Raw genomic sequence first — 55,794 nt, forward strand, 5'->3', positions numbered from 1 at the left:
TCACTGCGGGGAGTTCGCGTCCCCAGACCGACACGACATCCCGTCTTCGAGCTCGTTACCGATCCGTTATGTACCCAGACGCGCGGTCGCGTAAACCCGCCGTAACAATTCGCCCGGTCAGCGGGCGATCCGGACGGCCGTCGGGAGCGCTGGTCCGGTGGCATAGTCGAGGCGTGACACCGACCTATGACGACATCGAGGCCGCCGCCGCCAGGATCGACGGGCTGGTCCGCCCGATCACCGTGGCACCGGCCGCTCCCGGCCCGGCACCGCTGACCTTCGCGCTGGAGTTTCTGCAGTTCACGGGCACTTTCAAGGCGCGTGGGGCGCAGAACTTCGTGCGCGCGCACGCGGCGGCGGGGACGCTGCCCGCGGCCGGTGTGACGATCGCCTCGGGCGGCAACGCGGGACTCGCGTGCGCGTGGGCCGCGCGCGAGGCCGGGGTGCCGGCGACGGTGTTCCTGCCCGACACCGCTCCCCCGGTGAAGATCCGTCGATTGCGTGACTACGGTGCCGAGGTGCGCCTGATCGGTCCGGAGTACAAGCAGGCTCTCGCCGCGTGCCAGGAATTCGCCGCGACCAGCGGCGCGCTGTCCTCGCACGCCTACGACCATCCGCTCATCGCGGCGGGCGCGGGCACGCTGATGCGCGAGATCCATGCGCGTGTCCCCGATCTGGACACCGTGCTCGTCGCCGTCGGTGGGGGCGGGCTGTTCACCGGAACCGCCGTCGCCGCACAGCATGTCGGGGTCCGCACGGTCGCGGTCGAGCCGGTGGGCAGCCGTTCGCTCAACGCGGCGCTCGCGGCGGGCAGGCCGGTGGACGTCACCGTCGATTCGGTGGCCGCCGATTCCCTGGGCGCGCCGAATGTCTCGGCCATGGCGCTGGCCGCGGCGCAGCAGGACAGCGTGCGGTCGGTCCTGGTCGACGACGACCTGATCCGGCGGGCCCGCAGGCAGCTCTGGGACGAGCACCGGATCGCGGTCGAATGGGGTGCCGCGACCGCACTCGCCGCGCTGCTCGACGGCGGTGCGGGCGCGGCGTATCGGCCCGAGCCCGGCGAGCGGGTCTGCGTCATCCTGTGCGGGGCCAATACCGATCCCAGCGATCTGGTGCGCTGAGCGAGGTCAGCGGCGCAGGGCGGTCGGCTGTCCGATCCGGGCGAGCTTGTCGGGGTTGCGCATCGCGTAGAGGCCGGTGATCAGCCCGTCGTCGACCCGGACGGCGATGACCGTGTCGATCGTGCCGTCGAGCCGCAGGATCAGCGCGGGGTGGCCGTTGACCGGCACCGGGGTGACGGTCATCGTGGCGCCGATCCGGGGCATGCTGCCGGACAACAGCGCCGCGACGCGGTCGGCGCCGACGACGGGCGCGAGCGCGGCCTGCACGACGCCGCCGCCGTCACCGAGGAACACGACATCGGGGGCGAGGATGTCGAGCAGGGACTGCAGGTCGCCGGTTTCCACCGCCCGCTGGAACGCGTCGATCGCGTCCCGTGACTGCGCTGGCGTGACGATCCCGCGCGGGCGGCGCGCGGCGACGTGAGCGCGGGCCCGGTGCGCGATCTGGCGGACCGCGGCGGGCGTCTTGTCGACGGCCTCTGCGATCTCGTCGTAAGGCAGGTCGAAGACCTCGCGCAGCACGAACACCGCGCGCTCGGTCGGGGCCAGGGTCTCCAGGACGAGCAGCATCGCCATCGAGACGCTCTCGGCCAGTTCGACATCGGCGGCGACATCGGGCGTGGTGAGCAGCGGCTCGGGCAGCCACGGGCCGACGTAGGACTCCTTGCGGCGGCCGAGGGTCCGCAACCGCATCAGGGCCTCGCGGGTGGTGATCCGTACCAGGTAGGCGCGGTGGTCGAGCACAACGCCGAGATCGACACCGACCCAGCGCAGCCAGGTCTCCTGCAGGACGTCCTCGGCGTCGGCTGCCGAGCCGAGCATCTCGTAGGCGACGGTGAAGAGCAGATTGCGGTGGGCGACGAAGGCCGCGGTGGCGGGGCCCGGCGTGCTCGGCGAGGTGGCATACACGCCCATCAGATGCCGACGCCGGGCATTCTGTGACAGCAGCCGGGTGTGGTCCACGTCACGACGCGGGGGTTGTCACACCGGGCGGGCCCGCGGCATCTCCATGGTCGTTCGCAAGACCTACGACGTGAGGACGAACTCATGGAACCCCGTTTCACCCTGGTGGACAACGAGATCGGCGCGAGATTCGCCAAGCGATTCGGCAATGCCAGCCTGGCCATCCTGCAATCGACACTGCCCAAGACCACCCAGGATCTGGTGATGCTGCGCGTCAGCCAGATCAACGGCTGCGGATGGTGCACCGACGTGCACAGCAAAGACCTGGCACACGCGGGAGAACCCGCGACGCGGATCAACCTGGTCGCGGCCTGGCACGAGGCGGCGGTGTTCACCGAGGCCGAGCGGGCCGCGCTGGCGCTGGCCGAGGAGGGTACCCGGATCGCCGACGCCGGGCGCGGGGTCACCGACGACACCTGGGCGCGGGTGCGTGAGCACTACGACGACGATCAGATCGCGGCGCTGGTCGCGCTGGTCGCCCAGATCAACGCGGCCAACCGGCTCGGCGTGATCGTGCGTCAGCAGGGCGGCTCGTACGTGCCCGGCGCGTACGACATCGTCGCGTCCTGACCCCGGCTGGGGCCCCGGATCCGGCGGTTCGGGGCCCGTCCGGTCAGCGGACCAGGGCGTTCTTGGCGGCGTAGCCGGACATGGCCGAGTTGAGACCGCGCATGGCCAGGGTGTAGCCGTAGGGCACGTAGCGCTGGCCCCAGTGCGCGAGCTGGATGTCGCGCGAGGTGTAGACCCAGTAGCGGTTGCGCTCCACGCCCTTCACCACGGCGGTCGCGGCCTGGTCGGGAGTCACCGCGTGGCGCAGGAACAAGCGCATCGCCTTCTGCAGTGCCGCGTTGTCGCGATCGACACCGGCGATGTCGACGCTGTCCACCATCGGGGTGGCCATCGCGCCCGGCAGCACCAGGCTGACGCCGATCTTGTGCCTGCGCAGGTCGAACCGCAGCACCTCCGACACCCCGCGCAGGCCGAACTTGGTGGCGCTGTAGGGCGCGTGCCAGGGCAGACCGAACAGCCCGGCCGCCGAGGAGACGTTGACGATGTGGCCGCCGCGGCCCGCCGCGATCATCGGCGGCACGAACTCCTCGATGATATGGATCGGCCCCATCAGGTTGATGTCGACGGTGCGCCGCCACTGCTGGTGGGTGAGCTTGTCGACGGTGCCCCAGGTGGCGATGCCCGCGACGTTCATGACGATGTCGACCCGGCTGACCGCCTCGAAGGTGTGCGCGGCCAGGCCGACGACGGCGGCATGGTCGCTGACGTCGGCGGCGTGCGCGAGATGCACGGTGGCACCGGTGGCACGCAGCTCGGCCGCGGTGTCGGCGAGCGCGTCGGCGCTGATGTCGGTGAGCACGAGGGCAGCGCCTTTGGCGGCGGCCGCGAACGCGGTGGCGCGGCCGAGCCCGCTGGCGGCACCGGTGATCAGGCAGGTCTTCCCGTCGAACTTCGTCATGGCCCCGACCCTACGGTTCGGTGAACGGATTCGTCTATGGTCGCGTGGCGATCTCTATGGTGGTCCACCCGCCGACGTGGATCCGGCTGCCCGCGCGCAGTTCGACGGCGACCTGGGGCCGGATCGGCTGCGCGGCGCCGTCCAGGCTGGTCCCGTTGGTGGAGCCGAGGTCGGTCACGGTGAGACCGCCCGCCGGGTCCACCCGGATCAGCGCGTGCGCGCGGGACACCCCGATGTCGGCCGGGGCGATGCCGAGGTCGATCTCGGGCACGATGCCCTGCGAGTCCGAGCGTTTGCCGATCAGGAACTGGCTCCCGTGCAACGGGATCCGCCGTTCCGGATAGAAGTCGGGGAAGGCGACGCGCTCGGCGTCGGGCCCCTTGTCGGCCTGGACCCTGGTGTAGAACTCGCGGTCGGCGAAGACGCGGGCCTCCCAGGCCGGAGCGACCCGGTCCCCGCGCGGCCCGTCCGCGCGGACGAGAGTCGGTTCGGCGCGGCGCGGATCGGGCTCCGGACGCGGCGCCGGCGGCAGGGCCGAGTCGTAGCCGCAGACCTCGCAGAACCGGCCGCTGGTCGGCGTCGCGCAGGACGGGCACAGGCGCAGGTCGGCCGGATCCGGCGCGCCGGCACCCGCCAGCGCCGAACCGCACACATCGCAGTAGTCCAGCGAGCGCGACTGGTGCCCGTCCGCGCAGATCGGCATGTCAGGCACCCTCCGGACGGACCCGCGCGGTCTTGGTCGAGCGGATGTCGAGCGCGAGTTCGTCGGCGGCGGCGACCTGGCCGCGCAGCTTGACGGTGCCGTCGCGGTCGTCGACCTCCACCACGCCGCGCAGCAGCTTGGCGGTGGACTCGTGCCCGGAGGCGGCGGCCAGTTCCACCGCGCGCCGCAGTTTCGCGGTCGCGGTGGTGAGGTCGCCGTTGCGGCGGGCGGCCAGGCCCTCCTGGACGGCCTGGGCCAGTTCGACCTGCCCGGTGTAGTGGGCGACGCGCGTGCTGATCCGGGTGGACAGGGTGGTGTCGGTGGTCCACACCGCGCGCACCAGCCCCTGGCCGAGCACCTCGTCACCGGCCAGCACACTCAGCCGCGCGGCCAGCTTCTCGCGGCCGGGCGCGGCCGGTTCCAGCTCGATCTGCACGTGATACTCGCGCTCTTCGGCGGCCCAGGACGAGAGCGGGTACTCCCCCACCTGCGGGCCGGTATCAATGCGGCGGGGAGTGAGGTCCTCGAGCACCGGCGCAACCTGTTTGACCATCCGCACCCGCGCGCCCGCCGGGGTCCACACCCGCAGGGTGAGCTCCGGGATGACCCGCGCCACCGAGGACCGCATCATCTTCGCGAAGTCGGCGGACAGGTCCTTCGGATCGGCCACCATGTCGGCGTCGCCGGACAGTTTCGAGGAGATCTTGTGCAGATCGGCGGCCATCCAGTCGTCGCCGACACCGCGGCAGTCGCAGACGAAAAGGCCTTCGGCGCGGTCGAGTTCGGTGGCCAGCTGCTCCGGTGTCTCGTGCTCGTTCTTGCCGTCGGTGAGCAGGATGGCGTGCGCCTGCGCGCCGGGATGCGCGGCGGCGACCTGGCGGGCCAGCGCGAGCCAGGACCCCATGGCGGTGCCGCCGTCGGGCCGCAGCTTGTCCAGTGCGCGCCGGGCGGCGCTGCGATGGGTGCGATCCGCCGGCGCCGACATGGTGCCGGTCGGGTAGATCATCCGGGCGGCCTCGGTGCCCTCGATGATGGCGAACGCGGTGCCGTCGGGGATCTCGTCGAGCGCGGTCCTGGTGGCGGTGCGCGCGTTCTCGAACTTGCGCTTGTTGCCCATCGACCCCGAACAGTCGATGATCAGGATCTCCAGCCGGGGCGGCGGGGTGGCGACGACGGCCAGTTCGGGGCCGGTGGCCACCGTGAGCACCGCGTCGACCACCCGCGTGCCCTCGGCGAGGAACTCGTTCTGGTCGACGGCGATCGAGATACCTGTGGTCTCGGCTGAGCTCATGACACTCCTGGATCGTGCGGTACGGCAGCGGGCGCGGGCACCGGGGCCAGCGCGACCGTGATGTTGTCGCTGCCGCCACTGTTCAGCGCGAAGTCGGCCAGCGCGCGGGCTGCGGCCTGCGGTGAGGTCTCGACGGTGAATCCGGCCAGGGCGACGGCATCCGGTAGGTAGTTCCACAGGCCGTCGCTGCACAGCAGCAGGGTGCCCGGTTCGGTGACCACCATGCTCTGCAGGCAGTGCGCCGACCAGGGCGCCTCGCCGCCGTCGGCACCGAGCCAGCGCAGCAGCGTGTGCGCGCGGGGGTCGTGCATGGCGGCCTCCTCGTCGAGGGCGCCCGCGTCGACGAGGGCCTGGGCCCAGGAGTCGTCGACGCTGAGCCTGCGCGAGGCGGTCGGGTCGCCCGCGGCCAGCCAGAAGGCCCGGCTGTCACCGACATTGGCGACGGTGATCTCGGTGCCCTCGGCGGTCGTGCGCACGATCGCCGAGACGTAGGTGCACGAGGGCGCGTACTCGCTGCTGCGCGACATCCCGCGCACCGCCGCGGTCGCGGTCGCCAGGCCCGCCATCACGCTGTCGCGCGCGGACCGGCCGTCGGCGAGGGCGGCCAGCGCGGCGTCGACGCCGGAGCGGGCCGCGGTGCCGGAGGCGGCCTGCGGGTCCTGCGAGGTGGAGACGCCGTCGCTGACCACGATCACCCGGGTGCCGTCGCCGTCGCGGACGGCAGCGGCGACGGCGTCCTCGTTGCGCGCGTGGCTGATTCCGCGGTCGGTGAGCAGATACACCGCGCCCAGATCGTCCTCGAAGCGGTCGGGCACCGGCTTCGGGCTGCCGCACTGCACGCAGAAGCCGCCCTCGTAGCGGCGTTCACCGCAGGTCGAGCACTGTGGCACCGCGGCCGGATCGTGCACCGGCAGTGCGACCTTGCGCACGCCGAGTTCCCGCCCGCACCCCTCGCAGAAGCGGTGCCCCGCCCTGGCCGACCCCGCGCAGTCCGGACACCCGGGCGCGCTCACAGCGTGGTCCTCGGCCGCACCGCGTTGGCCTGATCCACCAGCACGAACCGGGTCCACATGTCGTCGGCTTCCCGAGCCAATGTCCGCAAGCATCGTTCCAACCCCGTCCGCACTCCCTGCTCGGTGAATTCCACGTCCAACAGCTTGCCTGGCGCACTCGGCCGCTGTCCCGACCGGATCCAGTTCAGGGCCGCCTCCAGGACCCACATGCGCACACGCGCGGTCCGCGTCCGCGAGTCCAGGCTGAGTCGTTCGACCCGCTCGCCCGCCTCCCGCAGCAGCGCCTCGTCCAGTTCGGCGGGCGCGCGGTCGGCCAGCAGGGTCTCGACGGCGGAGACCCTGGCCTCGGTGAACATCGACGAGCTGCGGTCGACCTGGTCGAGCACCGCGACGGCGCCCGTCCGGTCCGCGCTCGCGCGCCGGAGCCGGGCCGCGCCGAAGGCGCCGGACAGATACGTGTGGTCGGTGCGCCACACCAGCTCGTAGAGCGCCAGCGCGCGATCATGCTGTGCCGCAACACCTTCGGTCCGTGCAGCGCCGAGTTCCAGCGCCGCCGCCAGTGCCAGTTTCGGTGCGGGCTCGCCGGGCAGCGCGGCGTAGACGGCCTCGAAGTCGGCGGCGGCCGTGGCGTACTCACCGGTCAGCAGCGCCGCCTGGGCGCGGTACCAGACCCGGCGCCAGTCGTATTCCAGGTCGATGTCCAGCGCGGCCAGGCGGGTCAGCGCGGCCTCGGCGTCACCTGCCTCGAGTTCGGCGCGGACCAGGCGCAGCGGAATCTCCACCGACTCACCGGATCCGGTGACCACGGCGCGCAGCCCGGCCGTCAACGCGGCCTCGAGTTCGGCGGGGGTGGCCGCGTCGGTGGTGGCCAGCAGGGCGGCGCCGCTGTCGGCGGGATCGACCAGCGGCGCGGGCAGGCCGGCGATCAGCGCGGCAGGCTCCGGGGTGGCGCTGTCGATGCCGAAGACCGCGCGGGCGGGACCGAACGAACTCGACATGCCGGGCCGCGGGACCCCGTCGCCGGTGGCCAGTACCTCACGCAGGACGCCGGTGAGCTGATCGGCCATCTCCGCCATCGATCCGAAGCGGGCCAGCGGGTCGTCGTCGGTGGCGCGCAGCAGGAATCGGTGCAGGGAATCGTGGCGGGCGAGCAGGGGTTCGGCCTCGGGTGACGGCAGCGGGCCGAGTTTGCCGTCGACGGAGGCGATCCGCATCATCAGCACGGCCAGCGTGCGGCCCGCGGTGTAGACCTCGGTGGCCACGGTGGGACCGGTCTCGGCGATCTCGGGCGCCTGGTAGCCGATGGTGCCGTAGATCGGGCTGGTGCGGTCGTCCATCGAGATGACGGCGCCGAGGTCGATCAGCTCGAGCCGTTCCTCGGTCTGCATCACGTTGTCGGGCTTGAAATCGCAGTAGGCCCAGCCACGCGCGTGCAGGTAGCCCAGCGCGGGCAGCATCTCCAGCACGTAGGCGATGGCCTGCGCGGGCGGCAGGTAGCGGTCGTGCTCGGTGCGGTAGGCGCGCAGGATCTGCTTGAGTGAGGTGCCACCGACATAGGCCATCACGATGTAGCCGACCGGATCGCCGTCGGCGTCGGCGTGTTCGGTGAAGTTGTGGATCTTGACGATGTTCGGGTGATCGACCTCGGCCAGGAAGCGCCGCTCGGCCACGGCCGCCGCGAGCGCGTCCGGGTCGCCGGTGTCGATCAGGCCCTTGAGCACCACCCAGCGCCGGTTGACGCGATGGTCGACGGCCAGATAGATCCAGCCCAGGCCGCCGTGCGCGAGCGCGCCCGCCACCTCGTACTGACCGCCGACGAGGTCGCCGGCGCGCAGGCGGGGCACGAAGGAATAGCGGGTGCCACAGTGCGGGCAGAACCCGGCGGTCCGGCCTGCCGCACCGTCGTGGCTGCGGCCGACGGGCTTGTCGCAGGTGCCGCAGTACCGGTCGGATTCGGGGACCTGCGGGTCGGCGAGCACCGCGGTGGCCGGGTCGACGCGTGGAATCGGCGGCACCTCGACCAGACCGGCGCCGAGCCTGCCGCGTGCGGCCGAGCGGGCCGACCCGGACCGGTGGGTCCGCACCGAGCGGCTCGAGGTGCGGCCACTGGCGCTCACCGTCGGCGCGGTCGGGCTGTACACCGGGGTCGCGGTGGGCGCGGTGCCGCAGGTGTCGCAGTACCCGTCGACGATCGTTCCACCGCACTCGGGTTCGGCGCACGCGCCCGGGGTGGCGGGTGGGGGCGTCGCGCCGTTGCGCGGCTGGGCCGTGGTGCGCGAGGACCGGCCCGCACCGGGCGACGGCACCGCGCTCGGCGGTGGCGCGCTCGCCACCGGGGCGGTGCCGCAGAGGGCGCAATAGCCGTCCTCGACGGCGCCGCCGCACCCCGGTTCACTACATGTCATGCTGTCCGCCCCGCTTTCTCCCCGATGATCGAACGATAGTCGGCGACCGCCCGGGTGACCGCGGCCAGATCGCAGGGCGTGCGGCCGAGCAGGCCCGCGGCGATGCGATCGGCGGCGAGGACGTCGCGGTCCTCGCTCACCCCGAGCCGGGACGCCTTGGCCCGGTAGGCCGTCAACCGGCCGCGTAGTTCGGCGCGCCGGTCCAACAGCCCGCGCGCCAATTCCTGTCGCCGCGTCGCGGTGTCGACGGCCTCGGTGGTGCGCGCCCGCAGCGCGAGCAGATGCTCGACCGTCGGTCTGGTCGGCGCGCCGAGGCTGTCGAGCGCGGCGAGCAGTCGCGCGGCCGGTTCCCCGCCGCCGGGGAGTTCGCCCGTCGCGACCTTGCGCGCGGCGTCGGCGGCGGTCTCGTCGGCCGCGCGTTGCAGCGCGTCGAGATCGGCGAGCCCGGCCCGCAGTCGCGCGACCGCGCCGGGCAGGTCGGCGGCGACCGCGAGATACTCGGCGTGCCGGGCGGATTCGGTCTCGATCAGCGCGGTCAGCGAGGCGAGCGCGGCGGTGATCTCGCCCTGCCGGAACCCCAGTGGGTCGGTGCCCGCGCGGCTCAGCATCCGCGCCAGGGGTTCGGCGGCCGCGTCGAGCGCGCCGTGCGCCTGCTCGACCCGCTGCTGAAGCGGAGCGACCGCGCCGAGCACCTGCCGGTCGACGGCCGCCACCTCCTCGGCGAAGGGCGCGACGAACGCGAAGGCGGCGCGCATCCGGTCCAGCGAATCGGCGATGCCGACCGTCACAAGGGTCTCGGCGGGACCGGTGAGTCCACGCTGCGCCAACGGGATCGGGATCCGGGCGACCTCGTGCGGACGGCCGCGCAGCAGTTCGGTGAGGCGACCGCGAGCGCGGTCGTCGATCCGGCCGCGACCGCCACGGACCGTCTCGGCCTCGGACAAAATCGCGCGCACCCGGCCGAGGTCCTCCCAGAGCCGGCCGAGCGCCTCCTCCACCGGCGCCCAGCGGCGCGCGGTCTCCCCCGTCGGCGGATACCGGCGCACCAGGGTCAGTCCGGGATGCCGGTCCAGTTCCAGCAGGGTCGTGCTCACCTGGGCCAATTCCGCGGTGCGCGCGGCCAGTTCCCGATCGATCTCGGCGAGACCGAGCAGCGGCCAGGTCATCCGACGTACCGGGGCACCGGCGGGCCCGGCGACGGCCCGAGCACCCCCAGATGCTGCTGGTAGATCCGCTGCCAGGTGCCGTCGGCGCGGGCCCGGTCGAGCACGCCGTTGACGAACCGGACCAGATCGCCGCTGCCCAAGGGCACGCCGACCGCGTAGGCGCCGGTGCCGATCTCGTCGCCGACCATTTCCAGGTTGCGGTCCTGGGCGACCAGTCCGGCCAGGATCGGCTCGTCACCGCTGATCGCGTCGACGGTGCCCTGCTGCAGGGCGACCAGGCAGTCGGTCCAGTTGGTCACGCCGAGCACGGCGGGCGGCGTGGGCAGCGCGAACAGCGGCGCGGCCGCGGTGGTGCCCTTGGTGACGCACACCCGCTTGCCCGCGAGCCCGGACGCGGTGGTGATGCCCGAGCCCTTCGGGGCCGCGATGCGTTGCGCCGCACGGTAGTACACGCTGGAGAAGTCGACGTCGCGGCGCCGTTCGCAGGTGGCGGAGAAGGTGCGCACGATCATGTCGACCTTCTTCTCCTGCAGCAGCGGGATCCGGTCGGCCGCGGCGACGGAGCGCAGTTCGATCTTGTCCGGGTCACCGAACAGATCGCGGGCGATCTCCCTGGCCAGATCGATGTCGAAGCCTTCCAGCCGTCCGGTGGACGGGTTGCGGAAGCCGAACATGTAGGTGTTCTGGTCGACGCCGACGCGCAGCCTGCCGTTGGCGACGATCGCGGCCATCGACGAACCGGCGGGCATCGCGCCGGGACGCGGTTGCGCCGTCGGCGCCAAAGTCGCCTCGGTGTCACAGGATCCGGTGCCCTCCGCGGCGGGGGCCGCGGTGATGGCCTCCGCGCCGGGGATCGGCGGGGCGACGGCGGTGGCCGGAATGGTCGACGGTGCCGGGGCGTCGCCGCAGCCGGCGACCAGGACGGCCACCGCGGCCAGGACCACGGCCAGGAGAGGACGCCGGGTGCTCACAGGAACTCCTTCAGTCGGGGCCACAGGCCGGTGACCACCGCGCCCGCCGCGGCCAGCAGCAGGAGCAGCGTGCCGAACGGGCTGAGCGTGAAGGTGGTTCCCGCGGCGTCGACGCCGTCGCGCAGGTCGGTGCGGGCCTGGGCCAGCGCGTCGCGCAGTTCGCGGTCGAGCCGGGCGAAGCTGGTGGCCGAGCTGTCGGGACCGGTACCGATGGCCTGGGTGACGGCGCCCGCGTAGTCGGCCTTCTCGTAGGCGGTGCGCTGGGCGTTGTGGCCGGCGTTCCAATTGGTCAGTGCCCGAGCGGCTTCCGAGTCGCCCGCACCGGCCGCGGTGAGCCGCTGTTCGAGGTCGCGGGTGTGGGTGTGGAAGGCGTTCTCCGGCGCGGTGATGTCGCCCCGGGTGATCAGGGCGAGCGTCTCGTCGGTCCGGGCCTGCTGGGCCAGGATGCGCGCACTCGCCAGGTTCTCCACCCGCGCGCCCGCCCCGGAGTCGCCGGTCTCGAGCAGGTGCGCGGCGGTCAGGGTGGCCCCGGCCGACCACACCAGCGCCAACAGCGCGGCCGCGGCGGCCAGGGCCACCCCGGGGTTCACCAGCCGGTTGGTGCGGCGCAGCAACAGCACCGAACCGGCGCCGCAGGCGGCGAGCACCAGCAGCAGGAGCACGATCGAGGTCAGCGGCAGCGCGCCGATGCGGTGCTGGTCCTCGCGGACGGCGGCGAAGCGGGCCTGGTTGAGCTGTTCGGCGTTGGGCAGCAACGAGGTCTGCATGAGGTCGGAGGCCTGCCGCAGATACGCCGAGCCGACCGGGAAGCCCTGGCGGTTGTTGGCCCGCGCGGTCTCCACCAGGCCGGTGTAGGTCGGCAGGTCGGCGGCGATGCGGGCCACGATCGCCCTGGTCTGGGCGTCGGTGGCGCCCGAGGTCGCTTCCGCCAGTGCGGCAGCGGCTTCGGCGAGCGCCTGCTCGTAGGTGTCGCGCACCTGGGGCGATTCGACACCGCCGGACAGGAACGCCGTCGCCGCACCGGCATCGGCGGCCGAGAGCGAGACGTAGAGGCTCTGCGCCGCGAAGGCCAGCGGCTCGGTGCGGTCGAGCACCTGCTCGGTGCGGCCGATCTTGGCGTCGAGCTGCTGTCCCACTGTCGATCCGGCGATCAGGCAGGCCACCGTGGTGACCACGAGGACCGCGCCGATCACACCCGGTGTCGTCGCGGCGAAACGCCGCACCCACATCCCCGCGTCTCGGATGGTCGCCGGTAGGCGAGATCCCACACCGTCCTCCTTCGTCTCCCCGGGCGGTGTCTTCGATCGCGATAGTACGGGAGGCGCTGGACATTCGCCCGGGCGACCGAAACCCGCTGCGCGCGAGCGGATCGGGCATCGATCACCGTGACGAAAGAACGGGGTCCGTCACCGTGAAGTGACGGACCCCGTTCGGGTTCGGGTGGTGCCGGAACTCAGGCGCCGACGGCCTGCTCGCCCGGCGCGACGGTCGTGCCGATCTTGCTGAACCGCAGGACACCGTCCTCGATCGGCGCCTTGTGCATCAGCGTGCGGTCGCGGTAGTAGTTGTTGACCAGCTTCCAGGCGCCGCGGGCACCCTGCCGCGGCATCGCGTCGTTGCCGCGCTGGATGTAGCCCGAGGTCAGGGCGCCACCCATCAGCGACTCGTCGGCGATGTCCTCGGGGTTGGCGTGCACCTCGTAGGTGGTGTAGCCGCGGTCGCGCATGATGTTCAGCACGCGGCACAGGTACGCGGCGGCGAGGTCGGCCTTGAGCGTCCACGACGCGTTGGTGTAGCCGATGATCATCAGGAAGTTCGGGATGTCGGAGTACAGCACGCTCTTGTAGGCGACCGTCTCGTTGAACTTCACCGGCACGCTGTCGATGGACATCGTGATGCCGCCGAGCATCTGCACGTTCAGGCCGGTGGCGGTGACGATGATGTCGGCCTCGAGCTCCTGGCCCGACTCGGTCCGGATGCCCTTCTCGGTGAAGGTGGCGATGCGGTCGGTGACGATGTCGGCCTTGCCGCTCTTGAGCACCTTGAACAAGTCACCGTTGGGCACCACGCACAGGCGCTGGTCCCACGGGTTGTAGCTCGGGGTGAAGTGGCGCAGGTCCACGTTCTTGCCGACCTGCAGGCGCACCTGGGCCAGCATCAGCTTCTTGGCCAGCTCGGGGTTGGTGCGGGAGAGCTGGAAGCTGGCCCGCTGCAGGGCGATATTGCGGGCGCGGCCGATCTTGTAGGCGATCTGGTCGGGCACCCGGGACTTCTTGAGGCCGATGGCGACCGGGTCGTCCGAGGGCAGCGCCTGGATCCAGGTGGGCGAGCGCTGCAGCATGGTGACGTGCGCGGCCTTGTCGGCCATCGACGGGATCAGCGTGATCGCGGTGGCACCGGAACCGATGACGACGACCTTCTTGCCGGTGTAGTCCAGGTCCTCGGGCCAGTGCTGCGGGTGCACGATCCGGCCCTGGAAGTCGTCCTGGCCGGGGAAGGTGGGCTGGTAGCCCTCGTCGTAGTTGTAGTAGCCGCTGGCGCCGACGAGGAAGTTGGCGGTCCAGGTCTCGGTCTCGCCGGTGGCCTCGATCAGGGCGGTGACGGTCCACAGCGCGGCGGCGCGGTCGAAGTCGGCGGTGACGACCTTGCGACCGAAGGTGATGTGGTCGGTGACGCCGTATTCCTTCGCGGTGTCCTCGACGTACTGGCGGATGCTGGCGCCGTCGGCGAGCACCTTGGTGCCCATCCACGGGCGGAAACCGAAACCGAAGGTCAGCATGTCCGAGTCGGAGCGGATGCCGGGGTACTTGAACAGGTCCCAGGTGCCGCCGATGTTCTCGCGGCGCTCCAGGATCGCGTAGCTGCGTCCGGTCTGCTCGCGGGTGAGGTGACAAGCCGTGCCGATTCCGGACAGGCCCGCGCCGATGATCAGTACGTCGACATGCCGCGTCATTGAGGAAACTCGTTTCGTAGGGTCGTCGCCGCCCGGGCACCGTCGCCCGAGCCTCCGCCGAGGTTACGTGTTTCGCATGGTTACGTCTAGTTCGGTCGGGCCACGTCATGGCGTGTCGGGGGTTGCGCGCACGGTGATCCGAATCCGTGACGCCGTCGCCTTCGCCGGTCAGAGTCGAGGACGGATTCCCCTCCCTACGACGAAAAGGCGGACATGACCGAGCGCGGACTGTCGTTCCACTGGTTCCTGCCCACATACGGCGATTCGCGCGGGCTGGTCGCCGGCGGACACGGCAGCTTCATGTCCGGTGATCGCCCGGCCACCCTGCGCTACCTCAACCAGCTCACCGCGGCGGCCGAGGACAACGGTTTCGAGGGCGTGCTGACCCCCACCGGCGCCTGGTGCGAGGACGCCTGGCTGACCACCGCCATGCTGGTGCAGACCAGCGAGACGCTCAAGTTCCTGGTGGCGTTGCGCCCCGGCCTGATCAGCCCCACGCTGGCGGCACAGATGTCGGCGACCTTCCAGCGCCACTCCGGCGGCAGGCTGCTGCTCAATGTCGTCACCGGTGGCGAGCCGCGCGAACAGCAGGCCTACGGCGACTTCCTGGACAAGGCCCAGCGCTACGCCCGCACCGGCGAGTTCCTGCACATCGTGCGCGAGCTGTGGGAGTCGACCGAGCCGATCAGCTTCACCGGTGAGCATCTGCGGGTGCGCGACGCGCTGCTCAGTGCCAGGCCCGACCCGATTCCGCCGGTCTTCTTCGGCGGCTCCTCCGGCCCGGCGGGCCCGATCGCGGCGCGCTATGCCGACACCTACCTGACCTGGGGTGAGCCGCTGGACGCGGTGGCGAAGAAGCTGGACTGGATCCGTGGGCTGGCCGCGATCGAGGGCCGCACCGTCGACTTCGGTCTGCGCATCCACGTGATCAGCCGCGACACCGCCGCCGAGGCGTGGGCCGAGGCCGACCGGCTGCTGGCGGGCATCGCGCCGGGTGAGATCGAGCGGGTGCAGGCGAGCCTGGCCAACAGCGAGTCCGAGGGCCAGCGCCTGATGGCGCAGCTGCACAACGGGCGCACCGACGGCCTGGAGATCGCGCCCAACCTGTGGGCCGGGGTCGGGCTGGTCCGCGGCGGCGCGGGCACGGCCCTGGTCGGGTCGCACGCGGAGGTGGCCGAGCGGCTGCTCGAGTACGCGGCGCTCGGGATCGACCACTTCATCCTGTCCGGGTATCCGCACCTGGAGGAGGCGTACTGGTTCGGCGAGGGTGTGCTGCCGATCCTGGAGCGCAAGGGGGTCTGGCGGCATCCGTCGCGGCCCGCCGCGGTGCCGGTGGTGGCGCCGTTCACCGCGGCGGCCAGCAGCTGAGGCGGGCGCGGTCAGCGCGCCGCGCCGAACCAGCGGGGCAGGTGGACCAGCAGGTCGTGCTGGTCCACCCCCGCCCAGGCGACGTGGCCGTCGGGGCGCAGCAGCACCGCGGGGACGTCTAGTTCCGCGCTGACCTCCACCACATGGTCGACCCGGTCGGCCCAGCCCGCCACCGACAGCCGACCGGTCTGATCGAGCAGCACCCCGCGCCCGGCATGCATGCGGTCGTAGAGGCGCCCGTCCGTCAGCGCGATGTCGCGCAGCCGCCTGCCGAGGAGCTCGTGCCCGTCGCCGAAGTCGTAGCGGATCCCGATCGCGACGACCTTCTCGATCAGGTACCGGTTCACCTCCTCGAACTCCATCAGCTCCGCCAGCAGCCTGCGCACCGCCTGCGCGCCCGGGTCGAGCGAGACCAGCGCCATCTGCGCACGGGTGTTGTCCAGGACGTCGGCGGCCACCGGACGCCGTTCGGCCTGGTAGCTGTCGAGCAGGCCCGCCGGCGCCCAGCCCGCGACCGCCGCGGCCAGTTTCCAGCCCAGGTTGACCGCGTCCTGCAGACCCAGATTCAGGCCCTGACCACCCAGCGGTGGATGGATGTGCGCGGCGTCGCCCGCCAGCAGGACCCGGCCGACGCGATAGCTCTCGGCCAGCCGGGTGGCGTCACCGAAGCGCGACAGCCAGCGCGGCGCGTGCGCGCCGAGGTCGGTGCCCGCGGTGGCCACCAGCTGCTCTCGCAGTTCCTCGAACGACGGCGGGACGGTCCGGTCCGCGGCGACACCGGCCGCGGGCACGACGACGCGGTACATGCCGGCACCGAGCGGCATGGCGCCGAAGCGCAGCTGTGTCTTGCGCACCTCGGCGTTCACCGCGGCCAGCGTCTCCGGGGACGCGGTCAGCCGCAGCTCGCCCAGCAGGGTGTCGACCCGGCTGGGTTCGCCGGGAAAGGCGACGCCGAGCAGCTTGCGCACGGTGCTGCGGCCCCCGTCGCAGCCGACGAGGTAGCGCGAGCGCAGCCGCGTGCCGTCGGCCAGCTCGACATCGACGCCGTCCTCGTCCTGCGTCAGCCCGACCACCTCGGCACCGCGCCGGAGCTCCGCACCGAGGGCCAGCGCGTGCTCGGTCAGCAGGCGCTCGGTGACCGGCTGCGGGATGCCGAGCACGTACGGGTGGGTGGTGTCGAGGCCGGTGGGCTGGGGTTTCACGATCCCGGCGAAGAAGCCGCCGAGCGGGTGCGTCGTCCCGACGGCGAGGAATCGGTCCAGCAGGCCGCGCTGCCCCAGAATCTCGAGACTGCGAGCGTGCAAGCCCATCGCCCGCACCACCGGGGTCGGCGCCGGATCCCGGTCCAGCACCAGCGTCCGGACGCCGTGCAACCGCAGCTCGCCCGCCAGCATCACCCCGGTCGGTCCGCCGCCCGCGACGATCACGTCGATCATCAATGCCCCTTGTTTTCGCTGGTCATGGCTTCGGCAGGCGATTGTGCAGGAGGACGGGGGTCTTGCCGCAAGCCCCGGGGTGGGTTATAAATTGAGTGTGGCAAGGGGTGGTTTTCCCTCCTTGCCATTGGTTTGTCCGCACCCCGGATATCTCCCCGGAGCCGTGTGCATCGCCCCCAGCCACCCTCGGCCACGGCACGGTCGTGCCTTCACGATGGCAGTCGATGCATCTTTGCGGCCACTGCTGGTGACCGCTGATTCCTCCTCTTGACACCGCCGAATATGCTCGGGACCGCACCGGCTCTCGGTCACCACGAAACCGCCATACTTCTTGCACTGCCTGCGGTGATACACGCAGTGCATCGCACAATCGCACTCCCCCAAGCATTTTCGGCAGTGAGTGCACGCGCCGTTCCACGTGAATCAGCCCGTCAGCGCGGGATTCGACCGGATCCCGATACGCTCGGCTCGTGACCCTCACCGTCGGTTTCGATCTGGACATGACCCTCATCGATTCGCGTCCCGGCGTCGCCGTCGCGATCGACACCCTGGCGCGGGAATTCGACCTGCCGATGGTGGGCAGCCACTTCGCCGACCACCTCGGACCGCCGCTGGCCACCTTGCTCGCCGACGCGGGCGCGCCCGACGATCTGATCCCCCACCTGGTCACCCGGTTCCGCGCGCTCTACCCCGACGTCGTCCCGCACATCCCCGCCTTGCCCGGCGCGACGGTCGCGCTCGACGCCGTGCGCGCCGGTGGCGGCCGGACGCTGGTCGTCACCGGTAAGTACGAGCCGAACGCGCGGCTGCACCTGGACCACCTCGGCTGGGAGGTCGACCGCCTCGCCGGTGATCTCTGGTCCACCGCCAAGGCCGAGGTCCTGCGTGCCGAGTCCGCGGCGGTCTTCGTCGGCGACCACGCCGGTGACATGCGCGGCGCGAAGGCGGCCGACGTCCTGGCCGTCGGCGTGACGACGGGTCCGTACGACGCCGACGGCTTGCGGGCCGCCGGCGCCGACGTCGTCCTCGACGACCTCACCCAGTTCCCCGGCTGGCTGGCCGGTTTCGCGGCCGGTCGCGGCTAGGTCACCGAAACCGCCTGCGCGCGGCGGGGTTTCCCGGCCGGAACCCCCGCGTGATCCCGGCCGTTGTCGTGACATGTCGACCGACCCCTACTGGAATCACAACACGCAGTACCACCCCTGGATCCTCGATCAGGTCCCGGCCCACGCCCGCACCGCGCTCGACATCGGGTGCGGCGACGGCCTGCTCGCCCGCAAACTCGCCACCCGCTGCGACGCCGTCCTCGGCGTCGACATCGACGACGAGGTCATCGCCACCGCGCCCGCCGCCCCCAACGTGCACCTGGAACAGGCCGACTTCCGCGATCTCGACGACACCTTCGACATGGTCACCGCCGTCGCCACCCTGCACCATGTTCCCGTCCGCGACGGCGTCGCAGCCCTGCGTCACCTCGTCGCCCCGGGCGGCACCCTCGCGGTGGTCGGCCTCTGGAAGATGCACCCCCTCACCGATATCCACTACCTCCCGCTGCTGCCCGCGATCCGCGGCCTGGACTGGTGGCGCCGTGGCTCGCTGGGCGGCCCGAACGCCACGGTCCGCGACCCGCGGGAAACGCTGGCCGAGATCCGTGCGGTGACCGGTGAACTGCTACCGGGCGCGCAGATCCGCCGGCGCCTGATGTGGCGCTACACCCTGGTCTGGCGCAGGCCCGGTCAGCCCGGATAGGCCGCCACCAGGCCGCCGTCGACGATGATGTCCTGCCCGGTGACATAGGACGCCTCGGCCGATCCGAGGAAGGCGACCAGGGCGGCGACCTCCTCGGCCGTGCCGAACCGGCCCGCCACCACCCGGCCCGCCGCCACGGCCGCGAAGTCCTCGGTCATCGCGGCCGCGGACATGGGGGTATCGATATAGCCGGGGCTGATCGAATTCACCCGGATCCCGCGCGGACCGAGTTCGGTGGCCAGGGTGCGGGCCAGGTTGTGCACGGCGGCCTTGGTCGCGGCGTAGAGGGTGAGCGCGCTGTCGCCGCGGTGCAGGGTCCACGACGCGTTGAGCACGACCGACCCGCCCGCGGCCAGCAGCGGCAGCGTCTTCTGGATGGTGAAGAAGACGCCTTTGAGGTTCACCGCGACCGCGTGGTCGAACACCTCCTCGGTGATCTCGGGAAACGGCGCGAAGGTGCCTGCGCCCGCGTTGGCGAAGACCAGATCGAGCCGCCCGAAGCGGGCCGTGAGCGTGTCGGTCAGCGCGTCCAGTGCGTCGAGATCGGCCGTGTCGGCGGCGATTCCGGTGGCCCGCGGTCCCAGGTCGGCGGCCGCGGCGCGCACCCGGTCCTCGGTGCGGCCGGTGACGATCACCTGGGCGCCTTCGGCGATCAGCCTGCGCGCAGTGGCCAGGCCCATGCCGCTGGTGCCGCCGGTGACGAGGGCGACGCGGTCGGTGTAGCGGTTCATGCGAGTCCTTCGGTGAGATGGTCGGCTACGGTGTGCAGCCAGGCCGACCGGTGGTTGCCGACGAGGTGGTCACCGCCGGGAATGCGGAGGTAGCGGCCCTGCGGTGCGGCGTTGGCCAGGGCGGCGCCGTCGGTGACGCCGGGGATCGCGTCGTCGGTACCGTCGACCACCAGCAGCGGGCAGCGCACGCGCGGTGCCAGGTCGGTGAGGTCGACGGTCGCGGCGAAAGCCGCGGCGGCGGTTCGCGATCCGGCCCGGCGGGTCATCAGGTCGCGAACGGGGTCGGGCAGGTGCCGCCAGTCCAGTCGGTAGGGTCCGCTCACGGTGGCGGCCACGACGATGCGTGGGTCGCGGGCCGCGGCCGCCGCGACATAGAAGCCGCCGAGGCTGAGACCGACGACGCCGACCCGTGCGACACCCAGCGTGTCGATCGCCGCGGCGACGACCGCCGGGTAGTCCAGGTCCAGCGTCGAGGTGGCGACAGCGGCCCCCTGCGCGGGACCGTCCAGGGCGAGAACCCGGAGGCCGCGGGCCACGAGCGCGTCGGCGAGGACATGGAATTCGTCCTTGCTGGAATCGAGGCCGGGCACCACGATCACCGTGCCGACGGCGGCGGCGGGACCGCGCAGGATGCCCGTGAAACCGGGGCCGCTACACCGCCGGGTGGTCGGATCCAGCAGGGAGTAGCCCTGTTCGGCGGCCGCATCCGCGGCCGCCGCGGCGTCCGCGTATCCGTCGTCGGGCACCAGCGTGGCCAGGTGCGACCAGCGGGCCGCCAGGAGCAGGTGGTGGCCGCGCGTGATCGCCGAGCCGGGGATGTTCCGGTGACTGTCGGCGGCCGCCACACAGGTGGGCGCCCAGTCGGCGGGCGTGCCGATATCGGCGCAGACCCGCCGGTAGTCGTGCGGATCGATGCCCGCCGCGGTGGCCCGGCTGAACAGGGCGTCGACCAGTTCGGCGCTCATCGGCCCGCGCTCGTGGTCAGGACGGCCTTGCCGCGCACCCGGCGCTCCCGCAGGTCGACGAGCACGCGCGCGGTCTCCGACCAGTCGGCGACCACGCCGATCTCGGGATGCAACCGCCCCTCGGCGACCAGCCGCACCAGGGTGGCGAGATCGCGTCCGTAGGGTCCGCCCGCGTAATGGAAGTGGCGGATCGTCGCGTTCTCCGGCCCGGCGAAGAAGTCGAAGAAGTTCAGCGTGACCGGGGTCCGACTGGCCTGACCGAACCAGATCAGGGTGCCACCGGGCCGTAGCAGCGCCAGGCTCGCGGCCGTCGCGGCACCGCCGATCGACTCGAGCACGAGGTCGAACGGGCCTGCCGCGGCGGCGATCTCGTGCACCACCCGGGTCGCGCCGAGCGTGGACAGGCGCTCGCCCCGTTCGGGCGTCGCGGTGAGGACGGTGACGTCGGCGCCCGCGGCGGCGGCCAGCTCGGTGACGTAGTGGCCCACCCCGCCGGAGGCCCCGGTCAGCAGGATGCGCGCACCCGCCACCGGGCCCGCCGCCCGTAGCAACCGCAGGGCGGTAGTCCCGGCCAGCGGCAGGGCGGCCGCCGTCACCACGTCGAGCGCGTCGGGCAGCACGGCGAGCGCGTCGGTGGGCACCGCCACGTAGTCGGCCCAGCCGCCGAGCGCCGGATGGCCGACCACCCGGGTCCCCATCGACGGACCCGAGCCGTCGGCCGCCGCCTGCACGACCAGTCCCGCGATGTCCTTGCCCGGCAACAGCTCCGGGCGCGGATCCTCCAGCAGGAACGTCTCGCCCCGGTTCGGGGCGAAGGCCGCGACGCGCACCAGCGCCTCGTCGGGCCGCGGCACGGGTTCGGCCGCCTCGGTGAACGCGACCGGCCGCTGCGGGTCGCCTGTCGGAATCAAACGCTGCATGACCCCAGCGAACCGCCGCCCCGCACCGACCGGCCAACAACCCGGTGACGCTCCCGACAACGATCGGTTGTCGCCGCTGGCAGTACGGCTCTCCGGCTAGGGTGGACGACTGTGGATCTGGATCTCGCGACGGTGCGCGCGTTCGTGTTCGTCGCCGAGGAACGGCATTTCGGGCACGCCGCGGCGGCGCTCGGGCTGAGTCAGCAGGCGCTGTCCAAACGGGTGGCGCGGCTGGAATCGACCCTCGGCGTGCGACTGCTGGACCGCGACCATCAGGGCGTGCGGCTCACCGAGGACGGCGCCCGCTTCCTGCCGGGCGCGCAGGACACCCTCGACGCCAACGATCGGGCCGTCGCCGCGCTGTTCGACGAGCAGCGTCCCGTGCGCGTGGACGTGTGGGGCCACCTCTACGCACCGCTGCGCACGCTCGCCGGGCTCGCCACCGCACCGGGCTCGCCACCGCTGGAACCCGGGCACGGTCGTGACCTACCCGCCGTCGCCGCCGCGCTCGCGCACGGCGATATCGACGCGGGATTCGGCCGGGTCCATCCCCCGCTGCCGCCCGGCCTGACCCATCGGCTGATCCGCCTCGAACCGGTCGACGTCTTGCTCGGCGCGGACCATCCGCTGGCCGCCGCGCCCGAACTGCGTCCAGACCAGCTGCGCGACAGCGTCCTGCACACGCCGGCGGCCCTGGACCGCCTCGATTTCCTGGCCCGCTTCGCCGAGCGTTTTCAGATCGGCGAACACCGCGCCACCCCGAATCTCGGCCTGGCCCCGCTGCTGTCCGCGCTCGCCGCCGATCCCCGCGGCTTCGTGCTGCTGCCCGCCGACGTCGAGACGCCCGAGGTCCCCGGTGTCCGCGCGATCCCGCTGGTGGAGCCGACACCGCTCTACGCGTGGTCGCTGATCTGGCGCACCGGCCCCGCATCGCCGCAGGTGGACGCCCTGCTCGCCGCCCTGGTGCGGACGGCGGGCGAACGCCGCTGGCTGGAATACGATCCGGCCCGCGACTGGCTTCCCGCCGCCGACTGACCAGCGCGCGACGGGCGCAACGGTTTTCGATGCGCCCGTGCCGGGTGATACAGTCCGCCCAGTTTTTGTACGGGGAGGGTTTCGCACAGCGTGACGATGAATCGCACCAGATGGATCGTGGCGGGGGTCTGCGCCGTGGTCGTCGCCATCGTCGCCGTGATCGTGGTGGTCGTGGTGACCAGGGACGAGAATCCGCGCGAGTTCGTGGCCGAGCGCTATCAGCGGGCCCGCCAGCTCGATCAGGTCAACGACGGCATCGCCTTCACCGCGGCCGCCGCGCCCGCCGCCGTTGCCGCGGCCATCGCCAAGGCCACCGACCCCCGCGATCGCCGCAATACCGGCGACAACCACTACCTGCGCTTCGACAAGGACCTGGTCGCGGTGTCGCCGCACGCGGGCGGTTCGCTGGTGCTGGTCGACAGCCTCGCCAACGGCACCCGCCGCCATCACACGCACACCAGCACCTACGGATGGAACAGCGGTTCCGCGGCGGGCGACTTCCGCGGCGGCGGCAGCGACCAGGGCGGCAAGTAGTACATCGTCACACAGCACAGGAGGACACACATGCTCGCCGACCTGGCGGCGGACGCGGGTGCCGCGCTCGCCTACTCCGCGGTGGGAATCGTGTTGATGGCCGTCGGTTTCGGCGTCGTCGACCTGCTCACCCCCGGTGATCTGCGCGCCCAGATCTGGCTAGAGCGCAACCGCAACGCCGCGACGCTGCTCGCGTCGAACCTGTTCGGCGTGGGGATCATCGTGGCCACCGCCATCTGGACCTCCGAGGGCAAGATCCTGCAGGCACTGCTGGCGAGCGCGATCTACGGGGTGATCGGCCTGGCCGCGATGGCCCTGGCGTTCGTACTGCTCGACGCGCTCACCCCGGGCGCCTTCCGGGCCGTCGTCGCCGATCCGGAACCGCATCCGGCGGTGTGGGTCACGGCGTCGGCGCATGTCGCGGTCGCGCTGGTGGTGGCCGCGGGCCTGACCTGATGCCGGTGCACCGCCTGGCCAGGGCGGCGCTGCTGGCGACCGTGTTCGTCTGCGCGGCCTGCGGTCTGGTGTACGAGCTGTCGCTGGTCACCCTCGGCAGTTATCTGATCGGTGACACCGCGGCGCAGGCGTCGATCACGTTGAGCGTGATGGTGTGCGCGATGGGTGTGGGCGCGCTGGCCGCGAAACCGCTGCGCCGCCAGGCCGCGGCCGCGTTCGTTGCGGTCGAACTGGCGCTGGCCGTGATCGGCGGGCTGTCGGTGGCGGCGCTGTACGCCAGCTACGCCTGGCTCAATGTCTACACCGGGACTCTGGTGCTGGCGGCGGCGGTGATCGGCATGCTGATCGGCGCCGAGATCCCGCTGCTGATGGAGTTGCTCCAGCAGATCCGCAGGCAGGAGGCCAGCGGCGCGGTCGCGGACCTGTTCGCCGCGGATTACGTCGGCGCGCTGCTGGGCGGGCTGGCCTTCCCGTTCCTGCTGCTGCCGGTGTTCGGGCAGATCCGCGGCAGTCTCGTGGTCGGCGTGGTGAACGCCGCCGCCGGACTGGCGTTGGCGTTCTTCTTCTTTCGCGCGCAGATGACCCGCACGGCCCGGCGCGTGCTGGTCGTCGCGACCGTCGTCGTCGCGGGCGGGCTCACGAGCACCTATCTCTACGCCGACCGGTTCGAGGCCACCGCCCAGCAGGCGCTGTTCGCGCATCCGATCGTGTGGCAGACCCGCACGCCGTATCAGCAGATCGTGCTCACCGAGTCGTTCTCGCCGTTCGGCACCACCGACACCCGGCTCTATCTCAACGGCGGACTGCAGTTCTCCTCGGTCGACGAGTACCGGTACCACGAGGCGCTGGTGCATCCGGTGCTGGCGGGCGCGCACCGCTCGGTGCTGGTGCTCGGTGGTGGGGACGGCCTGGCGCTGCGGGAGATCCTGCGGTACCCCGATGTCGCCGAGGTGACGCTGGTCGAGCTCGATCCGGCGATGATCGAGCTCGCCCGCGCCGACGAGCGCCTCACCACGCTCAACCAGCGTTCCTTCGACGACCCCCGGGTGCGGGTGGTCACCGCCGACGCGTTCACCTGGTTACGCGGTGCCCCCGGTCTTTTCGACGCGGTGATCGTCGACCTGCCCGACCCGGATCAGACCTCGGTCGCGAAGCTGTACTCGCAGGAGTTCTACGCGATGACCGCGAACGTGCTGGCACCCGGCGCCCGGCTGGTGGTGCAGTCCGGGTCGCCGTTCTTCGCCCCGCGCTCGTTCTGGACCATCGACGCCACCCTCCGCGCGGCCGGGCTGCGCACCACGCCGTACCACGTGGACGTCCCGAGCTTCGGCGATTGGGGCTTCGTCCTCGCCGCCGTCGGCGCAACCCCGGCCCCGGCCCTGCGCTCCCCCGGCCCGCTGCGCTCCCTCGACGACAACACCCTCACCGCCGCCACCGTGTTCCCGCCGGACCGCCGGGCGGTCGACCCGCAGGTGTCGACCCTCATGCGCCCGGTGATCCTGGATCTCCAGCGCCAGGAATGGCGCTGACCCTCAGGCCGTTCCGGAACAGGCCAGGTGGGTGCCGACCACGGCGAGTCCCAGGCCGGCCACCGCCGCCGACAGCGCGGGCAGGGGTTCCCGCACCACGCGCGTCGCCGTGCGCCGTGCCGCGGCGGTCACGCGCTCGACGCGCTGTCGCACCGGCATCCGCTCGGTGGACCGTGCGTCACCTGGCGCGCGACCACGCAGACTCCGGCGGAGGACACCGACGAGGGTGAGGACGAGGGCGGTGATCAGCATCGTCTTCTCCTCCCGCTCACCGGGTTCCGGCCGGTGCGGCGGTTGCCGCCCGGCGCGCACCGGGCGCGGTGACGATGCCGAAGGCGATCAGGCTGTCGGCGGTGTCGCGGATGGTGTCCTCGATCGGGCGCATGGTCCAGCCCAGTTCGCGCCGGGCCTTGTCGGCGCTGACGTTCTCGGTGCGGCCGAGCACCGGGATGGTCAGCGCGACGCTCTTGTCGAACACCGCGACCAGCCGCACCAGCCAGTTCGGCAGCACCCGGGTCGGCACCCGGAAGCCCTCCGGGGCGAATTGCCGGTCGAGAATCGCGGCCAGCTCGCCCATCCACAGCGGCTCGTCCGCGCAGATGTACCGGTTGCCCACCGCCGCGGGCACTTCCATCGCCAGCCGATGCGCGACGGCCAGGTCGCGCACGTCGACCGGGGTCCAGCCGGTGCGCACCGAGCCCGGCACATCGCGGGTGAGCAGCCGGCGGATCGGTTCGTGCGAGGTGCTGGTCGTCGCGTCGAGCAGCGGGCCGAGCACCATGCCGGGATTCACGGAGACGAGTTCGAGTCCGCCGTCGAGTGATGCGACATAGTCCCAGGCGGCGCGCTCGGCGAGGGTCTTGCTCTTCTGATACGCCGGAACCCGCTCGACCACCGACCAGTCGGCCTCGGTCCGGACGGCATCGGTGTCGTGCCCGTAGGCCACCGCGGCGACCGACGAGGTGAGGACCACGCGCCGCACGCCCGCGGCCGCGGCGGCGCGCAGCACCCGCAGGGTGCCGTCGACGGCGGGGCCGATCAGCGCCTGCTCGTCGTCCGGCGGCGCGGACGGGAACGGCGAGGCGACGTGCAGCACGGTGTCGCAGTCCGCCACCGCCTCGGCCCAGCCCGCGTCGTCGTCCAGGGTGGCGGCGACGAACTCGAGATCACCGCCGGTGCGGCGGGCGAGGTCGGTCAGGTGCGCGCGGCGGGCGTGCGCGTCGAGGTCACGCACGGTGCCGCGGACGGCGTAGCCGTGCTCGAGCAGTTCGGCGATGCAGTGGCCGGCCACGAAACCTGTCGCGCCGGTGACCAATACCCGAGTGGTCATGGTGTTCATCCTTCGTCCTTCGGGGGGCACCCGCCCATCTGAGCGGTGCTCAAATAATCTAAACACTGCATAGATTTCCTGTCCAGTGCCGATTCCCGTGAGCGTCTCGCTTACGCTCGGAGGGTGAAGCGCACCCGTTACCACCACGGCGACCTGCGGGCCACGCTGATGGACGCCTGCCTGCGCCTGATCGAGAGCGAGGGCCTGGCCGCGGTCAGCCTGCGTCGCGTCGCCCGCGAGGCCGGGGTCAGCAGCGGCGCGCCGTACCACCACTTCGCCGACCGCGCCGCGCTGCTGTCGGCCCTGTCGGTGGACGGCTTCGAGCGGCTCGCCGCCGACCTCACCGCGACCAAGGCCGCGGCGAGCTCCCCGCTCGACGCGCTCACCGCGCTCGCCGAGGCCTACGTGCGGTTCTCCCGCGACCACCCGGCGCAGTTCCGGCTGATGTTCCGGCCCGAACTGTCCCAGCCCGAGAAACACCCCGACGCGGGCGACGCGGGCGACACCGCCTTCCACGTCCTGGCCGACACGATCGACGAGGCCGTCGCGGCGGGTGTGCTGCCCGCCGACCGCGCCGAGACCCTCACCGTCGCCTGGTGGGGCCTGGCCCACGGCCTGGCCTCGCTGTGGCTGGACGGGCACCTGGTCAAGCGCAGCGAGCAGATGGGCACCACCGCGCCCGTCCTCGTCGACACCATCATGCGTGCCTTCGCCGACCTCGTCGCCGCCCACTCCACCGGCGCCTGACGCGCCATCGCGTATTCCCCCGGCCGAGCCCGCGCGCTCACCTACAGTGGGGTGCACCGTCATCCGTCGTGTGTCACCCGAGCAGGAGAGCCGATGTCTGCCACCGCGAAACTCGATCCCGTGGTCGAAGCGTTCGTCGACGCGCTCAACGCCCAGGACACCGACCGCTTCTACGGCGTGCTGACCGAGGACGCGACCATGTCCGACGACGGGGTCGAACGCGATCTCGCGCAGTGGACCGAGGCCGAGATCTTCAGCAGCAACGGCCGACTGGCGGTCGAGTCGGTCGACGGTGACGGCCTCGAGCTCACCGCCGACTACACCAACAGCCGCTGGGGCTCGATGCGGACCACCTGGCGGTTCGTCCTGCGCGACGGACTGATCAGCCGATTCGAAACCGGACAGGCGTGAACGACCAACTCTTGCTGACCCCGCGCTACGGCGAGTCCTCCCTCGCCGACCTCCTTCCTTCGGCCCTAGCCTGCCTCGGCGTCGACGGCGAGACCGACCGGCTCGGCCTCGATCTCGACGTCGACCACGTGTGCGTGCTGCTCGTCGACGGGCTCGGCGCGCAGGCGCTGGCCGAGCACGCCGACATCGCGCCGTTCCTGTCGAGCCTGCCGCCCGCCACCATGACCGCGGGCTTCCCGAGCACCACGGCCACCAGCCTCACCACCCTGGGCACCGGCCTGCCGCCGGGCGAGCACGGCATCGTCGGCTATCTGCTGCGCCTGCCCGAGGAGCAGCGGCTGTTCAACAGCCTGCGCTGGCAGCTCAACGGCGCCGGCCCCAAGATCGACGCCCTCGCCACCTTCCCGCCGGAACGAATCCAGCCGCACCCCACCGTCTTCCAGCGCGCCGCCGCCGCGGGCGTCGCCGCGATCCAGGTCGCGCCCGGCTACCAGGACGGCTCGGGCCTGACCAGAGCCGGGTGGCGCGGCGGCGGATTCCGGGCGACCTTCTCCGTCGGCGACCTGATCGACGGCGTGCTCGACGCGCTCGGCTCGGCCCCGAAAACCCTGGTCTACACCTACCATTCGGAACTCGACACGACCGGGCACGCGCGGGGTCCCGCCTCGCGGGCCTGGCGCTTCGAGCTCGCCCACGTCGACCGGATCGCCGCCGAACTGGCCGCGCGCCTGCCCGCCCGCTCGGCGCTGATCGTCACCGCCGACCACGGCATGGTCGAACTCACCGAGCGGATCGACTTCGACACCCACCCGCACCTGTCCGCGGGCGTCGCCGAGCTCGCCGGCGAACCCCGTGCCCGGCACGTCTACACCGCCGACGGCGCGACCGCCGATGTGGCCGACACCTGGGCGGACGTGCTCGGCGCCGACTTCCTGATCCACACCCGCGCCGCGGCGATCGAGGCGGGCTGGTTCGGGCCGACGGTCACCGCCGAATCCGCCTACCGGATCGGCGATCTGGTCGTGGCGGCGCGCGGGGACGCCGGGGTGATCCGGTCCGGCGCCGAACCGCTCCAGTCGATGATGGTGGGCCATCACGGCTCGCTCACCGCCGCCGAACTGCTCGTTCCGCTGCGGATCCACCGCGGCTGAGACCGACCGCCTAGGCTGGAGCCCACTCGACGCGCACCCGCGCGGCGCGACCCTCAGGAGGAACCATGCACGCCACCACCCGAACCGGTGCCGTCGCCGTCGGCGTCGCGGTGCTGGCGGCACTGGCGAGCGGCTGCGCCGAGGTCGAGAAGGTGCTCAACCAGGGCGGCGACACCACCTGCCGCGACTACATCAACCAGGAGTCCGACACCAAGCGGATCACCATCGCCAAGGCGATGGAGGAGCGCAACGGCTCCGCACCGTCGGGCGCCCAGGTCGACTCGATGATCGTGCAGGTCGACCTGCTGTGCGCGGGCCAGCGCAATATCGACACCCCGATCAAGAACGCCGACATCCCCGGGCTGTTCCTGAACAAATAGCCGGCCACGGCGGCGTCAAGCCGCCACGACAGGGCATGCACCGGCGACCCGGTCGTCCTCCGGGAAACGGTGCACACCGCGGTGGCCCAGCTGATAGACAGGTAGGCGCCACCGACGAGCAGGGAGTGAACGTGGGCGCACACGACGACCCGATCGCCGGCTCGCCCAGGCCGGACCGGCTCTCGGACTATCGCGGCGCGCTCGAGAAGCAGTGGAACAAGCTGGCCGCGCCCTCGCGCCCGCTGCACTTGCCCCGCGACACCGGGCCGGTGCGCGAGGAGGTCGCCAAGTCGTGGCAGCGGTCGCTGCACACCGTCGACCCGGCGCAGACCGTCGCCCCCGGTTTCAACGACATCAGCGACCGCTGGTCGGAGTCGCCGCTGCGCAGGCCGGTCACCGAACTCGCCGGGCAACTGCGCGGCATGGCCGAGGAATCCGGCTATCTGGCCGTCGTCAGCGACGAATCGGGCACCATCCTGTGGACCGCGGGCGATCGGACCCTGCGCCGCCAGGGTGAGGCGGTGAACTTCGCGCCCGGCGGGGTGTGGGACGAGAGCCACATGGGCACCAACGGCCTGTCGCTGGCGCTGCACGACGACAAGGCCGTCACCGTCTTCTCCGCCGAACACCTGGTCGCCGCGCTGCACGGCTGGGTCTGCTACTCCGCGCCCATCCACGGCCCCGACGGCCGACAGGTGGGTGTCCTCGATCTGTCCTCCACCTGGGAACGCTCCCATCCGATGGTGATGACCTCGGTGCGGGCCCTGGTCACCGCGGTCGAGACGATGCTGCGCGCCGAGGCGCCGGCGCCCGCCCCCGGCGTCCGGCTCGAATGTCTCGGCGCCGCACGGCTGTTGCGCGACGGCAGGCCGGTGCCACTACCGCCGCGCCAGCTGGAGATCCTGGCCCTGCTGGCGCTCGAACCCGAGGGCTACACGCCCGAACAACTGCACGCCGCGGTCTACGGCGACCGCGCGGTGTCGCTCAACACGCTCAAAGCCGATGTCTCGCACCTGCGCCGGGCCACCCGCGGCGAGATCGCCAACCGGCGCTACATGCTCACCGGTCCGGTGTCCTGCGACGCGGTCGACCTGCTCGCCGCGATCGAGGGCGGCGACCTCACCTCCGCGCTGTGGCTCTACCGCGGGCCGCTGCTGCCCGGGTCCGACCTGCCCGGTGTCGAACAGTGGCGCGCGCACCTCGACGTGGGCATCCGCAACGCGGTGCTCAACAGCGACCGGGCCGAGCACGCCGTCGCCTTCGGCCAGCGCTGCCCCGGCGACATCGCGATCCACGAGCACGCGCTGCTGCTGCTCCCCCGCGACGACGTCCGCAGGGCCGTCGTCACGGCCCGCCTGTACACCGCACGCCAGGGCTGACCTGGGCGAACTCGCTCACCAACCTCGTACCAACCTTCGCCGACCATAGTGTGTTCCACCACGCAGAGGTCGCGAGGAGCGAGACGCATGATCTACGGCAAACCCGGATCGGATACCGGCATCGTCAGCTATGCCGCCCGATACGACAACTTCATCGGAGGTGACTGGGCCGCCCCCATCGAAGGCCGCTACTTCGACAACACCTCGCCGGTCGACGGGGAGATCTTCTGCGCGGTGGCCAGGTCGACGGCCGCCGATATCGACATGGCCCTCGAGGCCGCGCACCGCGCCACCGACCGCTGGGCCGCGACGCCGGCCGCCGAGCGCGCCGACATCCTCACCAAGATCGCCGACCGGATCGAGAACAGCATCGAGCCGCTGGCGGTCGCCGAGACCTGGGACAACGGCAAGCCGGTCCGCGAGACCCTGGCCGCCGACCTACCCCTGGCCGTCGACCACTTCCGCTACTTCGCCGGCGTCCTGCGCGCGCAGGAGGGAACGATCTCCCAGATCGACCCCGACACCGTCGCCTACCACTTCCACGAGCCGCTCGGCGTCGTCGGTCAGATCATCCCGTGGAACTTCCCGATCCTGATGGCCGCCTGGAAGCTGGCGCCGGCGCTGGCCGCGGGCAACTGCGTGGTGATCAAACCCGCCGAGCAGACACCCGCGTCCCTGCTGCTGGTCGTCGAGCTGATCGCGGACCTGCTACCGCCCGGAGTCCTCAACGTGGTCAACGGCTTCGGCGTGGAGGCGGGCAAACCGCTGGCGCAGAGCCCGCGGGTGGCCAAGATCGCCTTCACCGGCGAGACCACCACCGGCCGGCTGGTCATGCAGTACGCGAGCGAGAACCTCATTCCGGTCACCCTCGAACTGGGTGGCAAGAGCCCGAACATCTTCCTGCCCGACGTGATGGCGGCCGACGACGACTACCTCGACAAGGCCGTCGAGGGCTTCGTGATGTTCGCCCTGAACCAGGGCGAGGTGTGCACGTGCCCGTCACGCGCGCTGATCCACTCGTCGATCTACGACGAATTCCTCGCCCGCTGCATCGCCCGCACCGAGGCCGTCGTGTCAGGTCATCCACTCGACACCGAGACGATGATCGGCGCGCAGGCCGGCAACGACCAGTACGAGAAGATCCTGTCCTACCTGGACATCGGCAGAGCCGAAGGCGCCCGCGTGCTGACTGGAGGGGAAGCACGCAAGGTCGACGGACTGCCGGGTGGGTACTACATCGAACCCACCATCTTCGAGGGTGAGAACACGATGCGGATCTTCCAGGAGGAGATCTTCGGACCGGTGGTCGCGGTGACCCGTTTCGACACCGTCGACGAGGCCGTCCGCATCGCCAACGACACCCTCTACGGCCTCGGCGCGGGCGTGTGGACCCGCGACATCAACACCGCTCATCGACTGGGCCGCGGCATCAAGGCGGGCCGGGTCTGGACCAACTGCTACCACGCCTATCCCGCGCACGCCGCGTTCGGCGGTTACAAGAAGTCGGGGTTCGGCAGGGAGAACCACGCCATGATGCTCGGGCACTACCAGCAGACCAAGAACCTGCTGGTCAGTTATTCGACCACGAAACTCGGGATGTTCTGATGCAGAACCGGATCCACCGTGTGGAGATCACCGAACGCGCCCAGACCCTGTTGCGCCGGTTGATCGAGGACAACGGCCCGGTGTTGTTCCGCCAGGCGGGCGAGTGCGGTGACGACGACGTCGCGCCGGTGTGCCTGTCCGCCAAGCAGTTCCCGATCGAGAAGGCCGACGTGCTGCTGGGCAGGCTCAGCTGGCACACCGAGTTCTGGATCAGCCCCGAGCAGTTCGAATGCTGGAAGGACACCCACCTCACCGTCGACGCGGTGCGCGGGCAGGCCAGCGCCGAATCACTGGAAGCGGGCCAGGGCATGCGTTTCGTGCTGCGCGCCCGCCAGCTCACCGCGGCGGAGAACGCGGCCCTGGCGGCCGCACCGCCCCCGCGAACCGGCGCCGACCGCACGCTGTAGCGGGCGCCCATCGACCTGACCTGGTAGGACCTTCCCGGCGCTGCCAGGTCACGGCGAGCCCCCGCCGACTGGGCCATCGCGGCTCAGCCGGCGGGGTGAGCTCGCCGTCTCCCGTGCCGGTCCGCACATAGCAAACACGTTCCGGCGCAAACCAAATCACGTCTCGCTCAGCGAGACATGCAGGTCAAGACTGCAACGATTCCGTTACGTTATAGCGATGTTCTTAGCGAGACTCGGTGTTCGAACCCGGATTCTGGCGATCGCTCTCATCCCCAGTCTCACGCTGGTGGTGGTCGGCGTCGGAACGGCGGGCTACCTGGTCGACGAGAGCAACAAGGCCGAGACCTGGGCCTCCGAGATGCAGGCGGCGGTTCCCTACACGCGCGAACTGATCGAGGCCGTGCAGTCCGAACGCCAGCTCACCCTGGCCCACCTGGCCGGTGACGAGACCGCCCAGCTCGCGCTCGCGCCCGCTCGCGCCCGGCTCGACGCCGCCTTCCGCGGCCTGATCGAGGTCTCGGCGGGCATCCGCGCGGTCGACGATTCCAACATCGGCGACGACAAGGGCGGATTCACCACGCTCGGTACGCATCTGGCCGGTGTGCGCGGTGGCGCCGACGCGGGCGTGCTGCCCGCCTCCGACGCGTTCATGTTCTACAACCGCCTGCTCGACGTCTTCACCGAGGGCACCAAGGTCGCCGAGCGCGCCGCTCCGGACGCCACCGTCGCCTCCGGCGTCGCCGAGGGCTTCCGCATGCTCAACGCCGCCGAGGCGATGTCGCGCAGTACCGCTCTGGCCATGCACATCGCCACCGCGGGCGGCCCGACCACCATCCCGGTCGAGGACTTCATCCGCCTCAGCGGCTTCTACCACGTCGAAGTCGCCAATCTCGCCGCCGAACTCGACGACACCAGGGGCGCCCCGATCACCGCGCTGATGGCCTCGCCGCAGTGGCTGCAGCTCACCGCGCTGGAATCCGCGCTCACCCAGCGGTTCACGACGCCGAGCGGCACCGGCACCTCGGCCAAGCCGGTCTCCACCACGGCGCCGCAGGTGAACATGACCGAATGGCAGACCGCGGCGGCCGACGTGAACCGGGCGCTGCTCGATACGTACGGCACGCACAACCGGTACGTCCAGAAGCTCGCCGAGGACACCGCGCAGCGCGCCGAGGTCACCGCGGCCATCGCCGGCGGCGGCGTGGTCGCGCTCAGTGTGCTGGTGTTCCTGATCGCGGTGATCCTGGCCAACCGGATCATCCGCCGCCTGCGCAGGCTGCGCACCGAAACCCTGGCCCTCGCCGACGAGCAGCTGCCCGCCACCATGCGCGCACTGCGCGAGGGCGGCGACATCGACGCCGTGCAGACCTCTCCCACCCTGGACTTCGGCAAGGACGAGATCGGTGAGGTCGCCCAGGCCTTCGAGCACGCCGCCTCGGCCGCGCTGCGCGCCGCCGTCGACGAGGCCCGCACCAGGGAGGGAGTGCGCGCGGTGTTCCTCAACATCGCCCACCGCAGCCAGATCGTGGTCCACCGCCAGCTCGAGATCCTCGACGAAGCCGAACGCCGCCAGGAGGATCCGGCGCTGCTGGAGACCCTGTTCCGGCTCGACCACCTGGCCACCCGCGAGCGCCGCAACGCCGAGAACCTGATCATCCTGGGCGGTGGCAGGCCCGGACGTCAGTGGCGCAAGCCGGTTCCGGTGATGGATGTCGTGCGCAGCGCCATCGGCGAGACGCTCGACTACGCGCGGGTGCGCGTCACCAAGCTGCCCGAGGTCGAGGTCGTCGGCACCGTCGTGGCCGACCTCGTGCACCTGCTCGCCGAGCTCGTCGACAACGCGACCGCGTTCTCCCCGCCGCAGTCGCGGGTCGAGGCGGGCGGCAACATCGTCGGCAAGGGCGTGGTCATCGAGATCACCGACCAGGGCATGGGTATGAGCCCCGAGGACCTGGCCCGCTACAACGACATGCTGGCCGATCCGCCGGACTTCGGTGTCGGCACGCTGTCCTCGGATTCGCGGCTGGGTCTGTTCGTGGTCGCCCGGTTGTCGACCTCGCACGGGGTCTCGGTGCGGCTCAGCGAGTCCGACTACGGCGGCATCCGCGCGATCGTGCTCATCCCGCTGTCGCTGCTGGCCGGCGACACCGACACCTCGATGATGCCGCCCGTCACCACCGGTCCGCTGCGTCGCGGGCTGCCCGCGCCCGCCCCCGAGCCCACCCCGATCGCCGCGATCGAGTCGGCTCCGGCGCCGAGTGCGGTGGCCACGCTGGTCGCCGAACCGCCCGCGCCGCCGCTTCCGGTGGCGACCGAGCCGGAGCTGCCGCCGGTGGAGACGCACGACGCCGACGCGCGACCGGCGCTGCCGCGGCGCCAGCGGCAGACCAACCTGGCGCCCGAGCTCACCGAGGAGCCGGCGGCGACCGAGCCGCCGCGCGCGCCGGAGCGGCCCCGCTCGGCCGAACAGGCGCGCGACATCATGTCCGCGATCGAGAACGGCACCCGGCAGGGTCGCAAACCACTGTCCCCTTCGAACAAGGACGAACAGGAAGGCTGAGGTGAACTCTTCCCACCCAGGTGATCTCAACTGGCTGCTCGACGATCTCGTCGACCGGCTGGCGGGGGTCCGCTACGCGGTCGTGCTGTCCACCGACGGGCTGCTGCTCGGTCGCTCCTCGCAGATGAAGCGCGAGGACGCCGAACACTTCGCCGCGATGTCGTCGACCCTCTACGGGCTCGCGCGCAGCGCGGGCAGCCGATTCGACGGCGGTGGCGTGCGCCAAGCGGTGATCGAGCTCGACCGCGCCGTCCTGTTCGTCACCTCCGCGGGCGACAACGCGTGCCTGGCGCTGCAGGCGAACGAATCGGCGAACCTCGGCATGGTCGCCTACGAAATGAACCTCACCGTGCAGCGGGTCGGCAGCTACCTGTCGACCGAACCGCGGCACGGACTGGCGGAGCTATAGGAAGCAGCACCATGACTCGACTCGGCGATCCGTGGTTCGACGACGCGGCCGGACCCCTGGTCCGCCCGTACGCGGTGACCCGCGGCCGCACCATGGGTGCGGCGCACGACCTGGACATGCTCACGGTGGTGGTGGCGGTGCATCCCGCCCCCACCCTGCGGCGCCCGGAACCCGAATACGCGACGATCGCACGGTTGTGCAAGCGCGCGCAGACGGTGGCCGAGGTCTCGGCCGTGCTGAAACTTCCTCTGGCGGTGACCAAGATCCTCGTCGGTGATCTCATCGGCGAGGGCCACCTCATCTTCCGGGCTCCGGTGGCGGCCGAGGCCGGCGCCGGAGACCTCAACGTATTGCGAGCGGTTCTGGATGGCATCCGAAAACTTTGACCCCACGGCACCGGGCGGGCAGCATCTGGCCGCCTCGGTGAAGATCCTCATCGCCGGCGGCTTCGGCGTCGGCAAGACCACGATGGTCTCCTCGATCAGCGAGATCGCGCCGTTGCGCACCGAGGAGCTGATCACCGAGGTCAGCACCGGCGTCGACGACCTGTCGGGGGTGGAGCAGAAGTCGACGACCACGGTCGCGCTGGACTTCGGCCGCATCACCATCGACCGCGACCTCGTGCTGTACCTGTTCGGCACCCCCGGCCAGGACCGGTTCTGGTTCCTCTGGGACGAGCTGTGTCGCGGCGCGCTCGGCGCGATCGTGCTCGCCGACACCCGCAGGCTGAGCAATTCGTTCGCGGCCGTCGACTTCTTCGAGCGGCGTGGCCTGCCGTTCCTGATCGCGGTGAACTGCTTCGAGGGCGCCCCGCGCTACACCGTCGACGAGGTGCGCGACGCCCTCGACCTCGATCCGAACACCCCCGTGGTGCTCTGCGACGCCCGTGACCGGCCCTCGGCCAAGGCGGTGCTGACCCACCTGGTCGAGTACCTCATCGAACGCGCCACCCGCACCCCGGTGACCACCTAGCGAACAGGTCCACCGGGGGGCGGTCCCGGCCGCTCTCCCGGGACCGCCGCAGCCGGTAGCTGCCGCTCAGCTATCCCCCCACCGAACCGCGGTGTTCGATCGAGAGCCACCGACGACGGCCTCCAGTGCCGCGCGCGCCCGATCCCGCGGCGCACAGATGTGGTCCGGGCCACTTGGCCGGAAATGCTTCCGCTGCCATCTGGAACGAGTAATAATCTGGAATGTGTCCACCACATCGGACTTCGAGCGCATGCTCCGCGCGGCTTCCCTGCGCGTCACGGCACCGCGTCTGGCGGTGCTCACCGCCGTGCACCAGCATCCGCACGCCGATACCGACACCATTCTGAGCCGGGTCAGGGACACCCTCGGCGCGGTGAGTCACCAGGCCGTCTACGACGTCCTGCGCGCCTTGACCACCGCGGGTCTGCTCCGGCGGATCCAGCCCATGGGCACCGTCGCCCGGTACGAGACCCGGGTCGGCGACAACCATCATCACCTGGTGTGCCGATCCTGTGGCGTGATTGTCGATGTCGACTGCGCAGTCGGCGATGCGCCCTGTCTGACCGCTATCGATGACACCGGTTTCGTCGTCGACGAAGCCGAGGTCATCTACTGGGGCCGCTGCCCCGACTGCACGACATCACCATCACTCTCCTGAAAGGATTCACCGTGCCCGAGGAACATCCACCTATCGCGGAAGCCAACACGGAACCCGGTGACAATGGCTGCCCCGTGACATCGGCCCGACCGTTCGCCTCCGCCGACGCCCGTGGCAGCAACCGTGACTGGTGGCCGCACCAGCTCAATCTCACGATCCTGCAGAAGAATCCGCCGGTGGCGAACCCGATGGACGCCGACTTCGACTACGCGGCCGAGTTCGCCACCCTCGACCTGGCCGCGGTGAAGCAGGACATCGAGCAGGTCATGACGACCTCGCAGCCCTGGTGGCCCGCCGACTTCGGCCACTACGGCCCGTTCTTCATCCGGATGGCGTGGCACTCGGCGGGCACCTACCGCGTCGGCGACGGCCGCGGCGGCGCCGGTTCGGGCATGCAGCGCTTCGCCCCGCTCAACAGCTGGCCCGACAACGCCAGCCTGGACAAGGCCCGCCGCCTGCTGTGGCCGGTCAAGAAGAAGTACGGCAAGAAGCTGTCCTGGGCCGACCTCATCGTCTACGCGGGCAATGTCGCGCTCGAGTCGATGGGCTTCCCCACCTTCGGTTTCGGCGGCGGTCGCGTCGACGCGTGGGAGCCGGAGGAAGACGTCTACTGGGGTCCGGAGAGCACCTGGCTCGGCGACGAGCGCTACACCGGCGAGCGCAACCTGGAGCGCCCGCTCGCCGCGGTCCAGATGGGCCTGATCTACGTGAATCCGGAAGGCCCCAACGGCAATCCGGACCCGATCAAGGCCGCGATCGACATCCGCGAGACCTTCGCCCGGATGGCGATGAACGACGAGGAGACCGCCGCGCTGATCGTCGGCGGGCACACCTTCGGCAAGACCCACGGCGCCGGCGACGCCGACCTGGTCGGACCGGAGCCCGAGGCCGCCCCGCTCGAACAGCAGGGCCTGGGCTGGAAGAGCAGCTTCGGCACCGGCGTCGGCGCCGACGCGATCACCAGTGGCCTGGAAGGCATCTGGAACAGCACCCCGATCACCTGGGACAACAACTTCCTGGAGACCCTCTACGGCTACGAGTGGGAGCTCAGCAAGAGCCCGGCGGGTGCCCACCAGTGGATCCCGAAGGACGGCGCCGGCGCCGGTACCGTGCCCGACCCGTTCGACGCCACCAAGAAGCGCACCCCGGTCATGCTGACGACCGACCTGTCGTTGCGGTTCGACCCGATCTACGAGCAGATCACCCGCCGCTGGCTGGCGAACCCGGCCGAGCTCACCGACGCGTTCGCGCGCGCCTGGTACAAGCTCACCCACCGCGACATGGGTCCGGTCGTGCGCTACCTCGGCCCGCTCGTCCCGTCCGAGGAACTGCTGTGGCAGGACCCGGTGCCCGAGCACACGGGCGCGCTGATCGGTGACACCGAGATCGCGACCCTCAAGAGCCAGATCCAGGCCTCGGGGCTCACGGTCGCGCAGCTGGTGTCGACGACCTGGGCGGCGGCCTCGTCGTTCCGTGGCAGCGACAAGCGCGGTGGCGCCAACGGCGGTCGCCTGCGGCTGCAGCCGCAGGCGGGCTGGGAGGTCAACCAGCCCGACGAGCTCGCGCAGGTCGTGCGGACCCTCGAGGGCATCCGGGAGACGTTCAACGCCACTGGCGGCGCCCAGGTGTCGTTCGCGGATCTGGTCGTCCTCGGCGGCGCGGTCGGCGTCGAACAAGCCGCGCAGGCCGCGGGCTACGACGTGACGGTGCCGTTCACGCCGGGCCGCACCGATGCCACCCAGGAGCAGACCGACGTCGAGTCCTTCTCGGCGCTCGAGCCCAAGGCCGACGGTTTCCGCAACTACCTGGCCAAGGATGCCCGCATCCCGGCCGAGTACCTGCTCGTCGACAAGGCGAACCTGCTCACCCTGAGCGCGCCGGAGATGACGGTGCTGATCGGTGGTCTGCGCGTGATCGGCGCGAACTACCAGCAGTCCCCGGTCGGCGTGCTGACCGCGGCGCCGGGCACGTTGACCAACGACTACTTCGTCAACCTGCTCGACATGGGCACCGAGTGGGCGCCGTCGGCGTCCGACGACAACGTCTACGAGGGCAAGGACAGCGCGACCGGCGCGGTCCGCTGGACCGGTAGCCGCGTCGACCTGGTGTTCGGCTCGAACTCGCAGCTGCGCGCCGTGGCCGAGGCCTACGCGACCGACGACGCGAAGGAGAAGTTCGTGCGCGACTTCGTCGCCGCGTGGACCAAGGTGAGCAACCTGGACCGGTTCGACCTGGCCTGATCGCTTCCGGCAGAACACCCCGCGACCCGCTCGGGTCGCGGGGTGTTCTGTTGCGGGATCAGGCCGTCTCGGCGACCTCGGCCAGCCGGTCCACCGACGCCAGCAGCTTGTCCGAGGTGGTGGCCTTGGCCCTGACCTCACGCAGTTCGTCGTGCAGCCGCGTCCAGTCGTAGGTGTGGGTCACCCGGGTGGTGGTCTCGTCGATCGGCTCCAGCTCCCAGCGCCACAGGTGCCCGGGCGGGGTCTTACCGCGCTCGGAGGGGTTCCACGCGATGCGGCGGCCCTCTTCGAACTCGACGATGTGGTTGTCGCGGTCGGCGCCGTTGGTCAGCGTCGTGGTGAACACGTCGCCGACGGCCGTGACCCGCTGTCCCGCCGCGGCTTCGGCGAGATTGTCGTTGCCGTCCCAGCGCGGTTGCTGGGCGGGGTCGGCGATCAGTTCGAAGAGGGCGGCGGCGCTCGCCGCGATCTCGCGGGAGGCGTGGACGATGCGGGGCGCGTCGGTGGTTTCGGTCACGGAGCCGATGAAACCAGCAGCTCACCCGCCCGGGCAAGGATTCGGCTCGAGCCCGCGCCTAACTCACGCGCGACACCGTGAACACCGGGATCACCCGGCTGGTCTGCTCGCGGTACTCGGCGAACCCCGGCATGATCTCGACCATCCGGTCGAACAGCGCGGTGCGCTCCGGGTCGTCGACGAGTTCGGCCTTACCCGTGAAGGTTTCGGTGGGCAGCTCGACGGTCAGCTCCGGATTCGCGACCAGGTTGTGGTACCAGGCGGGGTGCTTGTCGGCGCCGCCGTTGGAGGCGATCAGCACGACGCGGTCGCCGTCGGGCAGGAACACCAGCGGATTGGTGATCGCGCGGCCCGACTTCGCGCCGGTGGTGGTGATGATCACCATGTTGTCGCGGCCCTCGAACATGCCACCGACCCGGCCGCCGTTCGCCCGGAATTCGGCGATCACCTGGTCGTTGAATGCGCTCATCGTCGTCCTTTCGTCACTGCGGTCCCCTGCCCCAACCATCCTGGCGCGCCCCGCATTCCCGCCCGTCCTCGGCATATGCGCCGAGATGGTGACCTCGACTAACGTTGCGGAGTGCTTGGACATTCACACGCGACCAGTGGGGCGCTGGCCTGGGCGGGAACCGCCGCGGCGCTCCCGCTCACGGTCGCCGCTTTCCCCCTCTTCGACAGCGACACAACACGATTCGGGATCGCCGAACTGATCATGGGCACCCTGCTGACCGCGGGTGCCGCGCTGCTGCCGGACGCGGATCATCCGAGCGGAACCATCTCGCATGTACTCGGCCCGGTGTCACATCACCTGTGCCGCTTGATCTCCTGGCTCTCCGGTGGGCACCGGCACGGTACCCACTCGCTGCTGTTCGTCGTCGTCGCGGTCGCCGCCACCTGGGCGGGCGAGCACTATCTAGGCAGGCCGTTCACGCTGGGCCTGGTGTTCTTCCTGCTCGCGCTGGCGGTGCGGTCGCTGCACCTGTGCCCGCCGGGGAAGAGCGTGCGGACCTACGGCACCGTGATCGTGCTGGCCACGGCGGGCACCTTCGCGGTGGACCACTGGATCGTCGACCGGCCGGCCTGGCTGCCGATCTGCGTCGGCCTCGGCTGCCTCGCGCATCTGCTCGGTGACTGCCTCACCGACCGGGGCTGCCGCCTGCTGTGGCCGTTCCCGCTGCGGACCCGGGTGCCGCTGATCGAGCGGACCGGGAACCGGGTCGAGACCTGGGTCATCTCACCGCTTTTCGTGCTCGGCACGATGGGCGCGCTCTGGTACGCGATCATGCATCGACCGTGAGCTGACCCGTCGCGAGGACGGCGGGACCCCTCCCCGCCGTCCTTGCTCTTCTTTCAGCGGTATCGCTTTCCCAAACAGATGTTTTGATGCGCATATCGACGTATCAGCATGCCGATTGTGACAAGTGAGCACGGCAGGCCCCGGCTACTGGCGTTCCTCCCGAATCGGCCCCACGCGCGGCATATTTCAGTGCACAGTTGTACTCTCAATCCCGTGACCGAGCAGCTCCCCCAACCCCAGGCCGAGGTACAGGCGCTCACGCGTCTGGCCGGCGACGAATTCGTCGGTGCCGTCGACGGCATCGCGGCCATCCACCGCGCCATCTCCGACCGCGTGTTCGCGGCGGTGCGGCTCGGGGTCGGTCCCGCCGCGGATCCGGTGAAGGTGGTGCACGACGCGATCACCGACGGCGTCTACGCGGTGGTCGGCGGGACGGGATTCGTGGTCGGCGAGGTGGCGAGCGCGGTCCAGGTGCCCGGCGTCACCGCACCCTCGCGGACCGTCTGGGGCGCGGGCGTCCTGGCCGCCCTCCAGGGCCTGATCGGGGACACCCTCGAGGACGAGGCGCCGATCCTGGCCTCCCCCATGACCTTCCGCGTCGACGGCGCGCCGGTCCCGCCGGAACAGCTGGCCGCCCACGTCGCCGTACCGACGACCCGGCTGGTCGTGCAGCTGCACGGCCTCGTGGAGACCGAGCACGCCTGGCGGCTCGGCGGCCGCCCCACCTACGGTGACCGGCTCGAGGACGACCTCGGCTACACCCCGATCCTGGTGCGCTACAACACCGGCCTGCACATCTCCGAGAACGCCGCCCAGCTCAGCGCGCTGCTGGCCCGGCTGGTCGCGGCCTGGCCGCTGCCGGTGCACGAGATCTGCCTGCTCGGTCATTCGATGGGCGGGCTGGTCGCGCGCGGGGCCTGCCACCTGGCCGACGCGGCGGACGAAGCCTGGGTGCGCGCGGTCCGGCAGGTGGTCTGCCTCGGTTCCCCGCATCTGGGCGCCCCGCTGGAGCAGCTGGCGCACTATGCCGCGGCGGCGTTCGACCTGCTGCCGGAGACCCGTCCGCTGGGCAAGCTCCTACGCAGGCGCAGCGCGGGAATCCGCGACCTGCGCCAGGGTTCGCTCGTCGACGAGGACTGGCGCGACCTCGACACCGACGCGCTGCGCGCGCGGGCGGTCCGCGAGGTGCCGTTGATCGCGGGCGTCGAACACTACTTCGTCACCGCGACCGTCACCCGCAGCCCCCAGCACCCGCTGGGACGGGTCATCGGCGACGGGCTCGTGCTCACCGGCAGCGGGTCTGGCCGCGGCCGGACCCGCAGGATCGGCTTCGACGGGGTCAACGGCCTGCATGTGCCCGCGGCCAACCACTTCAGCCTGCTCAACCATGACGCGGTGTACGAGGCGCTGCACAGCTGGCTGACGAGCACGCCCCGCAGAGCGGCGCGGGTGGATACGCTGTGGCCATGACTCTCGACCACGGCGACCCCGGCGACGCACCCTCCATCCCGCTGCCGACCGCTCCCCTGGCCAACGAGGCCCGCCCCTCGGCGGCCGAGGAGGCCAGAACCATCGCGGCGGCCACCAATACCGGCACCCTGGCCAGTCTCACCGCCGACGGCGCGCCGTGGGCGTCGTTCATCACCTACGGACTGCTCGACGGCGCGCCCGTCCTGAGCGTCTCGCGACTGGCCGAACACGGCCGCAACCTGGCCGCCGACCCGCGCGCCAGCATCGCCATCGTGACCCCGGACATCCCGGCCGATCCGCTGGCGGGCACTCGGATCACCCTGGCCGGCGTGGTGGAACGACCGGAGGGCGCCGAGGCCGAGGCCGCCCGCGCCGCCCACCTGGCCGCCATCCCGGCCGCGAAGTACTACATCGACTACAGCGATTTCACCCTCTGGGTGCTGCGCGTGCAGCGGGTGCGCTGGGTCGGCGGATACGGCCGAATGGACTCCGCGTCGGCGCAGGAGTACCTGGCCGCACAGGCCGATCCGATCGTGCCGCTGGCCGCCCCCGGCATCGCCCACCTCAACGCCGACCACGCCGACGCCCTGCTGGCCATGGCCACCCGGCTCGGCGGCTTCCCCGACGCGACCGCCGCCGCCTGCGAGCGCGCGGATCGCTACGGCCTGGACCTGCGGGTCGAGACGCCGCGCGGCGTCGCGCGCACCCGGGTCGGGTACGCCGCGCCGCTGTCGGAGATCGGCGAACTGCGCTCGGCGACGGTCGAATTGACGCGGCGGGCGCGCGCCGCCGACTAGGCCTCGTACAGTTCGAGCGGCAGATCGTCGGGATCGAAGAAGAAGGCCATGTGCTTGCCGGTGTATTCGTCGGTGCGCAATTCCTCGGTGCGGACGCCGCGTTCACGCAGGGCGTCGAGAGCGGCGGGCACATCGGCGACCACGAAGGCGAGATGACGCAGCCCCGCCGCCTCGGGCCTGCTCGGGCGCGCGGGCGGATCGGGAAACGAGAACAACTCGATCCGGCAGCCGCCCGGCAGCGCGACATCGAGCTTCCAGGAATCCCGGTCGGCCCGGTAATTCTCGGCGAGCACCGTCCCGCCGAGGGTTTCGGTGTAGAAGCGCTTCGAGCGGTGGTAGTCGGTCGCGATGATCGCGACATGATGGATCCCGAGAAATTCCATCCCGCGACGGTACCGCCGCAGCGGCGTCCGGGACTCAGGTCCAGAGGGCGGCGACGAGCACGTTGACGATGGCGAGGCCACCGGCGGCATCGGTCATCCAGTCGACCTGCTTGCCGCGCTTGGCGTCGGCGCGGCCGATCTCGGCGAGCGCGACGACGGCGACCGAGATGGCCAGCTTCACGGCCAGCTTGGTCGTGTCCGGGTCCTTGCCCAGCGAGTCGACGGCCGAGGCCAGACCCGCCAGGACCAGGCCGGTGATGAGCTGGGCGCGCGCGCCCCACACCATCAGCTCCGAGACGACCGGCCGGGACGCCGCGAAGCCGCCGACCACGGCCGCCATGCCGAGCAGATGGGTGACAACCACCAGGTTGTAAACGAATTCCATGAATGGCGAGCGTAGTTCACACGAAAGCGGCCGGCGCCCGAAGGCACCGGCCGTTTCCCGACGAACTTTTCCCCGTGTGTATTACAGCCCCTGTTCCTCCAGAACCTTCGAATCCTTGCGCACGCCGAAGGCGGTGATGATCTCCATGATGCCGATGACGATCAGGAAGATGCCGACCACCAGGGTCAGGGTCGCCAGCGACTCGATCGGCCACACGATCAGGATGATGCCCGCGATGGCGCTGATGATGCCGTAGAAGATCTGCCAGCCGCGCCCCGGCACGCCCTTGTCCGACATCGCGGCGAACAGCACCGCGACGCCACGGAACAGCCAGCTGATGCCGATCCACAACCCCAGCAGGAAGATCGAGGTCAGATCGTCGCGGAAGCAGAAGATGCCGATGATCAGCGACAGCACGCCACTGATGAAGGAGAGCACCCGGAAACTGGTGCTGGGCAGATGGGTGAAGGCGGCGATCAACTGGAAGATGCCGCTGACAACCATGTAGATACCGAACAGAATGCCCGCCACGAGCAGTGACGGACCGGGCCACACCAGCACGATGATGCCGAGGACCACCGCGAGGAGGCCGGTGACCAGAATTGTTTGCCAGGTTTTCTTGGCAAGAGCCGCAAAGGGACTCTCCAGCACGGTATTTGTCGTCATGACGAGATGTTATGCCCGGTCGCTCTCGTTTTCCCGACATTAGCTGGAGCCGTGATCGTGTCGCGATCACCCGCCGTGCTGGGACCTGGGCCGAGACCACCCCGCGTGACGACCGACACGTCGTTGCATGCGCGAACGTTTGGTCCACACAGGACCCGGGTAGGTCAAGAAGGTGTCGGTTGTACTCGTGCTGCAAGCTCGGGGCCTCGGTGATGTGCTCGCCGCGGTCCCGGCTCTGCGTGCTCTGCGTCGGGCCGAACCTCGCAGCAAGATCGTGCTGGCGGCGCCGCATCGATTGGAGCGGATCGTCGACCTGATCTCCTCGGTCGACGAACTGGTGCCCACCGCCGATCCGGCCGCCTTGATCTGGGACGGACCGGCGCCCGAGCTGGCGGTGAACCTGCACGGCGCCGACGGCGCCAGCGCGCGGGCGCTCGCCGACACCGGCGCCGCGCGGATCATCGGTCACCGGTCCCCGGCCTCCCCCAAGCCCGCCGGTCCCCGCTGGGACCCGGAGGCCCACGTCGTGGATCGGTGGTGCCTGCTGCTGGAAGCCGAGGGCATCGCGGCTGATCGCCGCAATCTCGGGCTGGTGCCGCCGGTGGCCTCGATCAGCCGCCGCGACTGTGTCGTCGTGCATGTCGGCGCCGGCGCGCCCGCGCGCCGCTGGCCGCCGGAACGGTTCGCGGCGGTGGTCCGGCATCTGCTGGTGCTCGGCCGCGACGTCGTCCTGACCGGCGACCCGTTCGAACGCGAGATCGCGGTCCAGGTCGCCGTCCAGGCCGGGCTGCCCGACGATCGCGTGCTGGCGGGCAGGCAGAACCTCACCGATCTGGCGGCCACGGTCGCCGAGGCCGCCCTCGTGATCAGCGGCGACACCGGTGTCGCGCACCTGGCGACCGCGTTCGGCACCCGCACGGTGCTGCTGTTCGGCCCGACCCCGCCGCGTCGCGGTGGACCGCCCGCCCACCTGCTCGGCAGGCACGCGGTGCTGTGGGCGGGCCAGGTGGGCGACCCCGAGGGCCGGGTCCCCGACCCGGGGCTGCTGCGGATCGGCGTGCCCGAGGTGGTCGCCGCGGTCGACGCGCAGCTGGACAAGCAGGACTGGGCGGAATCGACCCGGTTGCGTTACCGCCGGGTGGGCTGACCGGGCTCCGCGGCCGCACGCAGGGCGGCGGCGTGCGCGGCCAGCGCGCTGGGCCAGAACTGCTCGAGGTAGTCGCGGGCGTCGCTGAGACCCCGCGGGTCCAGGGAGTAGAGGTGCCGGTTGCCGTCGCGGCGCATGCTCACCAGGTGCGCTTCACGCAGGACGCGCAGGTGCTGGGAGGCCGCCGAGCTGGTGATTCCGGCGGACGCGGCGAGGTCGGCGACCGACCGTGGCCCCGACGGCAACGCCTCGAAGATCACGCGCCGGGTGGGGTCAGCGAGCGCGGTGATAGCCCGAACTCCGTTAGCGTCCACTGAATCAGTGTCCCTGGGAAGCCGTGGTTCGGCAATGATCTTGCGTCCTGGGGATTCCCCCCGGTCGACCCTCGGAATTTCCGCATTCGTTATGGTGTCGTTATAGATCAACTGGCGTTATAGCGCATCGTGATCGCAGCCACATCAGTCGCCGTCGAGATCACGGTTTCGCTACGTTCGAAACATGTTCGTGACCAACCCGTTATCCGCTCGAGTCTCCGACGCCCTCGCCGGCCGCTGGGGAGGCGTTGTCGCGGGTGCGGTGGCTTTGTCCGCACTCGTGGGAACCTCGGCCGCCGCCTTCGGCGGACCCGAGACCCCGGTTTCCGACACCAGTATCACCGCCAGCGCCACCGAAGGCGTGCACGCGGGCCAGTCGCCGTACCGCTTCACCGCCTACACCCCCGCCGAGGCCCAGGGCCCGCAGGGCGAGACCCCCGCGTCCGCCCCGATCCCGTGGGAGGAGCACCGCGAGGCCGTCGCGCTCGCGCTGCCTCCGCTGCCGACCCTCGCCCCGCCCCCGCCGCCGCGCCCGCACACCGTGCGCCCGGTCAACGGCCGGCTGACCTCGTACTTCGGCGCCCGCTGGGGTGCCGCGCACAACGGCATCGACTTCGGTGACCCGATCGGCGCGCCGGTCTTCTCGGTCACCGACGGTACCGTCATCGAGACCGGCCCCGCCTCCGGCTTCGGCCTGTGGGTCCGTGTCCTGCAGGACGACGGCACCATCGGCGTCTACGGTCACGTCAACGAGATTCTCGTGCAGACCGGTCAGCACGTGAACGCCGGTGACGTCATCGCCACCGTCGGCAACCGTGGCCAGTCGACCGGCCCCCACCTGCACTACGAGGTGCACGTCCAGGACGGCTCGCTCTACGGCGCCCCGATCGACCCGCACCCGTGGCTCGCCGCCCGTGGCGTCGACGCCGGTGTCGCCCAGGACTGACCCGCTCTACCACCCGAGTCGCGCCGTGCGCGCGATCAGGAAATCCCGCAGCCGCGCGACCGCGAGTGTCGGATCATGGTCTCCCGAGACCAGGCCGATCTCGCGGTCGCGTTCGCCATCGATCGGCACGACCGCCAGATCGGGGTGCGGAATCTCGGCCGCGGGCAGCAAGGCCACCCCCAGCCCGAGCGCGACCAGTTCTCGCAGCGTCTCGAACTCGGTGATCTCGAACAGCACCCGCGGCAGGAAACCCGCTGCGGCGCACCAGCTGTCGAGCAGTGCGCGCAGCTGGTAACTGGGCGGATTGGCGATGAACGCCGCGTCGGCCAGCTCGGTGAGATCGATGCGGGCGCGCCCGGCCAGCGGATGGGTGCGGGCCACATGCAGGGCGATGCGCTGCCTGCCCAGCGGCACCGTCGGCAAGTCGGCGGGCGGCGGGATCATCACCGCCAGGTCGAGCGCGCCCGCGCGCACCTGGTCGGCCAGTGCCTCGCCGTGTGCCTGCACCAGGTGCAGCCGGACTCGCGGCGCCCTGGTGTGGAACTGGGCCAGCAGCGAGGGAATACTCACCGGGCCCAGGGTGAGCGGGAACCCGAACCGGACCAGCCCGCTGTCGGGATCGGCGTCGGCGCGCACCCGGCGCACCGCGTCGTCGAGCGAGCGCACCAGGCCGCGCGTGCGTTCGTGCAGCTCACGGCCCTGCGGGGTGAGCGTCACGCCGCGGCCGGCCGGCTGGAACAGCGCCACCCCGAGCGTCTGCTCGAGCGTCTTGATCCGGCGGCTCACCGAGGACTGCGGCACGCCGAGACGCTGCGCGGCCTTGGTGATATGGCCGTCGCTCGCCGCCGCGTCGAACGCGGCCAGCAGCGGCGCGAGCGCCTGCGCTCCCCCGTCCCCTGAATCATCCATATCCGGATCGTATCTCCATTGATTCCGTATTGGACGGATCACTCCCCGCGGCGTGACGATAGCCGTACACAGCTCACGGGAGGTTTCGACAATGACCGAGACGACACCCCGCCGACCCGAATCCGGTGGCGGCGACGACATTCTCGACGCGGTGCTGATCGGCGGCGGCATCATGTCGGCCACGCTCGGCGCCCTGCTCAGCACCCTCGCGCCGGACTGGTCGATCGCGCTGTTCGAGCGGCTCGGCGAGCCGGCCGCGGAGAGCAGCCATCCCTGGAACAACGCGGGCACCGGGCATTCCGGCCTGTGCGAACTCAACTACATGCCCGATCCCCGCGACGGCGATCGCGCGGCCGGGATCGCCGAGCAGTTCCAGCTCACCCTGCGGTTCTGGGCGGCGCTGGCCGCCCGTGGCGAACTCGACCCGGCGACCTTCGCCACCCCGACCCCGCACGTCACCGTGGTGTTCGGCGACCGTGACATCAGCTACCTGCGGCAGCGCTACGCGACGCTGCGCGAGTGGCCCGCCTTCGCCGCGATGGAGTACACCGAGGACCGCGCCGTCATCGCCGAGTGGGCACCGCTGCTGGTGCGCGGCCGGGCCGACGGCGAGGCCATGGCCGCCACCCGGCACGGCGCGGGCACCGATGTCGACTTCGGCGCGCTGACCAGGTCGCTGCTGTCGACGATGACGGCGGCGGGCAACGCGGTCCGGCTGCACCGCGAGATCACCGGACTCACCCGCGACAGGGACGGCCTGTGGACCGTGCGCGGCCGGGACCTGGACAGCGGCAGGCGTTTTCGGGTGCGCACGCGCTTCGTGTTCGTGGGCGCGGGCGGCTACGCCCTGCGGCTGCTGCAACGGGCGGGACTGCCCGAGGTGCGCGGATACGGCGTGTTTCCGCTGGGGGCGCAGTTCCTGCGGACGACGAACCCCGACGTCGTCGCCGAGCACACCGCGAAGGTCTACAGCCAGGCCGCGCTCGGCGCGCCGCCCATGTCGGTGCCCCACCTGGACCGTCGCGAGGTCGACGGGTCGGCCGCGTTGCTGTTCGGCCCGTACGCCACCTTCAGCACCCGCTTGTTGCGGCACGGCAGGCTCACCGATCTGTTCACCACGCTGCGGCCGCACAACATCGTGCCGCTGGTGGCCGCCGGCCTGCGGAACCTGGATCTGGTGCGGTACCTGGTCACTGAGCTCCTCGCCTCGCCGCGCCGCAAGTTCCGGCAGCTGCAACGCTTCTATCCGACCGCCGACCCGGCCGACTGGGAGCTCGTGTCGGCCGGACAGCGCGCCCAGCTGGTCAAGCCCGACCCCGAGCGCGGCGGCGTGCTCGAGTTCGGCACCGAACTGGTGACCGGCGCCGACGGCACCGTCGCCGGGCTGCTCGGCGCGTCCCCCGGCGCCTCGATCGCGCCGTCGATCATGCGGGACCTGCTCGATCGCTGCTTCCCCGAACGGCGCTACGAGTGGTCACCGCTGCTGGCCGAGCTGCTGCCCGAGGACCCGAGGGCGATCAGCGCGGCGCGTTGACCAGGGCCCCGATCAGGCGGTGGCTGCGGGCACTCATCTCGCCCGCCGTCTGCTCGGGGTGGCGCAACCACCACAGCACCAGCGAGGTCACCGACCCCATCCAGACGTCGGTGAACGCCGACAGGTCGTCGGGGTCGGTGAGCGCGAGCGTGCTCAACGCGTCGGCGACACCGCGCGCGGCCTGGGCGGCGATCCGTCGGCGGGCCGCACGCACCGCGTCGGCGGCCGGGCCCGCGTCCGGGTGCGAGCGGTCGAAGACGACGGTCCAGTCGTGCGGACGCGGCGCGAGGGCGACGAAGAGCGCGTCGAGTGTCCGCTCGGCCTTGGTCAGGCCACTCGCCCCGGTGATGGCGGTTTCGATCGCGTCGTAGATGACGGTAGCCGCGCGCTCGACACAGGCGATGTAGAGCCCGTCCTTGGACTGGAAATAGGTGTAAACCAGCGGCTTGGACACCCCGGCCCGCTGCGCGACCTCGGCGGGCGAGAGCCCCGCGTAGCCGACCCGCCCGATCTCGGCGACGGCGGCGTCGAGGATCTGCTGCTCACGCTCGGGGCGCGGGACACCCTTGGTTCCGGCTGTGCTCACCCGGCCCATCCAACCATCGCGGCGACTCCTGTTGACACTCAATTGACTGATTTGTAATTTACTAGATAGTAAATTCATTCGTCCCCTCGACGCCAGGAGTCACCGTGCTCGACCGCCTCGCGCAGTCACTGCTGCTCAACCCGCCCGCGTTGCCGCGCACCGTGGCGCGGCTCGTGCTCGGCGAACGGCACGAGATCGCCGGCAAGACCGTCCTGCTGACCGGCGCGTCCTCCGGCGTCGGCCGGGCCACCGCGCTCGCGCTCGGCCGCGACGGCGCGCGGCTCGTCCTGGTCGCCCGGACCGCCGAACCGCTGCTCGAGGTCCGCGACGCGGTGCGCGCGGCCGGTGGCCGGGCCGACAGCATCACCTGCGATCTGTCCGACCCCGGCGACACCGACGACCTGGTCAAGACCGTGCTCGAGCAGTACGGGACGATCGACGTGCTGGTGAACAACGCGGGCCGCTCGATCCGCCGCCGCGCGAGCGACGCCACCGACCGGTTCCACGACTACGAACGCACCATGGCGCTGAACTACTTCGGCGCGGCCCGGCTCACCATGGGCCTGCTGCCCTCGATGCTCGAGACCGGCGACGGGCACGTCGTCAATGTCGCCACCTGGGGCGTCGCCGCGGGCACGATGCCGATGTTCACCGCCTACCACGCGTCCAAGGCCGCGCTCGGCGCGTTCGGGCGCAGCCTGGGCGCCGAGACCAGGGCGCGCGGCGTGCACGTCACCACCGTCGGCTTCCCGCTGGTGCGGACCGAGATGATCGCCCCGACCGGCGCCTACGACGAGTCGGCCGCGCTGACCGCCGAGCAGGCCGCGGACTGGATCCGCACCGCCATCCGCACCCGGCCGATCGAGCTGTACCCCCGCTACACCCGGATTCTGCAGGCCGTCGCGACCGTCTCCCCCCGCGCGGTCGACGCCGTCATCTGGCGCCTGGGGATCTGATCGGCGCCCAGGTGACCGCACCGGAGTAGGGCCTTCCCCCTACCCCGGTACGGGTAGCGAACCGTTCCGCAGCGGGAGGTGTTGCGGCGCACCGGATTTCTACCGTCGAGACATGGCGACGATCGATCTCTCCCACACCCTGTCCCGCATCCGGTTCCACGCCGCGCCCGCACGCGGGGTCGGCACCGACCGCGCGCCCTGGCACGGCCCGCTGCTGGTGAACTCCGCGCTGATGAGCGCGCTCGTGCTGGTCTCGGTCGTCGGCATGCTGGTCGACGACCGGATGCTGCTCGGCGAGTCGGTCTGGCTCAAACCCGCCAAGTTCGGGCTCGCCTTCGCCCTCTACGGCGTGACGCTGGCCTGGATCCTGCGGCTGCCACATCGGGGCAGGCGGGCCACCTGGTGGCTGGGCACCGTCTTCGCCGTCACCGGGATCGCCGACGTCGGGTTCATCGCGCTACAGGCCGCGCGCGGCACGTTCAGCCATTTCAATACCGCCGAGGATTCCGTCAACCAGATCGGCCAGCAGGTCTTCGCCTCCGGGGTGCCCGGCCTGTTCCTCGCCAATCTCGTCCTGGCCGTGATCATCTCGTGGCAGAAGCTGGCCGATCGGCCGACCCGGATCGCACTGAAGGCCGGGCTGTGGCTGGCGGTGGCGGGCATGATGCTCGGGTATCTGATGGGCTTCACCGGCCCGCAGCTGGTGCGGCAGTCCGACGGCACCGTCGTCGGGCTGATGGCCGGGCACACCGTGCGCGCAGGTGGCCCGCACGGTGACGCGGTCCGCGACGGGGTCGGCGCCATGCCCCTCACCCACTGGAGCACCACCGGCGGTGACCTGCGGATTCCGCACTTCGTCGGGCTGCACGGCATCCAGGTGCTGCTGCTGTTGGCCGTCGTGCTGGTCGCGCTGGCACCTCGGTACCGGTGGCTGCGCGAGGAGACCGTCCGCGCGGCACTGCTCGGCGTCGCGGTGCTCGGCTACTTCGGGTTGCTCACCCTCGTGCTCTGGCAGGCACTGCGCGGCCAGCCGCTGACCAGCCCCGACCTCGCCACCGCGGGCGCGGCGACGGCACTCGCGCTGCTCGTCGCGGGCGGGGTGACGGCGGTGTACCTGCGGGCCCGCGACGCTGTCGAAACCCGCTGACCGCGCTCGCCCGGCCGGCCCATCGCACCGAGGTGCGGTGGGCCGCAGGAGGTTTCAGCGCAACCGCTCGGCTTCCCGCGACAGCTGCAGCAGGGTGGCGCTGAGCTGTGCCAGCTCCGCGTGCTCGGCCCCCTCGGCCACCGCCGTCGCCACGTCCTCGGCGGCGCATCGGGCCGCGAACCAGCGATCGGCCAGATCCGCGGCTTCCTGGGCGGACAACACCACGGCGTCCTCCGGAATACCGGTTCCCTTGAGACTGGTGCGGTGCTCGTACGCCCGTTGACGGCACGACTGGCGGCAATAGCGGCGACGGCGCCCCGACTCGGAATCCACGATCTCCCGCCCGCACCACAGGCAGGACAGCAGGCGACTGCGCGACATGCTGCGAAACCCTATCGGTCCGGCGCCCGATCGGGCGGCTCAGGTCTCGCTCAGCGGGCACGGACCCCGCCGTCCCCGCTCAGGGGCCACCCGGCCGATTCACCGTTGCGACTACAATGGAACAGTTCAGAGGTCCCGTGCGTTAACGGTAGGACCACGATCGGCGCCAGCCGCCAAAGACAGGGAGCACACATGGCAGATCGCGTACTCCGAGGCAGTCGGCTCGGAGCGGTGAGCTACGAGACCGACCGCGACCACGACCTGGCCCCCCGCCGGATCGCCCGCTACCGCACCGACAACGGTGAGGAATTCGACGTCCCGTTCGCCGATGACGCGGAGATCCCGCCGACCTGGCTGTGCCGTAACGGCCAGGAAGGTCAGCTCATGGAGGGCACCACGGTGGAGACCAAGAAGGTCAAGCCGCCGCGCACCCACTGGGACATGCTGCTGGAGCGTCGCAGCAAGGAGGAGCTCGAGGAGCTGCTCAAGGAGCGCCTCGAACTGCTCAAGACGCGCCGGCGCGGATAGCGCTCAGTGCGATACGGCGAAGGCCGCCTCCCGCTCGGGAGGCGGCCTTCGCCGTTCTTCTGTTCTGGCCGGTCAGTGACTGGCCACCTTGCGGTACTGGAGTAGCGCCGCGGGCATCGCGATCGCCAGGATGACCACCGAGCAGATGATCGCGTAGAGGATGCAGTTGTCGGCGGCCCAGCCGGTGGCCGGAGCGAACGACGGCGGAGCGTCGTTGTCGAACAGCTCGCGACCCGCCGCCGAGACCGCGGTGATCGGGTTCCACTCGGCGATCGTGCGCAGCGGGCCCGGCAGGGTCTCGGCGGAGATGAACGCCGAGGAGATGAACGACAGCGGGAACATCCAGATCAGGCCCGCGCTCTGCGCGACCTCGACGGTCGGCGAGATCAGACCGGTCAGGGCGCCCACCCATGACATCGCGAACGCGAACAGCAGGATGATGGCGAAGGCCAGCGCCGCGTCGGCGACACTGCCGTGGATGCGCCAGCCGACGATGTAGCCGCAGATCACCATCACGCCCAGGCTGAGCACATTGACCACCAGGTCGGACAGCGTGCGGCCCATCAGCACCGCCAGCCGCGACATCGGCAGCGTCCGCATCCGGTCGATGATGCCCTTCTGCAGGTCGCCCGCCAGGCCGACCGTGGTGAACGCGGCGTTGAACGCGACCGTCTGGGTGAAGATGCCCGCCAGCAGGAACTCGCGATACTGGTCGCCGCCCAGCGAGGCGCCGAAGATGTAGGCGAACAGGAACACGAACATCAGCGGCTGGATCGTCGCGGTGACCAGCAGGGTCGGCACCCGCAGGATGGTCAGCAGGTTGCGGTGCGCCACGATCGCGCTGTCCCGGATGAACCGGGCCCGCGGGGGCGCCTCGCCGGGGGCGGCGGGACGCGGTGGACTCGTCTGAATCGGCAGGTCGCGGGTCTCGTACTCGTCGACCTCCGGTGCCACACTCACGAGAGAATCTCCTCTTGCACGTCGTCGTTTTCGATGTCGGCGGCCGGCTCGGCCGGGGTGCCGGTGAGGGAGAGGAACACGTCGTCGAGGGTCGGGCGGACGACGACGGCGTCGACGACGCACACGCCCGCGTCGTCGAGGCGGCGCAGCGCTTCGACCATGGTGCGCGAGCCGTTGCCCACCACCACCGACACCTCGTCGCTGCCTGGCTCGTGGATCGGTTCGCCGACCCCGACCTGGTGCAGCACCTGGACCGCGGGGCTCGGGTTCTGTCCCGGCGCGAGGGTGACGGTGAGCCGGTCGCCGCCGATGGAGGTCTTCAGTTCGTCGGCCGAACCACGCGCGATGACCGTGCCCTTGTCGATGACCGTGATCCGGTCGGCGAGCAGATCGGCTTCCTCGAGGTACTGGGTGGTGAGCAGCACGGTGGTGCCGTCGTCGACGAGGTCGCCGATCACCTGCCACATGTCCAGGCGCCCGCGCGGGTCCAGGCCGGTGGTGGGTTCGTCGAGCACCACCACGGGCGGCCGGGCCACGAGCGCGCCGGCCAGGTCGAGCCGCCGCGCCATACCACCGGAATACGTGCCTGCCCGCCTGCCCGCGGCGTATTCGAGGCCGAGCGCGGCGAGCAGCTGTTCGGCGCGCGCGACGGCCTGCTTGCGCGACATGCCGTACAGCCGCGCCACCATCCGCAGGTTCTCGTAGCCGGTCAGGTTCGCGTCGACCGCCGCGTACTGACCGGACAGGCCGATCCTGGTGCGCGCGGTGGCCGGGTCGGCCAGCACGTCGACACCGGCGACCCGGATCGAGCCCGCGTCGGGCCGCAACAGCGTGGTGACGACCCGCACGGTGGTCGTCTTGCCCGCGCCGTTGGGACCCAGCAGGCCGAGGACCGTGCCCGCCGGGATCTCCAGATCGATCTCCTTCAGCACGCGCACCTTGCCGTAACTCTTGGCCAGGCCACGTACTTCTACCGCCAAACTCACGGACGCATCTCCTTCTGGCCGCCACCGCACACGGTGATCTCCGGGACCGCGTCGAGGTGGCGATGCAGCACGGGGCCGATCGCCGCCAGCGATTCCGGCGTGGTCATCGCCGCATGCCTGCAGGGCAGGTCGTGGTTGTGGATGTTGCCGGTGACGAACGGCTGCCACGCCTCGGCGCGCCTGGCCGGATCGGCGGCGTTGATCTCGTCCGCCGCCGCCGTGAAGAACACCAGGTCACCGTCGAAGGTGCGGGGCCGGAACCGGTTCGCCATCACCGTGCCGTCGGCGTACCCGGTGTAGAGCCGTTCGAGATTCTCGACCGAGAGCGCGGCGAACGGGCCCGGCTGTGCCCGCAGCAGTTCCGCCGCGTCGTGCAGGTCGATGTCGGCGGGCAACGTTGCCCCACCGAGGATGTCGGCGCCGAACTCGCCGAGGACATCGGCCACGCTCGGCATCGCGGTGTCGAGCCAGCGGTCGCCGAGCTGGTAGCTGTCCATCATGGCCAGCAGCGCGACGTCCTCCCCCGCGTCCTGCAGCTGCACCGCCACTTCCTGCGCGATCAGCCCGCCGAGCGACCAGCCGAGCAGGTGGTAAGGACCGTGCGGCTGGATCGACTTGATGTGTGCCACATAGTGTCCGGCCGCCTCGGGGATGGAGGTGAACCGGTCCTCGCCGGACACGTGCGGCGCCTGCAGGCCGTACATCGGGCGCTGGGGCGCGAGGTGGGCGAGCAGTCCCGCGTAGCACCAGGCCAGGCCGATCGCGGGGTGCACGCAGAACAGCGGGGTGTCGTGCGGGCCGGTGGACGGCCGGATGGCCAGCACCGGACCGGTCGCCGCCGCCATCGCCGCGCCCGGGT

The 55,794-nt window shown here is 71.2% G+C and carries 59 protein-coding genes (1 of these 59 running past the window's edge); 31 read left to right on the forward strand and 28 right to left on the reverse strand.

Features of this window, described 5'->3' with window-relative positions:
- The first annotated feature begins 173 nt into the window (after positions 1–173).
- Complete coding sequence (locus AB0L91_RS22415) at positions 174–1,121, forward strand: threonine/serine dehydratase (RefSeq protein WP_365012829.1); 948 nt, start codon at positions 174–176, stop codon at positions 1,119–1,121.
- 6 nt (positions 1,122–1,127) lie between these two features.
- Here AB0L91_RS22415 and AB0L91_RS22420 read toward each other — a convergent pair whose 3' ends face one another.
- Entirely contained in the window at positions 1,128–2,036 is a 909-nt protein-coding gene (locus AB0L91_RS22420) for an RNA polymerase sigma-70 factor (RefSeq protein WP_365012832.1), read from the reverse strand.
- 132 nt (positions 2,037–2,168) lie between these two features.
- Between AB0L91_RS22420 and AB0L91_RS22425 the strand changes: the two genes are divergently transcribed.
- On the forward strand, positions 2,169–2,654 hold the full coding sequence (locus AB0L91_RS22425; protein ID WP_365012835.1) for a carboxymuconolactone decarboxylase family protein: 486 nt from the start codon (positions 2,169–2,171) through the stop codon (positions 2,652–2,654).
- A 43-nt stretch (positions 2,655–2,697) separates the two neighbouring features.
- Here the strand turns inward: AB0L91_RS22425 and AB0L91_RS22430 are convergent, their stop codons facing one another.
- From AB0L91_RS22430 to AB0L91_RS22470, 9 genes are all read right to left on the reverse strand, one after another.
- Positions 2,698–3,552 carry an SDR family oxidoreductase gene (locus AB0L91_RS22430; protein WP_365012837.1) on the reverse strand — a complete coding sequence of 285 codons (855 nt, stop codon included), beginning with the start codon at positions 3,550–3,552 and terminating at the stop codon, positions 2,698–2,700.
- Between the two features lie 34 nt (positions 3,553–3,586).
- The gene (locus AB0L91_RS22435) at positions 3,587–4,255 is read right to left on the reverse strand and encodes an FHA domain-containing protein (protein WP_355280337.1); all 669 of its coding nucleotides are present in this window, start codon (positions 4,253–4,255) and stop codon (positions 3,587–3,589) included.
- A 1-nt stretch (position 4,256) separates the two neighbouring features.
- Positions 4,257–5,546, reverse strand: coding sequence for a VWA domain-containing protein (locus tag AB0L91_RS22440; protein ID WP_365012840.1), 1,290 nt, complete (start codon positions 5,544–5,546; stop codon positions 4,257–4,259).
- A complete protein-coding gene (locus AB0L91_RS22445) occupies positions 5,543–6,559 on the reverse strand; it encodes a protein phosphatase 2C domain-containing protein (RefSeq protein WP_365012843.1) in 1,017 nt (338 codons plus the stop codon). The genes AB0L91_RS22440 and AB0L91_RS22445 overlap by 4 nt, the downstream gene beginning before the upstream one ends.
- Positions 6,556–8,964 (reverse strand): tetratricopeptide repeat protein, encoded by a 2,409-nt coding sequence (locus AB0L91_RS22450; protein ID WP_365012846.1) that lies wholly within the window; start codon positions 8,962–8,964, stop codon positions 6,556–6,558. The genes AB0L91_RS22445 and AB0L91_RS22450 overlap by 4 nt, the downstream gene beginning before the upstream one ends.
- A complete protein-coding gene (locus AB0L91_RS22455; RefSeq protein WP_365012848.1) occupies positions 8,961–10,130 on the reverse strand; it encodes a hypothetical protein in 1,170 nt (389 codons plus the stop codon). Before AB0L91_RS22455 ends, AB0L91_RS22450 begins: the two co-directional genes overlap by 4 nt.
- Complete coding sequence (locus AB0L91_RS22460) at positions 10,127–11,101, reverse strand: glutamate ABC transporter substrate-binding protein (protein WP_365012851.1); 975 nt, start codon at positions 11,099–11,101, stop codon at positions 10,127–10,129. Before AB0L91_RS22460 ends, AB0L91_RS22455 begins: the two co-directional genes overlap by 4 nt.
- Positions 11,098–12,369, reverse strand: a complete 1,272-nt coding sequence (locus AB0L91_RS22465) for a hypothetical protein (RefSeq protein WP_365012852.1) — start codon at positions 12,367–12,369, stop codon at positions 11,098–11,100. The genes AB0L91_RS22460 and AB0L91_RS22465 overlap by 4 nt, the downstream gene beginning before the upstream one ends.
- A 185-nt stretch (positions 12,370–12,554) precedes the next feature.
- On the reverse strand, positions 12,555–14,054 hold the full coding sequence (locus tag AB0L91_RS22470) for an NAD(P)/FAD-dependent oxidoreductase (RefSeq protein WP_365012854.1): 1,500 nt from the start codon (positions 14,052–14,054) through the stop codon (positions 12,555–12,557).
- 213 nt (positions 14,055–14,267) lie between these two features.
- Between AB0L91_RS22470 and AB0L91_RS22475 the strand changes: the two genes are divergently transcribed.
- Positions 14,268–15,422 (forward strand): LLM class flavin-dependent oxidoreductase, encoded by a 1,155-nt coding sequence (locus tag AB0L91_RS22475; protein ID WP_365012856.1) that lies wholly within the window; start codon positions 14,268–14,270, stop codon positions 15,420–15,422.
- Between the two features lie 11 nt (positions 15,423–15,433).
- Here the strand turns inward: AB0L91_RS22475 and rox are convergent, their stop codons facing one another.
- Positions 15,434–16,858 (reverse strand): rifampin monooxygenase, encoded by a 1,425-nt coding sequence (gene rox / locus AB0L91_RS22480; protein ID WP_365012859.1) that lies wholly within the window; start codon positions 16,856–16,858, stop codon positions 15,434–15,436.
- Between the two features lie 470 nt (positions 16,859–17,328).
- On the opposite strand from rox, the gene AB0L91_RS22485 reads away from it, so the two are divergent.
- The gene (locus tag AB0L91_RS22485) at positions 17,329–17,943 is read left to right on the forward strand and encodes an HAD hydrolase-like protein (protein WP_365012861.1); all 615 of its coding nucleotides are present in this window, start codon (positions 17,329–17,331) and stop codon (positions 17,941–17,943) included.
- Positions 17,944–18,016: 73 nt separating this feature from the next.
- The gene (locus tag AB0L91_RS22490) at positions 18,017–18,607 is read left to right on the forward strand and encodes a class I SAM-dependent methyltransferase (protein ID WP_365012864.1); all 591 of its coding nucleotides are present in this window, start codon (positions 18,017–18,019) and stop codon (positions 18,605–18,607) included.
- On the opposite strand, the gene AB0L91_RS22495 is transcribed toward AB0L91_RS22490, so the two are convergent.
- From AB0L91_RS22495 to AB0L91_RS22505, 3 genes are read right to left on the reverse strand one after another with little or no spacing between them, the layout of a single operon-like run.
- Positions 18,595–19,338: an SDR family oxidoreductase gene (locus tag AB0L91_RS22495; protein ID WP_365012867.1), complete on the reverse strand. Its 744-nt coding sequence runs from the start codon at positions 19,336–19,338 to the stop codon at positions 18,595–18,597. The genes AB0L91_RS22490 and AB0L91_RS22495 overlap by 13 nt on opposite strands.
- Positions 19,335–20,303, reverse strand: a complete 969-nt coding sequence (locus AB0L91_RS22500; RefSeq protein WP_365012868.1) for an alpha/beta fold hydrolase — start codon at positions 20,301–20,303, stop codon at positions 19,335–19,337. Before AB0L91_RS22500 ends, AB0L91_RS22495 begins: the two co-directional genes overlap by 4 nt.
- Positions 20,300–21,223, reverse strand: a complete 924-nt coding sequence (locus tag AB0L91_RS22505; RefSeq protein WP_365012871.1) for a zinc-binding dehydrogenase — start codon at positions 21,221–21,223, stop codon at positions 20,300–20,302. The genes AB0L91_RS22500 and AB0L91_RS22505 overlap by 4 nt, the downstream gene beginning before the upstream one ends.
- A 111-nt stretch (positions 21,224–21,334) precedes the next feature.
- Here AB0L91_RS22505 and AB0L91_RS22510 point away from each other — a divergent pair, with 111 nt between their 5' ends.
- The 4 genes from AB0L91_RS22510 to AB0L91_RS22525 all read left to right on the forward strand — a co-directional run bounded on the left by AB0L91_RS22510 (position 21,335) and on the right by AB0L91_RS22525 (position 24,777).
- A complete protein-coding gene (locus AB0L91_RS22510; protein WP_365012874.1) occupies positions 21,335–22,258 on the forward strand; it encodes a LysR family transcriptional regulator in 924 nt (307 codons plus the stop codon).
- Between the two features lie 96 nt (positions 22,259–22,354).
- Complete coding sequence (locus tag AB0L91_RS22515; protein ID WP_357350232.1) at positions 22,355–22,792, forward strand: DUF4247 domain-containing protein; 438 nt, start codon at positions 22,355–22,357, stop codon at positions 22,790–22,792.
- 30 nt (positions 22,793–22,822) lie between these two features.
- Positions 22,823–23,248, forward strand: a complete 426-nt coding sequence (locus AB0L91_RS22520) for a DUF350 domain-containing protein (protein ID WP_365012877.1) — start codon at positions 22,823–22,825, stop codon at positions 23,246–23,248.
- Positions 23,248–24,777, forward strand: a complete 1,530-nt coding sequence (locus tag AB0L91_RS22525; RefSeq protein WP_365012880.1) for a polyamine aminopropyltransferase — start codon at positions 23,248–23,250, stop codon at positions 24,775–24,777. Before AB0L91_RS22520 ends, AB0L91_RS22525 begins: the two co-directional genes overlap by 1 nt.
- Positions 24,778–24,780: 3 nt before the next feature.
- On the opposite strand, the gene AB0L91_RS22530 is transcribed toward AB0L91_RS22525, so the two are convergent.
- Positions 24,781–25,029 carry a hypothetical protein gene (locus tag AB0L91_RS22530; RefSeq protein ID WP_365012882.1) on the reverse strand — a complete coding sequence of 83 codons (249 nt, stop codon included), beginning with the start codon at positions 25,027–25,029 and terminating at the stop codon, positions 24,781–24,783.
- Between the two features lie 16 nt (positions 25,030–25,045).
- Positions 25,046–26,107, reverse strand: coding sequence for an NAD-dependent epimerase/dehydratase family protein (locus tag AB0L91_RS22535; protein WP_365012884.1), 1,062 nt, complete (start codon positions 26,105–26,107; stop codon positions 25,046–25,048).
- A 123-nt stretch (positions 26,108–26,230) separates the two neighbouring features.
- On the opposite strand from AB0L91_RS22535, the gene AB0L91_RS22540 reads away from it, so the two are divergent.
- The 13 genes from AB0L91_RS22540 to katG all read left to right on the forward strand — a co-directional run bounded on the left by AB0L91_RS22540 (position 26,231) and on the right by katG (position 39,026).
- Complete coding sequence (locus tag AB0L91_RS22540) at positions 26,231–26,854, forward strand: TetR/AcrR family transcriptional regulator (RefSeq protein ID WP_365012886.1); 624 nt, start codon at positions 26,231–26,233, stop codon at positions 26,852–26,854.
- Positions 26,855–26,947: 93 nt separating this feature from the next.
- On the forward strand, positions 26,948–27,265 hold the full coding sequence (locus AB0L91_RS22545) for a nuclear transport factor 2 family protein (protein ID WP_355280301.1): 318 nt from the start codon (positions 26,948–26,950) through the stop codon (positions 27,263–27,265).
- Positions 27,262–28,416, forward strand: a complete 1,155-nt coding sequence (locus tag AB0L91_RS22550) for an alkaline phosphatase family protein (protein ID WP_357350244.1) — start codon at positions 27,262–27,264, stop codon at positions 28,414–28,416. The genes AB0L91_RS22545 and AB0L91_RS22550 overlap by 4 nt, the downstream gene beginning before the upstream one ends.
- 65 nt (positions 28,417–28,481) lie before the next feature.
- The gene (locus tag AB0L91_RS22555) at positions 28,482–28,796 is read left to right on the forward strand and encodes a hypothetical protein (protein WP_355280297.1); all 315 of its coding nucleotides are present in this window, start codon (positions 28,482–28,484) and stop codon (positions 28,794–28,796) included.
- 131 nt (positions 28,797–28,927) lie between these two features.
- Entirely contained in the window at positions 28,928–30,175 is a 1,248-nt protein-coding gene (locus AB0L91_RS22560) for a transcriptional regulator (RefSeq protein ID WP_355280295.1), read from the forward strand.
- 87 nt (positions 30,176–30,262) lie between these two features.
- Positions 30,263–31,780, forward strand: a complete 1,518-nt coding sequence (locus AB0L91_RS22565) for an aldehyde dehydrogenase family protein (RefSeq protein WP_357350247.1) — start codon at positions 30,263–30,265, stop codon at positions 31,778–31,780.
- Entirely contained in the window at positions 31,780–32,187 is a 408-nt protein-coding gene (locus AB0L91_RS22570; protein WP_355280293.1) for a DUF779 domain-containing protein, read from the forward strand. Before AB0L91_RS22565 ends, AB0L91_RS22570 begins: the two co-directional genes overlap by 1 nt.
- 217 nt (positions 32,188–32,404) lie before the next feature.
- Entirely contained in the window at positions 32,405–34,747 is a 2,343-nt protein-coding gene (locus AB0L91_RS22575) for a nitrate- and nitrite sensing domain-containing protein (RefSeq protein WP_365012890.1), read from the forward strand.
- Between the two features lies 1 nt (position 34,748).
- Positions 34,749–35,156, forward strand: a complete 408-nt coding sequence (locus AB0L91_RS22580) for a roadblock/LC7 domain-containing protein (RefSeq protein WP_019047390.1) — start codon at positions 34,749–34,751, stop codon at positions 35,154–35,156.
- Positions 35,157–35,167: 11 nt separating this feature from the next.
- On the forward strand, positions 35,168–35,542 hold the full coding sequence (locus tag AB0L91_RS22585; protein ID WP_357350251.1) for a DUF742 domain-containing protein: 375 nt from the start codon (positions 35,168–35,170) through the stop codon (positions 35,540–35,542).
- Positions 35,523–36,128: an ATP/GTP-binding protein gene (locus AB0L91_RS22590; RefSeq protein WP_218722350.1), complete on the forward strand. Its 606-nt coding sequence runs from the start codon at positions 35,523–35,525 to the stop codon at positions 36,126–36,128. The genes AB0L91_RS22585 and AB0L91_RS22590 overlap by 20 nt, the downstream gene beginning before the upstream one ends.
- A 223-nt stretch (positions 36,129–36,351) precedes the next feature.
- Positions 36,352–36,786 carry a Fur family transcriptional regulator gene (locus AB0L91_RS22595; protein WP_355280285.1) on the forward strand — a complete coding sequence of 145 codons (435 nt, stop codon included), beginning with the start codon at positions 36,352–36,354 and terminating at the stop codon, positions 36,784–36,786.
- 11 nt (positions 36,787–36,797) lie between these two features.
- Positions 36,798–39,026: a catalase/peroxidase HPI gene (katG, locus tag AB0L91_RS22600; RefSeq protein WP_355280284.1), complete on the forward strand. Its 2,229-nt coding sequence runs from the start codon at positions 36,798–36,800 to the stop codon at positions 39,024–39,026.
- 58 nt (positions 39,027–39,084) lie between these two features.
- Here katG and AB0L91_RS22605 read toward each other — a convergent pair whose 3' ends face one another.
- Together AB0L91_RS22605 and AB0L91_RS22610 are read right to left on the reverse strand one after the other, a co-directional pair.
- The gene (locus AB0L91_RS22605; RefSeq protein ID WP_355280283.1) at positions 39,085–39,543 is read right to left on the reverse strand and encodes an SRPBCC family protein; all 459 of its coding nucleotides are present in this window, start codon (positions 39,541–39,543) and stop codon (positions 39,085–39,087) included.
- A gap of 58 nt (positions 39,544–39,601) precedes the next feature.
- A complete protein-coding gene (locus tag AB0L91_RS22610; RefSeq protein ID WP_355280281.1) occupies positions 39,602–40,012 on the reverse strand; it encodes a nitroreductase family deazaflavin-dependent oxidoreductase in 411 nt (136 codons plus the stop codon).
- Between the two features lie 111 nt (positions 40,013–40,123).
- Between AB0L91_RS22610 and AB0L91_RS22615 the strand changes: the two genes are divergently transcribed.
- From AB0L91_RS22615 to AB0L91_RS22625, 3 genes are all read left to right on the forward strand, one after another.
- Positions 40,124–40,840 carry a metal-dependent hydrolase gene (locus AB0L91_RS22615; protein WP_355280280.1) on the forward strand — a complete coding sequence of 239 codons (717 nt, stop codon included), beginning with the start codon at positions 40,124–40,126 and terminating at the stop codon, positions 40,838–40,840.
- Positions 40,841–41,053: 213 nt separating this feature from the next.
- Positions 41,054–42,310, forward strand: coding sequence for an alpha/beta hydrolase (locus AB0L91_RS22620; RefSeq protein ID WP_365012896.1), 1,257 nt, complete (start codon positions 41,054–41,056; stop codon positions 42,308–42,310).
- Positions 42,307–43,107 (forward strand): DUF2470 domain-containing protein, encoded by an 801-nt coding sequence (locus tag AB0L91_RS22625; RefSeq protein WP_357350257.1) that lies wholly within the window; start codon positions 42,307–42,309, stop codon positions 43,105–43,107. Before AB0L91_RS22620 ends, AB0L91_RS22625 begins: the two co-directional genes overlap by 4 nt.
- Here the strand turns inward: AB0L91_RS22625 and AB0L91_RS22630 are convergent.
- From AB0L91_RS22630 to AB0L91_RS22640, 3 genes are all read right to left on the reverse strand, one after another.
- Positions 43,104–43,490: a VOC family protein gene (locus tag AB0L91_RS22630; RefSeq protein WP_365012898.1), complete on the reverse strand. Its 387-nt coding sequence runs from the start codon at positions 43,488–43,490 to the stop codon at positions 43,104–43,106. The two genes, AB0L91_RS22625 and AB0L91_RS22630, sit on opposite strands and share 4 nt — an antisense overlap.
- A gap of 34 nt (positions 43,491–43,524) precedes the next feature.
- The gene (locus AB0L91_RS22635; protein WP_355280274.1) at positions 43,525–43,875 is read right to left on the reverse strand and encodes a hypothetical protein; all 351 of its coding nucleotides are present in this window, start codon (positions 43,873–43,875) and stop codon (positions 43,525–43,527) included.
- An 81-nt stretch (positions 43,876–43,956) separates the two neighbouring features.
- Positions 43,957–44,541 (reverse strand): HdeD family acid-resistance protein, encoded by a 585-nt coding sequence (locus AB0L91_RS22640; RefSeq protein ID WP_365012901.1) that lies wholly within the window; start codon positions 44,539–44,541, stop codon positions 43,957–43,959.
- 172 nt (positions 44,542–44,713) lie between these two features.
- On the opposite strand from AB0L91_RS22640, the gene AB0L91_RS22645 reads away from it, so the two are divergent.
- Positions 44,714–45,688 (forward strand): glycosyltransferase family 9 protein, encoded by a 975-nt coding sequence (locus AB0L91_RS22645; protein ID WP_355280270.1) that lies wholly within the window; start codon positions 44,714–44,716, stop codon positions 45,686–45,688.
- On the opposite strand, the gene AB0L91_RS22650 is transcribed toward AB0L91_RS22645, so the two are convergent.
- Complete coding sequence (locus AB0L91_RS22650; protein WP_365012904.1) at positions 45,670–46,002, reverse strand: metalloregulator ArsR/SmtB family transcription factor; 333 nt, start codon at positions 46,000–46,002, stop codon at positions 45,670–45,672. The genes AB0L91_RS22645 and AB0L91_RS22650 overlap by 19 nt on opposite strands.
- A gap of 268 nt (positions 46,003–46,270) precedes the next feature.
- Here AB0L91_RS22650 and AB0L91_RS22655 point away from each other — a divergent pair, with 268 nt between their 5' ends.
- Positions 46,271–46,948: a M23 family metallopeptidase gene (locus AB0L91_RS22655; protein ID WP_355280267.1), complete on the forward strand. Its 678-nt coding sequence runs from the start codon at positions 46,271–46,273 to the stop codon at positions 46,946–46,948.
- Between the two features lie 6 nt (positions 46,949–46,954).
- On the opposite strand, the gene AB0L91_RS22660 is transcribed toward AB0L91_RS22655, so the two are convergent.
- Positions 46,955–47,857: a LysR substrate-binding domain-containing protein gene (locus tag AB0L91_RS22660; protein ID WP_365012907.1), complete on the reverse strand. Its 903-nt coding sequence runs from the start codon at positions 47,855–47,857 to the stop codon at positions 46,955–46,957.
- Between the two features lie 91 nt (positions 47,858–47,948).
- On the opposite strand from AB0L91_RS22660, the gene mqo reads away from it, so the two are divergent.
- Entirely contained in the window at positions 47,949–49,391 is a 1,443-nt protein-coding gene (gene mqo / locus AB0L91_RS22665; RefSeq protein WP_365012909.1) for a malate dehydrogenase (quinone), read from the forward strand.
- Here mqo and AB0L91_RS22670 read toward each other — a convergent pair.
- Entirely contained in the window at positions 49,375–49,977 is a 603-nt protein-coding gene (locus AB0L91_RS22670; protein WP_357350271.1) for a TetR/AcrR family transcriptional regulator, read from the reverse strand. The genes mqo and AB0L91_RS22670 overlap by 17 nt on opposite strands.
- Before the next feature lie 104 nt (positions 49,978–50,081).
- Here AB0L91_RS22670 and AB0L91_RS22675 point away from each other — a divergent pair, with 104 nt between their 5' ends.
- On the forward strand, positions 50,082–50,933 hold the full coding sequence (locus AB0L91_RS22675) for an SDR family oxidoreductase (protein ID WP_365012912.1): 852 nt from the start codon (positions 50,082–50,084) through the stop codon (positions 50,931–50,933).
- A 112-nt stretch (positions 50,934–51,045) separates the two neighbouring features.
- Positions 51,046–52,080 (forward strand): hypothetical protein, encoded by a 1,035-nt coding sequence (locus AB0L91_RS22680; RefSeq protein WP_365012915.1) that lies wholly within the window; start codon positions 51,046–51,048, stop codon positions 52,078–52,080.
- Positions 52,081–52,134: 54 nt separating this feature from the next.
- Here the strand turns inward: AB0L91_RS22680 and AB0L91_RS22685 are convergent, their stop codons facing one another.
- Entirely contained in the window at positions 52,135–52,461 is a 327-nt protein-coding gene (locus AB0L91_RS22685; protein WP_355280256.1) for a hypothetical protein, read from the reverse strand.
- 192 nt (positions 52,462–52,653) lie between these two features.
- On the opposite strand from AB0L91_RS22685, the gene AB0L91_RS22690 reads away from it, so the two are divergent.
- Positions 52,654–52,989 carry an RNA polymerase-binding protein RbpA gene (locus tag AB0L91_RS22690; protein ID WP_110040609.1) on the forward strand — a complete coding sequence of 112 codons (336 nt, stop codon included), beginning with the start codon at positions 52,654–52,656 and terminating at the stop codon, positions 52,987–52,989.
- A gap of 72 nt (positions 52,990–53,061) precedes the next feature.
- On the opposite strand, the gene AB0L91_RS22695 is transcribed toward AB0L91_RS22690, so the two are convergent.
- From AB0L91_RS22695 to AB0L91_RS22705, 3 genes are all read right to left on the reverse strand, one after another.
- Entirely contained in the window at positions 53,062–53,841 is a 780-nt protein-coding gene (locus AB0L91_RS22695) for an ABC transporter permease (protein WP_355280438.1), read from the reverse strand.
- Positions 53,842–53,945: 104 nt separating this feature from the next.
- Entirely contained in the window at positions 53,946–54,935 is a 990-nt protein-coding gene (locus AB0L91_RS22700) for an ATP-binding cassette domain-containing protein (RefSeq protein WP_355280254.1), read from the reverse strand.
- Positions 54,932–55,794: the 3' portion of an amino acid adenylation domain-containing protein gene (locus AB0L91_RS22705; protein WP_365012919.1), read on the reverse strand. Its footprint extends 12,805 nt past the window's final position; the window shows 863 of its 13,668 coding nt (coding positions 12,806–13,668); its start codon lies off the right edge, out of view; it ends in the stop codon at positions 54,932–54,934. Before AB0L91_RS22705 ends, AB0L91_RS22700 begins: the two co-directional genes overlap by 4 nt.

Source organism: Nocardia sp. NPDC051833, assembly GCF_040681225.1.
In the GTDB taxonomy this organism is placed as follows: domain Bacteria; phylum Actinomycetota; class Actinomycetes; order Mycobacteriales; family Mycobacteriaceae; genus Nocardia.

Bases quoted from the DNA above. Each gene is read 5' to 3' on its own strand.
- AB0L91_RS22420 (WP_365012832.1), bottom strand. From the start codon at position 2,036: ATGGGCGTGTATGCCACCTCGCCGAGCACGCCGGGCCCCGCCACCGCG.
- AB0L91_RS22425 (WP_365012835.1), top strand. From the start codon at position 2,169: ATGGAACCCCGTTTCACCCTGGTGGACAACGAGATCGGCGCGAGATTC.
- AB0L91_RS22430 (WP_365012837.1), bottom strand. From the start codon at position 3,552: ATGACGAAGTTCGACGGGAAGACCTGCCTGATCACCGGTGCCGCCAGC.
- AB0L91_RS22435 (WP_355280337.1), bottom strand. From the start codon at position 4,255: ATGCCGATCTGCGCGGACGGGCACCAGTCGCGCTCGCTGGACTACTGC.
- AB0L91_RS22440 (WP_365012840.1), bottom strand. From the start codon at position 5,546: ATGAGCTCAGCCGAGACCACAGGTATCTCGATCGCCGTCGACCAGAAC.
- AB0L91_RS22450 (WP_365012846.1), bottom strand. From the start codon at position 8,964: ATGACATGTAGTGAACCGGGGTGCGGCGGCGCCGTCGAGGACGGCTAT.
- AB0L91_RS22455 (WP_365012848.1), bottom strand. From the start codon at position 10,130: ATGACCTGGCCGCTGCTCGGTCTCGCCGAGATCGATCGGGAACTGGCC.
- AB0L91_RS22470 (WP_365012854.1), bottom strand. From the start codon at position 14,054: ATGACGCGGCATGTCGACGTACTGATCATCGGCGCGGGCCTGTCCGGA.
- AB0L91_RS22475 (WP_365012856.1), top strand. From the start codon at position 14,268: ATGACCGAGCGCGGACTGTCGTTCCACTGGTTCCTGCCCACATACGGC.
- rox (WP_365012859.1), bottom strand. From the start codon at position 16,858: ATGATCGACGTGATCGTCGCGGGCGGCGGACCGACCGGGGTGATGCTG.
- AB0L91_RS22490 (WP_365012864.1), top strand. From the start codon at position 18,017: ATGTCGACCGACCCCTACTGGAATCACAACACGCAGTACCACCCCTGG.
- AB0L91_RS22495 (WP_365012867.1), bottom strand. From the start codon at position 19,338: ATGAACCGCTACACCGACCGCGTCGCCCTCGTCACCGGCGGCACCAGC.
- AB0L91_RS22500 (WP_365012868.1), bottom strand. From the start codon at position 20,303: ATGAGCGCCGAACTGGTCGACGCCCTGTTCAGCCGGGCCACCGCGGCG.
- AB0L91_RS22505 (WP_365012871.1), bottom strand. From the start codon at position 21,223: ATGCAGCGTTTGATTCCGACAGGCGACCCGCAGCGGCCGGTCGCGTTC.
- AB0L91_RS22515 (WP_357350232.1), top strand. From the start codon at position 22,355: ATGAATCGCACCAGATGGATCGTGGCGGGGGTCTGCGCCGTGGTCGTC.
- AB0L91_RS22520 (WP_365012877.1), top strand. From the start codon at position 22,823: ATGCTCGCCGACCTGGCGGCGGACGCGGGTGCCGCGCTCGCCTACTCC.
- AB0L91_RS22525 (WP_365012880.1), top strand. From the start codon at position 23,248: ATGCCGGTGCACCGCCTGGCCAGGGCGGCGCTGCTGGCGACCGTGTTC.
- AB0L91_RS22530 (WP_365012882.1), bottom strand. From the start codon at position 25,029: ATGCTGATCACCGCCCTCGTCCTCACCCTCGTCGGTGTCCTCCGCCGG.
- AB0L91_RS22535 (WP_365012884.1), bottom strand. From the start codon at position 26,107: ATGACCACTCGGGTATTGGTCACCGGCGCGACAGGTTTCGTGGCCGGC.
- AB0L91_RS22545 (WP_355280301.1), top strand. From the start codon at position 26,948: ATGTCTGCCACCGCGAAACTCGATCCCGTGGTCGAAGCGTTCGTCGAC.
- AB0L91_RS22555 (WP_355280297.1), top strand. From the start codon at position 28,482: ATGCACGCCACCACCCGAACCGGTGCCGTCGCCGTCGGCGTCGCGGTG.
- AB0L91_RS22565 (WP_357350247.1), top strand. From the start codon at position 30,263: ATGATCTACGGCAAACCCGGATCGGATACCGGCATCGTCAGCTATGCC.
- AB0L91_RS22570 (WP_355280293.1), top strand. From the start codon at position 31,780: ATGCAGAACCGGATCCACCGTGTGGAGATCACCGAACGCGCCCAGACC.
- AB0L91_RS22575 (WP_365012890.1), top strand. From the start codon at position 32,405: ATGTTCTTAGCGAGACTCGGTGTTCGAACCCGGATTCTGGCGATCGCT.
- AB0L91_RS22585 (WP_357350251.1), top strand. From the start codon at position 35,168: ATGACTCGACTCGGCGATCCGTGGTTCGACGACGCGGCCGGACCCCTG.
- AB0L91_RS22590 (WP_218722350.1), top strand. From the start codon at position 35,523: ATGGCATCCGAAAACTTTGACCCCACGGCACCGGGCGGGCAGCATCTG.
- AB0L91_RS22610 (WP_355280281.1), bottom strand. From the start codon at position 40,012: ATGAGCGCATTCAACGACCAGGTGATCGCCGAATTCCGGGCGAACGGC.
- AB0L91_RS22625 (WP_357350257.1), top strand. From the start codon at position 42,307: ATGACTCTCGACCACGGCGACCCCGGCGACGCACCCTCCATCCCGCTG.
- AB0L91_RS22630 (WP_365012898.1), bottom strand. From the start codon at position 43,490: ATGGAATTTCTCGGGATCCATCATGTCGCGATCATCGCGACCGACTAC.
- AB0L91_RS22635 (WP_355280274.1), bottom strand. From the start codon at position 43,875: ATGGAATTCGTTTACAACCTGGTGGTTGTCACCCATCTGCTCGGCATG.
- AB0L91_RS22640 (WP_365012901.1), bottom strand. From the start codon at position 44,541: ATGACGACAAATACCGTGCTGGAGAGTCCCTTTGCGGCTCTTGCCAAG.
- AB0L91_RS22660 (WP_365012907.1), bottom strand. From the start codon at position 47,857: ATGGATGATTCAGGGGACGGGGGAGCGCAGGCGCTCGCGCCGCTGCTG.
- mqo (WP_365012909.1), top strand. From the start codon at position 47,949: ATGACCGAGACGACACCCCGCCGACCCGAATCCGGTGGCGGCGACGAC.
- AB0L91_RS22680 (WP_365012915.1), top strand. From the start codon at position 51,046: ATGGCGACGATCGATCTCTCCCACACCCTGTCCCGCATCCGGTTCCAC.
- AB0L91_RS22685 (WP_355280256.1), bottom strand. From the start codon at position 52,461: ATGTCGCGCAGTCGCCTGCTGTCCTGCCTGTGGTGCGGGCGGGAGATC.
- AB0L91_RS22690 (WP_110040609.1), top strand. From the start codon at position 52,654: ATGGCAGATCGCGTACTCCGAGGCAGTCGGCTCGGAGCGGTGAGCTAC.